Source organism: Pseudobdellovibrionaceae bacterium (assembly GCA_023954155.1).
Classification (GTDB): domain Bacteria; phylum Bdellovibrionota; class Bdellovibrionia; order Bdellovibrionales; family UBA1609; genus JAMLIO01.
In genome coordinates this window covers 115,344-173,014 of sequence record JAMLIO010000004.1, presented here as the reverse complement: position 1 = coordinate 173,014, position 57,671 = coordinate 115,344, and the positions used below count along the sequence as shown (strand labels likewise).

Sequence of the window (57,671 nt, the reverse complement as noted above, 5' to 3'; positions counted from 1 at the left end):
CAAAACGATATGGTGCCATAGACTAAGAACCATAATTTTACAGCAGGAAAAGGGGCAAAAAGAACTTGAACGGTAACTTTGATCTCAAACGCTTTTTTGGCTTTATGCTTATCGTAGTTGTACCTCTGGTGAGTTACAATGTTGAAGGAGGGCGCTGGCGCTCTTTGCATTTGCCCTTTGTCTACACCGCTCACGCTGTGCAAACAGGTTTTAACTGGGTCAGTGACCGCATTATCAGCAATACTGACGAATATCTGAATCTTCTTTACATCAAAAAACAGCAGGAGGAGCAAAAACGTCGTTTAGCCTTTATGAATGCCCGTGTGGCTCGCTACGAGGAAATACGCCTAGAAAATCAGCAACTCCGCAAACTGTTAGATTTAAAAAGCTCTTCGAGTCACAAATTGATTGCTGCTGAAATCATCAGTTTTGATGCTCTCCCTGACATGGAAAGCATTACGCTCAATAAAGGAGCCAATCAGGGGCTTGAACGGTATATGGGGCTCTTAAGTGAATCAGGGAATATCATTGGCTACGTCACCGAAGTTCTGCCTGAAACCAGCAACGCCCTTTTGATCACCGACCGTTATGCTGTGGTGGACGCCATGGTTCAACGCTCTCGTGTGCGTGGCTTACTGGAAGGCCGTAGTCCTACCTCTCTTCAGCTCAAAAACATCCGTCGTCCTGATGATGTCCTCAAAGGTGACCTCATTGTGACTAGTCCCTACAGCCAAATGCTGCCTAAAGGATTTCCGCTAGGAATCGTTGAAAGTTCTAAAAACGACGCCTTTAACATCAGCAAACGTGTCATCATACGCCCTCTAGAGGACCTCAATAAACTCGAGCGCGTTTTAGTCATTAAAAAGATTTCGGAGAAAGAATAATGCCTAAAAAGAATCTCAGATTGGTCCTTAACTTTTTCATGTTTGCCTTCTTCACTGCCATTTGCATTGGGGCTCAAACCATCTTGTGGCCTGCCATGAATTTACCTCAACCGCAATTGTGGGCTTTGCCCTTTGTCTTTGTGATCCTTTACCATTCCTTCTGGTACAGCTTGATCTTCACCTATGTGACCACCTTCATTTTAGCGGGTTTCACTTCCATTCCTATCGGACTGCTACTAGCCGCTTTAATCATGCTTTTTGTTTTTGTACAGTTCATCAAACAGCGTTTCTTCTGGCCTGAGTTTTCTTTCTTCTTTCTGGTCAGTCTCAGTGCTGCTCTACTTTTCCCAGCACTGCACTTTGTTCTGTCTTTTTCAAGCGAGGGACCACCGATCATCGTCCCTGAAATCGGCAAATGGTTGATTCAGCCTTTAATGTTAGCCGTAATGAGTTACCCACTTTACTTCCTCTCGCAAAAATTAGACCGCTGGAGTCGAACATCAGAGTTTCAAGGTTTAGGAGATTAAGCGCATGAGCGGTGAAGTCATATATGACTCAGAGAAACAGATTCACACCCTCTCTTCTCGTTTTGTGATCCTATACTTTTTCTTAGGACTTCTATTTTTTATTCTTCTAGCCCGTTTATGGCATTTGCAGATCATTCAAGGTGAACAACTTAGAAACGTTTCCGTGAAAAACCGTGTGAAACAAAAAAAAGTACTTGCCCCTCGTGGGTATATTTTGGACCGCGAAGGACGTGTACTTGTCGATAACACCATGGTGCTGCAACTGACTTTAAACCTGCAAAACCTTAAAGAAGAAGAACGTAATCTTATAGCAGAGAAGGTAGGCCCTATTCTAGGCATGACCTCAGCTCAAGTTCGAGAACAGATCCGCCGTAGCATTATTAAAAACGGAACGTTCTTCCCAGCGGTGATTGCTGATAATTTAAATTTTGATCAAACTTTAGCTCTTAAACTTTTACGTCTTGATCATCCCAGTTTAAACGTCGAAGAGTTCATCTTTCGCTCTTATCCTTTTGGTAACAGTGCCGCGCAAATGTTTGGATACATCTCACAAGTTTCTCGGGCTCAGCTTAATAATTCTGATGTGGCAGGCCGAGGTCTTAGCCCAGGGGACATGATAGGGAAAAAGGGACTGGAAAAAATTTGGGACCACGAAATTCGTGGGGAAGATGGTCTTACATACGTGCAAGTCGATGCTCACGGTCGCGTGACAGACATCGAAGAGACTGTGCTTGAAGGTTCTAACCTCGCTCCCATTCCACCTCAGTCAGGACACCATCTGCAATTGACTATTGACCAAGACATTCAAGAGATCGCCAACAAAGCCTTTCAACGTGAAGACCATATTGGACAAAGAATTGGGGCCCTAGTCGCTCTTAATAAACAGGGGGAAATTCTAGCTTGGGTCAGTGAACCTTCCTATGACTCGAACCAATTTTTATATGGAATATCCAGCAAAGATTGGAACGAGTTGATCATGCACCCTTTTAAGCCTCTTAGAAACAAAGTCATTCAGGATCACTTCTCTCCTGGTTCCACCTTCAAAGTCTTTGTGGCCTTAGCCGCTTTAGAAGAAGACATCATTAAACCTGACACTCTGATGGACTCTCCTGGCTTTTTTGTTTTGGGTCGTCGACGTTATCACAATCACACAAGACATGGTCATGGTCTGGTGAATGTCTCTACAGCTCTTGAAACCTCAAGTAACGTGTTCTTCTATAAACTGGCTGTGGGTTTAAACATCGACATCATGGCAAAGTTTGCTAGAGCTTTTGGTTTGGGGGTAAAAACCAATGTGGGGATAGACCACGAGACCCCAGGTCTTGTCCCCTCACGCGATTGGAAACTTAAAAACCGAGGCGAAGAATGGCAAAAAGGGGAAGATCTATCTCATGCCATTGGGCAAGGCTCTTTGGATGTGACTCCTTTACAAATGGCTTTAGCTTATTTGGCTATTGGTAATGAAGGGAAACTTTATAAACCTCTTTTAGTCAAAAAAGTTTTAGCCAGCAAAAACGTCAACCAAAGCTTACAAGAGTTCCACCCACTTATGCGTTACGATATGACTGAAGAAAATAATCCTTCAGGTTTAACTATCAAAAAAGAAAGTTTTCAAGCTGTCAAAAAAGGCCTATGGCGTGTGAACAATGGCGAACGTGGAACGGCTCGTTGGTGGAAGATTCCCCATGTAGATATGGCAGGTAAAACTGGAACCTCACAGGTCAGAAGCTTTAAGGCCGATGATATTTATTCAAAGTGTGAAGATCGAAAGATCGAAGATCGACATCATGGTTGGTACGTAGGATATGCTCCCGCAGATAATCCTGAAATTGCAGTGGCTGTCATCACTATGCACTCTTGTCATGGAAGTACGGGCTCGGCCCCTCTTGCAAGAGATGTGATGGAGGGCTACATGCGCAAATATCATCCTGATCTTTTTGTAACTGATAAAAAGAAAATAGGGATGCGCAATGATTAGCATTGGTGATAACCAAAGAATTCGTAAGTTTGATGTCAACTTTGCCATTGTCATCTTGGCCTTAAACATTATTGGGTTGATCAACCTTTACAGTGCCTCCCATGGGCTGGCTACTTCCAATATGAATCGTTTGTTTTGGCAACAGATTGTCTGGCTGCTAGCAGGGTGGGTGATCTTTTTTATTGTGACCTTTATCAACTATCAATTTATCAAACGTTGGGTGATGGTCATTTATGTGCTCAATATTGGGGCGCTTGTCGTAGTGGATTTATTTGGACGAACTGCCCTAGGGGCTCAGCGCTGGATAGACTTGGGCTTTTTTAAATATCAGCCTTCAGAAACCATGAAGCTCGCTCTAGTTTTACTTCTAGCCAAAATCTTCACCGCTCGTGTCAAAGAGGATGGCATGAGCTTAAAAGATCTTTTAATCCCCATGGTCTTTTTACTTATTCCTTTTGCTCTCACGGTCGCTCAGCCTGACCTTGGAACCTCACTGCTTTATGTGGCCATTGTGGGCACCATGCTTATTTTTGTAAAAGTCAAAAGGTCCATCATCATCACAGCCATCATTGGGACCATCATTGCGATCCCTGTAGCTTGGAAATATGGACTTAAAGAATATCAAAAAGGAAGAGTTCTAACCTTTCTATCACCAGGTCGTGACCCTCGTGGAGCAGGTTACAATTCGATTCAATCTAAAATCGCGGTGGGCAGTGGTAAAATTTTAGGAAAAGGATTTCGCAAGGGGACTCAGTCCCAACTGGAATTCCTGCCCGAACGACATACTGATTTTATCTTTAGTGTGTTAAGTGAAGAGCATGGGTTTGTGGGAAGTCTCACTACTATTGCCCTCTTTGCCATTCTTATTCTTTTGGGCTTACGGGTGGCCCAGACCACCTCGGACCCCTATGGGAGCATTGTCATCGTAGGCATACTTGCGATTTTATTTTGGCACTTTTTTATCAATATAGGGATGATCATGGGGTTATTGCCCATTGTGGGGGTGCCCTTGCCACTGCTTTCCTATGGGGGTTCATCTATGCTGACCACCATGGCCTCACTAGGAATCATCTCAAGCATCGCCTATAACCGAAGCTTCTTTTAATCCAAGGGTTTAGAAATTTAAGGCCTTTTTTAAAGCTGACCGATAAGTCATTAAGATAGCAAATCCTTTGGGCTATAGCTCTTATTAAATTTTACGGTCCCCTCGCTTAACATGACTGACCTTGCCTTTTAAGCAAACAGTCACAATATTAAGAGAACATACCTGCAACAAGTTAGACCTCTTGCTGCCGACTATAACGATTGAAAACAAGGAGATAAATATGTCAACCAAAGCCGTTACCGACGCTACATTTGAAACAGAAGTTTTAAAATCTAATGTTCCTGTCCTCGTAGATTTTTGGGCAGAGTGGTGTGGCCCTTGTCGTGCCTTGGCTCCTAAATTAGAAGAGCTTGCTTCCGAATGGAATGGTAAAGCTCAAGTGGTTAAAGTGAATATTGATGAGAACCGCGAAAGTGCTGTGAAGTTTGGCGTGCGCTCTATTCCCACAATGATTCTTTTCAAAAACGGCGAAGAGGTCGAGCAGATCATTGGCAATGTGGCCAAAGAAGATATTGCAAATAAAGTGGGCCCACACATTTAATCTGTATCGTGAATCGGACATGGGGTTTTAACATCTAAAACCCTTGTTTTTAAAAGGGCCTGCGCCTTGCTTGTAGGTTCTTATGAAATGGTCACACTTACATCTCTGCGCAGGGGTTGCTCTAGGTTTGCTCCCCAAATTATCCTTAGAAGAACTGCATGAAGTTCTTCAGACTTTAGAACACTCCCATCTATCTCCATCTTTAGCCTTAAGAATCGAAGACAAACTTACCAATGCCAGCACTTATCACACCATTGACGAGACACTACAGTCTTGGCAAGAAAGCTTCTTTGTACTGACTCCCTTCTCAGAACTTTATCCTCCCTCTTTTTTACATCTGACAACTCCCCCACCCTTACTGTTTGTTCAGGGACATCCCACTTGGGACACGCATTTTAATTTAGCTGTTGTAGGAAAACGTGATGCTCAAATCCACACTTTAAAATGGATGAACGAAGAGTTTCAAAAGTTTCTCACCTATGATGTAGGGCCTTTAAATATTGTCAGCGGAGGAGCTAGAGGAATAGACCAAAGGGCCCACAGCAGTGCCTTACTTTATAAAAAAGCCACCACTGTATTTTTACCTTCGGGGCATGATTGCATTTATCCCCAATCTCTATTGCCCCTTAAGGAATCTATTCTGGAAAACCAAGGTGCTCTAGTCAGTCACTACTTGCCTCAAACCCCCATGCGTAAACATAATTTTCATAGCCGCAACGAACTCATTGCGGCTATGGCTGACTTATGTGTGATTGTGGAAGCAGAAAAAAGAAGTGGCACCTATAAGACCGCACTCTATTGCCAAAACCTAAATACTCCCCTTGCTGTAGTCCCTTCGTTTCCTCTCGACACCAATTATTCGGGATCATTACAATTGATTTACGATGGCGCTATGATCGTTCGAGACCACAAGGACCTAAGTTTGCTTAAAAGTCTTCAACCGAAATCCACCATTGCGGTAGATCAAATATACAAAGGAAATGCCTAAAAATATCAGATTAGGAACAGCCATCATTAAAGCATTTTGCAGTTTATAACCTAAGGATTCAAAAATAAAATACACGATCCAATACATGATACCTAAGCCTAAACAGATTCCCAAACTTTCAGAACGTGACACTCTATTAAAAGTATGAAAACCAAAACTGAGTCCCATAACAATAAACACTAGGCAGGCTAAAGCGATTTGCACTCTCTTCGACCCTTCAAGAGCGAATTCATTCAGAAGCTCCTTATTATTTTTTAAACTCTTCTTGAGAGGCCCCACTTCAGGACTGTCTGCAGAAGTGTTTGCTAAATCTTCTGAAGTCTTTGCAACAAGAGCCGCGATCTCTTGGACGCGTGCTGGTAGCTCAGTACTGGTATAGGCTTTAGGAGAATCCGAACGCAATGAGGCCTCTTTGTTGGCAAAAGACAAATCATACTCTTTGTAATTCACAACGGCATGAGACTCTTGACGTGGACGAAAATGAATATTGCCATTAAGAAGTTTTAAAAACGAAGCCTGAGCCGCTTGCGTGTCTTCACTGTCCATCAGTTGACCGCTTTCAGAAAGGATCACAGCTCTCTTAGTATTGCGTTGATCTAAGATAAAAATCTTTTTAAAGGTCTCTTTACTTTTATGATCCATCTCTTGCAGATAAAACGTCACCCCACTGACATTAACAAAAACGCCTGGTTTTAAAGTGGTTTTTAAAGTTTCGGTCTGAACCTGTCTTGCTAGATCACGAGAAAGCTGAGTCCCTCTTGGGCCCACATCAGTGATGCTTAAAAGACTAAGATAAAAAACACCGCCACCTAAAATAAAGGCGGGAATCACAAGCTGTTTGTAACTGTAACCTAGTGCCGAAAAGGCCACCAGTTCTGAGTCTTGGCTTAAGCGACCATAGCCTAATAAAATAGCCGCTAGCAATGAAAGCGGAAAAATAATGGGAAAGGCTGAAACAATGAGATTCTTAAGAAGATTTAAAATGACACTGAGTTCCCCACCGCTCATCAATAAGATGTCAGTAAACCTAAAAGCCTGCACCATAAGTATGGTAAATAAAAACACAAAAAGACTTAGGATAAAGGGCGATAGAAGCTCTTTGAGTATATATATTTGAATTTTTAAATTCAGTTTCATCTATGAGTTTTATCACCTGGAATCATAAAATCTGCAAGAGACACCACGACACCCGTAGAAAAACTGGGTGTAGATTTAACCACTTTAACAATCCCCACAGGATTTTTAACATCCACATCAAAGAATAAGTTATTTCTTAAATGTCTCTCTTCATTGATGCGCACCACATCTCCCGTTTCCACTCCATCATTATAACCCTTAGACAAATACACCACTTGTCCAATATTATAGATATGGTGACCAAAGAGTGAGTTGCCTCTTAATATTGTGGCTGCGACCTCTTTAATATTAGCAATATTGAAATCCAAATCGTATCTAGAAATTTTTCCTGGCAATAATACAGCTCCACGTCCAACTAAGCCTGTGCTTGAAGTGACTTCAATTTCAAACACTCTGTCGTTAATCTTTCTGCGCACTACTGCTTCACCTAGGTTTTCATAGAGATAAGCCCCTGGGTATTTAATTCCTAAAGAGGTTTCAATGGTCCCTCGTCGCTCAGCTACAGTATAAACCTGACCCATCTCTAGGCCTTCACCGCGAGCTTCCACATATAGACGTCCATAGGTAGAACCCGTGTTGGACATGACATTGCGAAAGTTGCGCACAACACCTCTGACATCTAATGATCTATCAGACACAAAGGACTCTAAAAGAAAGTCCATCTCTGCGCGTCTTAAAGCGCTGTCGTCTCTTTCTATCGCCATAATTCCACCGTCTTTAGCCGCAGCCTTTGGCAACCAAGATGGGAATGACCCAGGAAGTTGCGAGATCACTGGCGGAAAACGCATAGGCTCAGGAATCTTAATCGTGTCTTCATCCACAGAGAAGGCAATCAGCTCCTTACGTGAACTTGCAGCATGATCCACTTCGTAACCCACGATAGGTGCGGCATTTCTTTTCGCAGCCCCAGAAATAAAATGTATTTGGTCTGTTTCATAAATCAAATGTGGGTTTTTAATATAAGGGTTTGTAGCCCACATTTTGGTCCAATAGCTTTCATTACCAAAAAGCACCGTGCTCAGCTCTGAAAGCGTATCCCCTTTTACAATTGAATAGGTACTTATGTTCTGTTGGCGGATGATGTTGGACCAATTCTCTACAGGCGTTGACCAGTAGTTGTTATAAGCTCTGGAAATTTCTTTTTCTTTTAGACCAAATTGTTTATGACGCTTCTGTGCATAAGCTGTTGATCCTACTAAGATTAAACTCACCAAAATGCCTGTATGTAACTTCATGTTGCAGCCTCTTAAAATAGTTTAAATGCTCACAGTTGCAAAATCAAAATAAGGGTCTAGTTTTACATTCACAAAGTTATCCACATTTTTTGGGGAAATACCCCATGCAAACTCCTTGTGCTGGACCTTGGTAGCGAAGTTCAGCGATTTGCATGATTTTTAACCATCAAGTAAATATATGAAAATATTAAAGTTTATTGTATTTTTAAGCTAAATTTTTATGCCCATTTAAGAATCTGTGATCGGCCTTCGGCCAATTTACACAAGGCTCAGCTCTAACTCCTTTAATATTAAGTACTTATTTTGAATATCAAGGCTTAAATGCCTAAAAAATCATCAACACCTTTCTGCCTAGCAATGCTTATTTTTTTAGCTTTGATTTTTCTAAATCTAGGTCAAAAAATCAGAGACTGGACAAGCCCTGCACAAAAAATTTGCATCAACTATTTTAAATCTCCTGCCCAGATCAATCAGGTGGCTCAAGCCCTTTTCTGTGGAGCCGCTTTTAAGGAATCTCACGCCCCAAATCTCCAATCCCAACTCACCCAAATGGGGGTGGTTCATATTCTTGTCGCCTCGGGTTCTAACGTCTACTTGGCACTTAAATATGTCAAAAGATGTTCGCCTTTAAAATTCAAAACAGGAACACAGTCCCTTGTTCTACTTTTTATGCTTTTGATGTCAGGCTTTGAAGCTCCTATTGTGAGGGCCACCCTACAGATTCTACTCCTTCCATGTTCTCAAAAATACTCTTTAGGGTGGACCCACTTCAGGAGAGTCAGTGCGGCTAATCTCATCTATCTTTTTATTTTCCCTTCAGATCTTTTTTCTCTGTCCTTTCAGCTGAGCGTTTTAGCCAGTTACAGCCTAGCCTACATTTCAGGTCTATCTTGGTGGACTCATGTTGTTATTTTTGGCGTCATGTCTCCACTCTTGTTACAGATGCAAGCTCAACAGACACAATTTATTCTGAATAATATGTTTTTAGCCCCTATTTTAAGTCCCTTACTCATGGGCTTAGCTCTTGTTGCCCTAGTCTTGCAACCCATAGCTCTGGCTTTTGATTTTGTGCTGACCTATTTGCAATCGAGTCTTCATTGGATTTTATTAGTGAGTCACCCCAACACTTTACCGCAATTAGATTTTTTAATGTACCAACCCTCACGTTGGCATATCCTTTCTTATTTTGTCTCTGCTGTACTGTGTTTTGAAGCTTGCGAATTTTTGCGCATGTATCATCGCAAAAAATATATTTATGGTCTTTAAAAATAAAGGGTTAAGAATAATATTTTTAACTTTGATCCCTATTCTGCGCCTGCAACGTAGCGGCGCACATCACTTCTTAAAAAATTTCTTTCTCATTTTGATTTATGTCTTGTGTTTTCAACCCCTACGCATAGGGCATGATGCCTTTGAGTATTACATCGTTTGGAATACAGGTTATGGTCAGTGGCACACCTTAATTCAGAATCACACGTGTTTGCATATAGACCTGGGTGGTGAGCGTTTACGGTTTGATCCAAAGCTCATGTCTCTGTGTCAGAGGTTTCCAAATCAAGTTTTTCTGACTCATCTAGATCGCCATCATTTAAATCTATCCTGGTTTTATAAAAAGTGGCTCAACCCTTCTTGTTCGTCGTTTTGGACAGAGTTTAAAAATAATAAAAATTTGGCTCATCTTCTGAAAAATCCGAGTTGTCCATTACATATTCAATCTTCGGTTTCTCTATATCAAAAGAAATTCTGGGTGGGAGGACATACTCTAGTCCCCCTAACACCTCATCACATTTTAACCTTAAGTCAGCACGGAGCCTTATCCTCTCAGACCTCTAAGCAAGCTTGGAAAAGACACACCACCACCGCTCACATGTTGATTGCGAGCAAACAGTTGCGACGTCATACATATAATACAAAAACTGATCTTTGGTTTAAAAAGCATGGGCGAAAGCTGGTGTACAGCCACAAGTGGGGACACCTCATCTTCCACCTTAACTGATTATGACTTTAAATAAGTTCTTTGTAAGGACGATACTCAAGTTCTAAATCTCTAGCAACAGGTTCATAAGTCACATGACCGTTGTAAACATTTAATCCTTTTAAAAGTAACGGATCTGAAGCCACAGCCTTTTCTACGCCCATCTCTGCGATTTTAGAACCGTATCTAAATGTGGCGTTAGTTAAAGCGTAAGTGGAAGTTCTTGCAACTACACCTGGCATATTAGGCACACAGTAATGAATTACGCCGCCCACTTGGAATGTAGGTTCTGTGTGTGAAGTGGGTTTGCAAGTTTCAATACATCCCCCTTGGTCCACAGCCACGTCCACCACAACGCTGCCTTCACTCATAGCCATGATCATGTCTTTGTTCACAAGTTTTGGAGCTTTACGACCAGGGATCAATACTCCACCGATCACAAGATCAGACTGCACCACCGCCTCTTCAATATTTTGCACGTTAGAATAAAGTGTTCTTAAACGTCCTTGGAAGACGTCATCTAAATACTCTAACCTTTTGTGGTTTACATCCAGAACCGTCACATCCGCACCAAGACCCACTGCCATTTTTGCAGCGTTAGTCCCAACAACACCTGCGCCTAAGATGGTGACCTTTCCTCTTTGCACTCCAGAAACTCCACCTAATAGAATTCCTTTGCCGCCTTTGTCTTTTTGTAAATAGAAGGCTCCAATTTGTGTCGCCATTCTTCCTGCCACGGCACTCATGGGTGTCAGTAAAGGCAGTGATCCATCCGCAGCTTCAATGGTTTCATACGCTACGGCTTTGACTTTTCTTTGACATAAAACTTTGGTCAATTGTGGTTCTGCAGCTAAATGCAAATAGGTATAAAGAATTTGATTCTCTTGCATCAAATCATATTCATCTGGAAGAGGTTCTTTCACTTTGATGATCATTTCAGCGCGCTTGTAGACTTCTGCTTTAGTTTCTACAATTTCAGCACCTGCTTTTTCGTACTCTTCATTTTTAATGAAACTTCCTAATCCTGCGTCTTTTTCTACAAGAACTGTGTGTCCTTCTAAAACTAGTTGTTTTACACCCGCTTCAGTTAGCCCTACGCGATTCTCGGAAATTTTAATCTCTTTTGGAACACCGATAATCATGCTTCCTCCTTGCCAAACATGGCTTGCCCTGAGTTATAGTCGTTTTCTGTCAATTGGCAAACCCTATAACTGTCTTCTTGTTGCAAAACAGCCTTCATCAGTTGATTCATCAGGTCATGCCCACAACGGTAAAGCACCATGTGCCCTAGCAGTGGATGCCCCAAGGTCATCATGTCCCCGATGGTGTCTAAAATCTTGTGTCTGACAAACTCATCAGGAAAACGTAAGCCTTCAGGGTTTAAAACCTTTTCCTCATCTAAAACCACCGCATTTTCTAGGCTGCCCCCCATGGCTAACCCTCGTGATCTTAAGGCTTCCACATCTTTCATAAAGCCAAAAGTTCGGGCATACATGATGTCCTCTTCAAAGGCCCTTGGACTCAATTCAAATTCAAAAAACTGTTTACCAATACTGGGGTGAGCAAAATCAATGGTGTTGGTCACCTTAAGCCCACTGTAGGGCAAAAGGTAAGCATGCTTTTCATCGTTGCCCACTTTCACTGGCTTTTCGATTTTAAAATAAAACTTAGGCTCTACATACTCATGTAAACCTGCTGCTTGCAGTTGTTTAAAAAAGGGAGCCGCACTGCCATCCATAATAGGCATCTCAGGTCCAAAGACCTCAATGTTTAAATTGTCTAAACCTAAAGCGGCAACGGCAGCCAGAGCATGCTCCACTGTAGACACTGAGGTCTTTTGCGTGAGTCCCAAGGTAGTGGCCATATCTGTGGCCATCACTTGTGCTGGAGTTAATTTAAATGTGGGATCACCCTCTAAATCTTTACGAATCAGATGGATGCCCGAGTTGGCAGGTGCAGGTGTAAAGAGAGCCGTAGCCTCTTTGCCTGAGTGCAAACCAATACCTTTAATTTCAACTGCTTTTCTAAGTGTTCTTTGAAATGACATAATGCTTAAAAAACCAGAAAATGCGACAAAAAGCAATGTTGTGTTAAAAAGCTGCGGCCTTTAAGCCACCTCTGCGTCAACACGCCCTGTTCACAGGTCCTTTTCATCTTCTGATCGATCTTCTATGTACTTGCGTCCCAAGTCGGTCAGCTCACGACCACGTGAACTTTTTTTAATAAAGCCCTCTTTGATCAAATAAGGTTCATAGACCTCTTCTAAGGTGTCGCGCTCTTCACTCAAAGCCGCAGCAAGTGTATCCACCCCGACAGGTCCACCTGCAAATTTGTGGGCTATGATCTCTAGATAACGACGATCCATTTTTTCTAAGCCCATCTCATCCACTTCCAAATGTTTTAAAGCAAAGTCAGCCAAGATCTCATCAATCACATCTTGCTTTTGCACTTCTGCGTAGTCTCGAATGCGTCTTAAAAAACGGTTAGCCACCCTAGGAGTCCCACGACTTCTTCTAGCCACCTCAAGGCTTCCCGCCTCGTTGATGGGGATATTGAGAAGATCCGATGAACGCTTTATGATCTGTTGTAAAGACATCAGATCATAAAATTGCAGTCTTTCATGAATGCCAAAGCGATCACGAAACGGCGCCTTTAAAAGCCCTGCGCGCGTTGTCGCCCCAATCAAAGTGAAAGGCACAAGTTGGAAGCGCATGCTTTGGGCCCCTAAACCTTCACCTGTCACCAGGTCAATAAAGTAATCTTCCATAGCGCTGTATAAATACTCTTCGACGTCTTTATTGAGACGATGAATCTCATCAATAAACAAAACTGAATTGGGAGCAAGGCTTGTCAAGATCGCAGCCAAATCCCCTTTGCGCGATAAAGCGGGAGCCGATGTGGATTTAAAAGCCACCCCCATTTCATTGGCAATGATCTGGGCCAAAGTGGTTTTACCCAGTCCTGGAGGGCCACTGAGCAGAATATGATCAATGGCTTCCTCTCGTTGTTTGGCGGCTTGAACAAAGATCTTAAGCTTTTCTTTTACAGTGTACTGCCCAGGGAAGTCCTCAAACTTTTGAGGCCTAAGAGCCTTATCCACACCCTGATCTGTGCTGGTTTTAAAGTGCCCCGATGTCCATTTCACTTCGTCTTGCATTTGAATACACCCTCTATGTTAAATCTTGGCATTCCACTTCTGGGACGCGTTTTACATCTGACTGAGTTGAGCCAAACTGTTTTTAAAGTTATCTTCAAAAGGTTGTTTTAAATCCAGTCCCATCACCACGTCATGCACATCCGATGCAGAAAAACCTAAATTCACCAGTGCAAGTTTTAATTTTTTGGCTACGGGATTTTCTAAAATGGCAGGCTCTTCTTTTTGGCGGCGCTGCTCCCAATCTAGCTCTCCTAGTTTTAATAGGATTTGTTCTGCCGTCTTTTTTCCTACTTTAGGTAAACGACTTAAAGCTTTGACGTCTTTACTTTCAATCATCGACTTGAACTGGTCAGAGTCGGCGGAGGATAAAATTCCCAAAGCCACTTTCGGACCAATGCCATTTACTTTTAATAAACTGCGAAACATATTCTCTTGGACTTTGGATTCAAAACCAAAAAGCTGAATCAGATCTTCTCTGACATGTGTAAAAATGCGAAGCTTGATCTTTTGCCCCACAGTGTACTGAGCCAATAAAGACAGAGGCACAAACACCTGATAGCCAATATCGTGGGTTTCAATGTGTAAGCTGTCTTCGTCGCGGTCAAAAACCAAACCCGAGAGCATAGAAATCAAGGCCTGCCTCCTTTTTATCAGGTGACATTATTGACTTGTTTTTACTTGATGACAAATTGATTTCCCATTTGCGCGCCAATAACCTGTCGAGCCAAAACATAGCCTAAACCAATAGCATCCGCAGCATCATAACGAATGTCTGCGCGGATTCCCAGCAGACGTTGCACGGCGATCAGTACACTCTCTTTGCTGGCCACACCCGAACCTGTGACATACTTTTTCATCGCTTTAGGCGAAAACTCATGCACACTGACTTGATGAGCGGCAAGCGCGGCAAGAGCAGCGCCCCTTGCTAAACCTAAACGAAAAACACTTTGAGGATTCTTACCCAAAAACACCTTTTCGATGGCCGCACTTTGGGGTTGATATTTAAGCAGCAAGTCATTGATTTCTTTGTGGATCAGTCCCAAACGCTCTAGGGAGCTTAACTTCGGGTTTTCGATGACACCAAAATCTAAAAGGCCAATTTCATGACGGTCATTCACTGCTAATACCGAGTATCCCAAATGAACCGAACCTGGGTCTATCCCTAGTATAACGTGCATGTGTGTCTCCCCAAGATGTTAAAGGCCTATGATGGTTGCACCCTGACTTTGCATATCTGGCCCACGTAGACTATCATGGACTGGAGCGGCCTAAGGATCAAGAGCTTCTTGATTTGCCCGTTGCCACTGAATTTTTAGGATGTAAGAATGGAAACGATGACTCAGTCAAACAGAAACTCAATCGAAAAGTATCTGGATCTCTATCGTCGTGATCCTGGCTCTAAGGTCTTTGCACCCTTGGCTGAAGCTTATCGTAAAAATGGTCAGATTGAACATGCCTTAGACATTGCTCTTAAAGGAGTCAGCGCTCATCCTGAATTTGCCAGTGGGCGCATGACCTTGGGGCGCATCTATATGGCGCAAAACTTATGGCCCAAAGCCATTTCTGAACTGAAACACGCCTCAGAACTTAACCCTGAACTTCTGCTAGCCCATAAACTTTTAGGGGAATGCTACCTGGAAACAGGAAAGATCGACCTGTCTTTACAAGCTTTTAAAATGGCTTTGTACCTTGATCCGCTTGACGAAAAAGCCAAAGCCATGACTAAAAAACTTGAGGCCCTAAAAGCCTCATCAGATTACGAAGACCAAGGGGACCACAACACTGTTTCTTCCCCATCGCAAGTGGCGCCAAAGACGGAAGCCGTATCTCCCGTTCCCTTGGCCAAAAAGACGCGCAGTTATGAAGTCGATCGGTATGCCACCTTGATTGACGCTCACATTGCTCGTCGCGACTTCACTCAAGCTCTGGAAAGTATTGAAGAGGCTATAAACAAATTAGGACAAGAGCCCGAGTTCTTAAGACGCAGACAGTACGTGGAAAAGCGCTTTCAAGGTGATGGCACTAACTATAATGAATTGAAAAACGACGTTGTGCTGTCTAAAAAAATAGCTAAATTACGTGCTCTTCATGATCGAATTGAGGCACGACGAATTTTATCTTAGCTAACGCGCCGTAATGAAATGCTTCACTCTACATTCCCAACACAAGGCTTCAGTGTTACTTTAGCCGCATGTATCAAACAGCAGATTTTAAAAAGAACTTAAAGATTTTAATTGATGGTGAACCCTACGCCATTGTGGACTTTCAACACGTTAAACCTGGTAAAGGGAACCAGTTTACTCGCACAAAACTGAAAAACATTCTGACTGGCTCTAACCTTGAAAGAACGTTTAAATCTGGCGAAAAATTTGAAGTGCCCGATATCGAGTATCGTGATGTGTCTTACTTGTACGCCGATGACAGTTACAACTTTATGGATCAAAAGAACTTTGAACAGTTTGCCCTATCTTCCGAAGTCTTGGGGGACTCTAAACTTTACCTCAAAGAAAATCTTGAAGTGCAGATGATCCTGTTTAATGGGCGTGCCATTTCTATCGAACTGCCCAATCATGTGGTTCTAAGAATTGCTCAAACTGACCCTGGACTAAAGGGCAATACGGTGTCTAATACGACTAAACCTGCCACCTTAGAATCAGGGGCCGTGGTGCAAGTTCCTTTGCATATCAACGAAGGAGACTTGATCAAAGTCGATACCAACGAAGGGCTTTACATCGAACGCGTTTCTAAGGAGTAACCCCTAAGCTCTGACTCTAAAAACTCCTAGACTCAGAGCTATGTGTCCCTGCAACTTTTAACACCCTCTTACAGGTTTTTAAAATGGACTTTTTAGGTTCAGAAAAAACACCTAAGTATTTATAATCTTTGTTAATTTTTACTTCTGAAATGCCGATAGTTGAGGCATGAAAGACTTCTTTTATCAAATCAAAAAAACCGATCTCAGTGAAAATGCTGTCTTTGATGTTTTGCAAACCATGATCACTGAAGATTCCATCATCGAACAGATTCCTAAAAAAGAATTAGCACAGATTTCTACTTTTTTATGGCAGGTCAAACATTATCGAGCTTTAAAGTTTTTTTTAGTCAGTTGTTTTAACAAACCTGGAAATATTCCTGGCAATGCTCTTTTTCATTTTGTACATTTTTTTAGACATTCTAACCCTGAAGTGAACGCACAGGTGTTTGTCGATCTCAATGACTATCTTAACATTGTTAAAACTCATAACACCCCTTTTACAATTCACGATAAAGTGTTTGAAGAAGCGAAAACTCAGCAGCTAGAAATTTTTGAAAGACGATACAACGAAATCAAGACCGATCTTGTGGATAAGCTGGAGTTTGCCAGAACTCAGCGTCTTGATAAAGAAGCCAAAAAGACTCTAGATAAACTGCTTGAAGCTTTTCCTAATGATCCACGTTTTGTGAATGAAAAACAAAAGCTCTTCGAGAAAGAAGCCGCACGAATCATTGAAACCCACTCTAAACGTAAAAAAAGTCGTAGTGCCACTCCATCCATTTTAGAATTTAAAAAAGAATCCACCTCCCCTATCTATCATCTTTTTAAAGACAGCTTTAACGATGAGAATATGATCCATCTGATCGAAGCCTTCATTTTGGCTCACGAAAATGAAACTGTGGTTGAGATCTTTGAACAGCATCCTGAACTTAAAACTCAGCACTTCTGGCTGTATATTGAACATTTGATCAAAATTGAGCGTTATTTAGAAGCACTTGCCGAACTCAGAAAACATCAAGAAACTCAGGGCACAATGTCTGATAGCATTTTTACATTCTATTACTATCATGCTATTTGTTTATGGTACTTGAATGACAAAAAACACGCTATTGAGATTATGAAAGCAATTCAAAAGACCAAACCTGATTTTAGACAAACTTCATTCTACCTGAATCTGTGGCAACATCATGACCAAGTGGGGTAACAAGCAAATCATCAGCCTAGCCCTATTTTTTTTAGCGGTGCTGATCGCATTTATTGCTGTTAAACCTCAATTTGAATCCAAGATCAAAGCTCTCATCTTAAAAGAGGCCGCCACCATTCCCGAACTGGAAAGCCTTGATATCCGAAGCGTTAAAATCAAATTGCTTCCACCACATGTAAGGCTTAACGATGTGCACGCCTCACTTAAAGACGTGCAAGAGGTGAAATCGGTCACCATACAAAGAATTGCCGTGTATCCCACCATCGTGAATCTGCTCAGTGCACAATTAAAAGTGAATCACATTCAAATCAGCGGAGCCGATCTGGAAGTGCTCACCCAAAAAACCAAATCTGATAAACCTTTACCTGAGTTCACTTATGAAAACTTACGTGCCCTGCCGTTTTTCTCAATTGGGATTGACGATACAAAAGTAAAATTTTTGGATTATGAATTTGCCGTCGAAGATGTCTCTTTAAAGAAAAAATGGAGTAGCATTGAGGTCACATTAAAAAACACTTTTGTCACTGACACCGCCAAGGCGTTCCCAAAAACAAAATTACAAAGTTTAAAAGCGAATTTTTATTCTGATAAAATCACCTTAGGCAACTTCACCCTTGGAACTGCGAAGTCTTATTTACAAATGGGCGCGAGCCTGTCCGAACCTTTTAACACTCAGCTTTTGGAAGCCCCTGAAAAACTCTTAAACGCCGACCTGAATGTCACAGGTCGTATCCAGCTTGAAGACTTAAATCCTTTGATGCAAAAATTTATAAAAGGGGATGAAGTTCCCTTGCAAGGCGTTTTGCAACTCTCTGTATATAACAAAATGGAAACCGATGGTTTTCCCAAAATGAGCTTTAGCAGCAAATGGAATCAGCTTAAGGTAGACACCATTGCTGTTGAGCAAGCAGAAGTACATGGAACCTTCAAAAAAGATCTGATTCAAATTTTAAAGCTTGAACTGAACGATCAAAAACTAAGTGCTTTAGCAGAAAAGATTCTAATCCATGCGGACTTCAAGCAAAAAAAAGCCTCTGTGGAAGGACATATTAAAGTTCAAGAACTTGAACTGGGATATTTTTTAACACATAATCTGGGTCTAAAAGACATCCCACTTTTAGCTCCCCTTAAGGGCACAGCTAAATGCAAAGGACCTCTTTATCCTTCCCCCGAAGTGGGATGCCAAGTGAGTGGGAATATCGACACTCTCAAAGTGTGGTCCAGCAACGCCAGAGACTCTTCACATGTCATCGTGGATCTGACTCCACATAAATTCACTACAAGTGGAACTTTAAGTTTAAAGAACGTGACCTTTGAAAGTTCACATCAGTTTAATGAGTCGGTGGCGGAAACCCATGGTTTTGTCGATTACTCCAAGGGCTTTGACATCAGATACAGTTCTGACCTCGTGAGTTTTAAAGATATCAATAATCTTGCCAACATTCCTCTAGAAGGAGTAGGCAAGATTTCGGGCTCCACTCAAGGCGCTTCACGATGGGGTGTGTTTGAAATCAACGCTGATTTTTCTGACTTTAGTTTTTTTGACTACAATCTAGGTTCGGTGATCAGCAAGGTCTCTTACGAAAAAGGACAGCTGTATTTTAAAAACTCCCAGTCAAAGATCAATTCCTCTTTGATCTATGCTGACATCCATTTGGACCTTTTAACAGATCTTATTGCTGTGAAGGCCAATGCCAACCGAGTTTTTGTGCAAGATATCTTTACTGCGATCAAAGATATCGCCGAAGTCCCCATTTACATTTCAGGTGAAGGAGATGTGAGCATTGATCTGCACGGTCCACTCAACCTAGGGGCCATGAGTTATGATCTACAAGCTAAGTTTAACAACGGTATTCTGCACAAGGACCGATACCAAAATCTTAACATTGATATTAAGGCGGACAAAGGACAGGTTAATGTCAACAGTTCCGTCTTTTATTTATCTGATCAGTTCAACATCCAAGGCAAGGTGGACCCTAAGGGCATGATTGATATCATTGCTTTTGCTGATTCCATCAGTCTTGCCAACATCAATTTCTTTAAAGAACTAGGGGTCAACTTAGAGGGTATGGCCTCAGTGAAGGTCGACCTTAAGGACCATATCCTTCTGCCTCAAGTTAGTGGTCATGCTTTAACTAAATCCATGCAGACCGCCACACAGATGGGGTCCTCCGACTTTGATTTTATTATTCACAAGGACTATTCAGAATACGAAGGGACTTTTTTTGATGGACGAGCAAAGGGACGATTCTTAATTCCTCACCACGAGGATGCCACTCTTGGAGCCATTGCTGAGTACTCTAATTTTAATCCCATGGCCCTTTTAACCATGTTCAACAGCAAAGTGACAGAAACAGAGGCCCAGATCAATATCACAGGCACCTCTCATTTGATCAGCCATGGGAATGTAAAACAAAATCTTACTGGATCGTTAGCTTTAGAAAGTATCACTGTGGGTAAAGAAAGCAGCTACAGTCTACAGTCCGTGGTCCCCACAGAAATCAAATTTAATAAAAGTAAAATTGATGGGCAGATTCATCTTAAAGATGCGCTGGAAAACGTCTTTCATATTAAGTTTAACGGGAACGATCTTCATACTGCCAAAGGAAATTTAAACTTAAGTTTTTTACGGGCTTTTATCCCCGATCTGAGTGACTCGCGCGGAATGGTTGAAATTCAAAGTCAGTTTAGAGTCTTTCCAGAGTTTCAAATGTCTGGACGAGGAAAAATCCGAAACCTGTTTGTCAAACTTGAAAACCTCAAACATCCTTTTCAAAATATTCATTCAGATTTAGAATTGCAAAATACAAAAATTTTATTCCAAGGCACACACGGTGAATTTGCAGGTGGTACTGTGGATGGAGCAGGATATATCGATTTAAAATATGGCTTAAAGGTCAACTTTGCTGGTAAAACAGATCGTATCTCTTTAGACATTCCAGAAAATGTTAAAACTACCTCTAGCGGTAATTTTTATTTTACTGGCGATGACTTCCCTTACACTCTAGGTGGTAACTTTAAAATTTTTGATGGCTTTTTTGAAATGGAGTTCACAGAAGGCGATGGGTCCAAGTATTCCATTCCTATCAGCCAACATATTCCCGAATCTAACAGAGCACGTACTCCCTTGCTCTTAGATGTAAAAATAGAAACCCAACAGCCTTTAAAAGTAAAAAACTCTATGGTCGACGGTACAGCCAGTGCAAATCTGCGCATTGAAGGCAGCCCCACGGCTCCCATCCTCACAGGAAGTGTGGAGCTGACTCCTAACTCGCAACTGATCTTTCAGGACAAGCGCTTTAAAGCCAACTCGGGCCAAGTCACTTTTAATCGCACTTCCGCAGAACATGCTATGCTCAATATCAGTGCCGAAACTCGTATCACTGACAATAATGAACTTTTAGGTAAAGACTATGACATTCAAGTCATCATTCAGGGTACAGCCAAATCCCCTGCTCTGTTCTTTTCCAGCCAACCCAGTTTATCTGAAAATCAAATCCTGTCTTTGATCGCCCTAGGCGTGAAAGATTCTTATCGCCCAGGACAGGAAGTCAGTGCTGACAGTCAACAGACTCAAACAGGATACCAATTGGGCGGAATCTTTTTACAAAATGAATTTGCAAGGGATTTACAGGATCGTTTAGGGGTGCAGGTCAACTTCACTTCTTCTTTTGAGGATCAGGACGTCAGTCCTAAGGTGATGATTCAAAAGAAATTCACTCCTAAATTTTCAGCCACTGGAAGTCGTACCTTGGGAACAAATAAAAGGACCTCAACACAAATTGAGTACAAGTTTACCAAAAATTTCTCTATCATTGGAGGATGGGAGAACTACGAACTTGAAGACGCAACATTATTAAGAACAAGACGTTTTTTAGAAGAAAATGTTATGGGTGTAGATGTACAGTACAGCTTTGAATTTGAATAGAGGCCTTAAAGCTCTATTCTTCCTCTTTGTGACTTTTCTTTTTTTGAGTGGTGCTCAGGCCAAAAGCTGGTCTGTGAAAACTCAAAACCCTGACGTGTATAAGATTGTCCAAGATAGTCTCAAAAAACTAAATACCAATGACAGCAACGAGATCAAACAAAGAGTCATGGTGGCCTTAAGAAAAGAACGTTATCTTACCTCCAGAATTGATATTCATCTGACAGATAAAACGGTTTATGTCACTGACGAGCAAAAATATTTGGTTCTCTTTAACGGCAACACAAGTATCAGTGACACCAAGATTAAAGAGGCCTTTAATCTCAGTGAGCTCAATAGCACGTCCTATTCCATTCAAGAAGATCTTAGAGGTTTAATCTTACGCCTTTATGCAGAGATGGGATTTAACAAAACCGAAGTCACTTATGAAAAAAAATACTTTCAACAAGATCGACTCATTCGACTCACCTACAACATTCAAGAAGGAACGTATTCGAAGCTGGGAAAAATCACAATTTTAGGTTCATACAGTCGACCACAAAAATATTATGTTCAGTTTATCAAAAATCGAAGTTCTGCCTTAATTAAAAAGGGGGGCTTTTCTTCTAAAGATTTCGAGAATGGAATCAATAACCTTGTTACTGATCTTAAGAACCAAGGTTACCTTGAGGCCTCTGTCTCTGGAGTGAAAGTCAGTGAAGACCCTATTAAACCCAATGTGCTCAACTTAAGTTTTGAGCTTCATGAAGGTGTTCCCATTCGGATTTACTCTATCAATTTTATAGGTAACAAAGACATTGATTCTGAATGGCTGGAAGTGCTTTTGGGTTTAAAGCAGAATGATGTGATCAACTTTTATAAGTTTGAAGAGGGTTTACAAACCATTATTGATTACTACATCTCAACAGGTTATCTCAAAGCGGAACTTAATCCTGGAAAAAAAAATCTAGTCCAAATTGATTACGAACAGCGTCTAGCTAGCATTGATATTGAAATCCAAGAAGGACCAAAAATCATCGTGGGTGACATTCAAATCAAAGGGAACGAAAAGACCTCTGATTTTTTAATTCAAAAAAGTTTAGGATTTGAAGTGGGAGACGTATTGACAGCAAGTAAGCTCCAAACTGCCCGTCAACGCCTAGGTCTTCTGTCTTTATTTTCCAGAGCTGACATCCAGTTCATCAAACAAGTTGACCGCCCTGGGCATCTGGTGAGCATTGATGTGGAAGAAAGAAAACCTGGATTAGTGCAAGTGGGTTTTGGTGTAAATAACCAAAGGGAGCTCACGATCAAAGCTTACACTGGAGTGCTGTACCGCAACCTCTGGGGAACAGGGCGTGCGATCAACTCACGTCTTGAACTCCAATCTAGTTTTCTGGAGTCAGACTTTATTGAATACAGAAGTTTTGTCTCTTTCTTTGAACCTTTTTTATTTGGCAGTAATTTCAGTGGTCGTATGACAGTGGACAGTTCCAAAAACATCTTTAACATCGAAGACACACCTACACGTAAGCAGACCACCATTTTTAGCTCTAGCGGTTTTGATTTTGTAGTTGAAAATCAGGTCAACTCCCACATCAAAGCGACTTGGACCATCTTAGGTTTTGATTACATTAAATTTTATCATATTAAACATGCAGGTTCTGGTTTTTCTGATGATGTGCGTGAACAGATTGGTTCCTTTGGTCCAGCCGTAGACATTGATTATCGCAATAACCCTGTCTTGCCCACAAAGGGGTTTTTCTCACGCCTCGAAGGCGAATTTGCACCATCACTTTTAGGAACACGTGTAGAGAGTAATGCGGCCTCTAGTAAAAACTCTTTTGTGCGTATGCAAGCCAGCTACACAAGGTACGATGATTTGAATGAACATTTAGTTTGGGTGAACACTGTGCGCGGTGGTTATTTAAGAAACTTAAGTCGTGACACGGACTTCTTTCCTCAAAGTAGAGCGTTCTTCTTAGGTGGTGCCAACACCATTCGTGGATTTGACCCTAGTAAACAGTACGAACGCATACCCTCTAATTATGATTTACAAGGGCAAATCATCGGGGGTTATCAAGGTGGAGGACTTCTGACTATTCCCACCGACTCCTATTACTATTTGTTTAAAACAGAAATGCGCGTGCCACTTTACAAACAGCTCTGGGGCTCTGTCTTTTATGATGGTGGGGCTGTGCTGATTGATGGTGTGAATTTCAATGATGCTTACCGTGATGCTGCAGGCGTCGGAGTCAGATTCAACACACCAGTAGGTGCATTAAGTGTAGATTTAGGATTCAAATTAGATCGTAAAAAATATCTTGGAGAGTCTCCTGCACGTCTTCATATTTCTATAGGAACTTTTTAAGAGTTCATTTCTTTAAGGCAATGTAAGAAACCTAGACCTTTTACAACCAAAGCTTTTATCATTAACATAAGCGTTTTCTATCACCAACTAGACCTTAGTATTGTTTTTAGTCTTAAACAGGACCTTTGGATTGATTTAAGATTTTTTAAAATCGCTCTAAAAGTCTAGTCAGCGTATCCTTTTGTCTGGGGAAATCTAAATTTTAGTCCAGTATTTTTGCACGGATTAAAAGCAACCACGGAGGGGTCAATGATTTTTAAACCAGCAACGCTTATGCTCGCACTTTCGGCTTTACTTCTTGCGGGCTGTGGCCAAGACGCAGAATCACACAAAACAACAACGGAACCACAATTTGAAACACAAGTGATCTATGGTTCTGATGATCGCAGAGACTGGTATGAGGCCGATGCTGCATTTCAAAGACTTGCTCAATCTACTGTAGGTCTATTTTATAGTTCTGATCTCGTAACATCAGGCAACAGTGTAGCTGTAAGAACCTCTCGTCCTAATTGGTGTTCTGATGAGCCTTTCCAAAATCAAGGTACAGGAGCTTTTTGTTCTGGCTTCTTAGTTGGACCCGATCTTATTGTGACTGCTGGACACTGTATCCGTTCACAATCTTCGTGTAACACTACAAAGTTTGCTTTTGGTTTTGCGCTTAAAACTCGTAACCATGATTATAAAACTTTATCCAAAGATGATGTTTATGGCTGTCGCGAACTTCTCACCACTCAAGTTGAAGGTGCAGGAGCCGACTATGCCGTTGTTCGTTTGGATAGACCAGTGGTAGGTTATCAGCCTTTGTCCATCCGTCGCTCAGGAACCATCGCACGCAATACTGAACTCGTTGTGATTGGTCACCCCGCAGGACTACCTTCTAAAATTGCTGACAATGCTCGTGTAAGATCCGTAGCTAATTCTTACTTTGTGGCCAACCTAGATACTTATGGTGGGAACTCAGGCTCTGCTGTGTTTAACACTCAAACTCATGAAGTAGAAGGCATTTTAGTTCGTGGTGATAACGACTTCGTATTTAGCAATGGTTGCCGCAGATCCAATGTGTGTGCAGATGGTGGTTGCCGTGGGGAAGACGTCACTAAAATTGAAAACGTCTTATCTTTCGTTCCTGCCTTAAATGGTGGTGGTAACGGCGGTGGTACTGACGTAGGCGGAGAAGACGATGAAGACGAAGACACTGGTAGTGCTACACCTGCCATGTTCCAATCCAACTCTGTGCAAAATATTCCTGACAACTCTCGCGATGGCTTACTGAGCAACATTGACTCTACACAAGCCGTACAGGGCAGAAACATCAAAGTTCATGTCAATATCACTCACCCGTATGTAGGTGACCTTGCTATTGGTTTAGTAAGTCCCACAGGCAAAGTGGTCAACTTACGTAACCGCCAAGGGGGCTCTATGAGAAACTTAGTGGGAGTTTTTGGCGATACTCTAATCTCAACAGGAGATATGAATGTTTTAAAGAATGAACCTGCTGGACGCTGGCAGCTTTATATTCTTGATCTGGCTTATTTAGATGCTGGTCGCTTAAACAACTGGGCCTTGGAGTTTAAATAACTCCAAGAGAGCCCAAGTCTCTCACGGCTAGGATACTTTCTCTTTTATTCGCAAAACCTTTTTTAGATTCTAACTTGAAGCCCTTATTCTTAAGGGCTTTTTTTAATGCCGAAGTGCTGGCGTATGTGGCAAACACACAAAACTCTTCTGCCGCCTGTAAAGACAAAAACACTTCTAACTGCTTTTGCTCCCACAGTTCATTTTGTGACTTTGAACTATAAGCATCATACAAAATAAGATGACAGGCAGGGCTGTTTAAAGATGTGCTGCCAACATCCGCCGACGGAAAGGCGGGATAAAAACAAAGAGGCTTTGTATGATCCTCATGATCTGGTGAAAAACTAAACTTCAAAACATTCAGAGCGTGCGAAATCTCTTCTGGGGTGTAATCCAAAAGCAGATGTTTGGTTAAATAAGAAAAGGCCAAACTGTCATGACACGCATTCTGAATAAATAGATCCTTCAAACTGTCTTCAGACTCATAAGTGTGAATCTGAAACTGCACTTGCGCCCTTAAGCATTCCAAAAGCGCAATCCACTCGACATAACCTAAACCCAGTCCCAAAGAAAAGATATGCAGTGGTTGAGGCAAAGCCACCGCTTCAGTTCTTGTAAGAGCTTTACGTATGGCCTCACCATAAATGTACTGGGATTCACTGTAGGCCCCGTGTAAAGAGTGCATCCACTCAGATCCCTCTTGTAAGGGTTTAAGAGTAAAAGACCCATCTTTAGTGGTGATCCACTCAAAAGGGAATTCATCTTGACTAGGTATATCCTTATCGACCATAAACCTTATATGAACCTGAATGCATGGAAGGGCAACCCCTATTACCCCATTAGCGTCTATTATGAACGCCTTTTCGGGGAAAAAGTTTATAAAATTCCTGTCACCACAGTCGATGACTGTCCTAATCGCCGTGGTTTAAAGGGCATGGAGACCTGCATTTTTTGTGATGTTTGGGGGTCTGCTGCGCGTTCAGAATCCCTCACCATGAACCTCCGAGCACAGATTGAAAAGTACAAAACCCAAATCGGCAAAAAATTTAACGCTAAAAAATTTCTGGTGTACTTTCAGGCCTACACCAATAGCTTTGAGAAGATCAGCACCTTAAGAGAGCAGTTCGAGCTTTGCCTAGAATACGAAGACATCGTAGGTTTTGTCGTGGGCACTCGTCCTGATTGCATCTCCCCTGCTTTATTTAAACTTTGGCAGGAGTTTCATGAAAAGCGTTTTATGTTTATTGAACTGGGTGCACAAAGCTTTTCCAATGCGCAGTTAGAATTCATGAAACGAGGTCATACAGCAGAACAGTCCTTTAAAGCCATCGAGCGCATTCGTGAAAACACGGATGTAAAGATCGGCCTGCATCTTATGTTTGGCTGGCCCAACGAAACTCTACAAGATGTTCGTGAGGCGGCAAGCATCTGTAATTCTCTCAATATTGACAGTGTGAAGCTGCATAATCTTCATGTCTTAGATCAAACACCTCTGGCAGATTTATATTTTGCCGAGCAGTTCACTCCCATTGAACGTGAGCCTTACGCAGAAATGGTCACTCACTTTATCGAACGACTCTCTCCAGACATTCCCGTTCACCGACTCGCTGCCTACGCCTCCAGAAAAGAAGAGCTGATTGCCCCAAGCTGGACTTCACGTAAGAAGGAAACCCACCAGTATCTTGTGGATGAGTTTCTGAAACGTCAGACTTTTCAAGGACGGCTTTTTGATACAGAGGCGCACAGAGTCTCGTCATCGCTAGACTGAATTTAGAGAAAATGATACGAAATCCTAAACGGCAATGCCTTCAAAGGATTAACAATGAGCGCACATACACAATTAGTTTTAATTCGCCATGGTCAAAGTGAATGGAATCTTAAAAATCAATTCACAGGGTGGTACGACGCAGATTTGACTGAAAAAGGATATGCAGAAGCACTGTCAGCAGCAGAAAATTTAAAACGTCATGGCATTACTCACTTTGATCAGGTTTACACCTCAGTTTTGAAACGTTCTATTTTTACCATGTGGACTATTGTAAAGAATATGGATTTAGTATGGCTTCCCGTACAAAAAGCTTGGCAACTCAACGAACGTCATTACGGCGCTCTGCAAGGATTAAATAAAGCCGAAACCATTGCCAAATATGGTGAAGATCAAGTTAAAGAATGGCGTCGCAGCTACTCGACCCCACCGCCAAGTATGAGTGCCCACGAAATTCCCCAGTCTGAACAAGACAAGTACGCCCAACTGGGACTCACCGACATTCCGCTTGGAGAGTCTTTAGAGATGACCCAACAGCGTGTGCTCCCATTCTGGCAATCCACACTAGCTCCCCAACTGCAAGCAGGAAAAAAACTTTTGGTTGTGGCCCACGGCAATAGCCTGCGTGCTCTGATCATGCAACTCGAAGGCATTTCTAGCCAAGATATCACACAACTTGAAATTGAAACTGGTGTGCCCTTGGTCTACGACCTTGATGCGCATTTAAAAATTGTGTCCAAAAAAGTTTTAGCTCACGAATAAAATTTAGGACGCACAGACTGTCGCCAGAAATTAAGGTTCAACAGAATTACGATTCTTAAGTGCAGCTTCTTGTCTTTTAGTTCTGCGAGCTAAAAGAGCGCGGCGGATGGTCATAAAGATCTTAAAAATGATGTATAAGACCACTACCGCCACAATGCCAGCGATATAGAGCTTATACTTTTTCATAAAGGCCAAAATGTCTTCACCAAAAAAGGCAATCAAAAAGACCTGAGTGGGAATCACAAGGATGACCACAATAGTGTCTACAAGTAAAAACTTCCACGGGGAGATCCCTAATGCTCCACACGCCAAGTGTCCTGGGAAACGAATACCTGGAATAAAGCGAAAGACCCCTACCATCAATGCCCCATATTTAGTGGTCCAAAATCTTGCGCGTCTAAATAGGCGGGGATTCACCATACTTTGAAACATACTAGTGTGCCCAAAAGTACGCCCTAGCTGAAACACCACAAAATCGCTGAATAAAACTGCAAAAAAACAAACCGCAGCCAACATATAGACATCCACACCCCGCAGACCAGGCTCTGGCGGAGGGTATAAGTGGGGGTGTAAAGCCATAAAAGCTAAAAGACTCGAAGAGATGATCACCACCTCTTCAGGCAAGGGCAGCCCAAAACCAGATAAGAGCATAAGGCCGATCACAGACAGGTAAACAATTTCTGGCTGATAAGCATAGATTGTAAACCATTCCATGACCCACTGGCTTAAACTTTCGATATGCCCTCCCACACCATAAAAAACTATGTCATGATTATCTTTAGGCTTTATAGCATTTTATGAACCGCAGTCAGCCTTTTTTTCAAATGGCTGAGCAAACTGCTAAAAATACAAGCAGTAATTGAAGTATGGGGGATACGCATGGAAAAAGTTTGGATCAAGTCATATCCACAAGGTGTAAATACGGAGATCAATGAGAGCGAAATCAAACCTTTAACTCAAGTCATTGCAGAAGCAGTCAGCAATTACAAAGATGAAATTGCATTTCAAAACTTTGGCAGTACGCTTACATTTAATGAACTTGATGAAATGAGTGATCACTTAGCCTCCTTTTTTGTTCACCATATCGGCTTAAAAAAAGGCGATCGTATTGCCATCCAACTCCCCAATCTCCTGCAATATCCCATAGCTCTCATCGCAGCACTTAAAGCGGGGCTGATCATCGTCAACACCAATCCTCTGTACACAGAACGCGAAATGCTTCATCAGTTCACAGACGCAGATGTCAAAGCCCTACTTATCTTTTCGCCCTTTGGTCACCGCTATAATAAAATTGCATCTCAATGCTCGATCAAAACTGTGATCACCACAGAGGTGGGAGATCTTTTAGGTTGGCCTAAGAGCATGATCTATAACTTTGTTCTGAATTTAAAAAACAAAAAAGAATTCAAACAGCAGGGAAAAACACCTCCTGTGAACGCCATTAAAGGCAGTGTTGGGTTTCATGAAGCGCTGAACATTGGTGCCAAAGCTCCAAAAGTCAAAGTGGAGTCTTCTGTCAATGATACGGCCTTCTTGCAATACACTGGTGGAACGACAGGTGTAGCTAAAGGTGCAGAACTCACACACAAAAATATTGCATCCAACATGTTACAGATTTTAGAGTGGAAGAGGCCCTTTATCATTAAAGGCGAAGAGGTGATTTTAACTCCCTTGCCGCTTTACCATATCTTTTCTTTAACAGTGAATTGTTTTGCATTCATGCACTATGGTTGTAAAAATATTCTCATCACCAACCCTAGAGACATCCCTGCCTTTATCAAGTTGATGCAAAAAGAAAAGTACTCGGTGATGACAGGTGTAAACACTCTGTTCAACGCTCTGATGAATCATCCTGACTTTACCAAGATCAATTTCAAACAACTTAAAGTGGCAGTGGCTGGAGGTATGGCCCTACAGAACGCGGTTTGTGAACGTTGGACAAAACTCACAGGCAAACCTATCCTTGAAGGCTTTGGTTTGACAGAAACTTCTCCTGTAGCCAGTTGTAATCCTTTGGACGGCACTCATAAAATTGGCACCATTGGTTTACCTCTTCCTAGCACTGTTATGAAAATTGTAGATGATAACGATGTGGAAGTGGCTCAAGGCGAACGTGGCGAGCTGTGCATTGGTGGTCCACAAGTCATGCGTGGCTACTGGAACAAACCCGAAGAGAACGCCAAGGCCTTTACCAAAGAGGGGCTATTTAAAACTGGTGACATCGCCACCATGGATGAACAAGGATTTTTCAAAATTGTAGATCGTAAAAAGGATATGATTTTAGTTTCAGGTTTTAACGTGTATCCCAATGAAGTGGAAGATGCCCTTGCTGCTCACCCTAAAGTTTTAGAGGTGGCTGCCATTGGAATTCCTAGCGAGAAATCAACCGAAACTGTGAAAGTGTTTATTGTGAAGTCTGACCCCAGTCTCACAGAAGAAGAAATTAAAAGTTTTGCCAAAGAGACACTGACTGGTTACAAACGACCTGAGTTTGTAGAGTTCCGTGATGAACTTCCTAAAACCAACGTAGGTAAAATCTTAAGACGCACTCTTAAAGAAGAGGAAATGAAAAAGAACGCTCAGTAAATCTAAAAACGATTAAGGCTCACATGGAAACAGCAAAAGACTTTATCATCCCGACGATCAAAAAAGCCCATGAGATCAACATGGAAGAAAGCATTTACGGCACCTTCGCAGAGATCGGAGCTGGGCAAGAAGTCGCACGCCACTTCTTTCAAGCAGGACACGCGTCCAACACCGTAGCTAAAGCCATTTCTGCTTATGATATGGTTTTTAGTGATGAGATCTATGGAAAAGAAGAGTCAGGACGTTATGTCTGCCAATCCAGAGTCTTAAAAATGATCACTCATGAGTTTCATCTGCTAAAAACTCGCTTGAAAGACAAACAACATAAGCGTTTTTTTACTTTTGCCAACACTGTGGCCACCAACCGTCGTCATGGCTGGCTGGCTGTGCGCTTTCAAACAGAAGCTGGTGATAAGTTTAACGATGTGGTCTTGCACGTGAACATGAAGGACAACACACGTTTACAACAAGCTGAAGCCCTAGGGCATTTAGGTGTGAATCTTCTGTATGCGTGTTACTATAAGCTTCACTCACCCAAGGACTTTATTGCTTCTTTAACGGATAACATCAGCCACGGCCGTGTGGATATAGATATGATCAGTTTTAACGGTCCTGATTTAGAGCACATTGATAATAGATTGATGTGCCTAGAGCTCTTAGAACAAAAAATGACTTCCGCAGTTGTTTTTGATGAAAACGGAGCAGTGGCCCATGCTGGTGATATCTTTTTTGATCAGGCTGTTTTTGTGCAACGAGGTGCCTTTCGCCCTATTACAAATGTGAATTTACAAATTTCAGAATCAGGCATTGGACAGTTCAAGCAAGATTTTAATCTGCCCACCTCACCTGTTCCTTTTTTTGAAATCACCATGTCTCAACTTTTAGAAGAGAATCAAGCCATTGACCGTAAGGACTTTTTAGATCGTGTGGACTGTCTGGCGCAAATCGGGTGTAAGGTGATCATTTCTGACTTTGTTGAATTTTATCGCCTGAAGCAATACTTAAGACAATGGACAGGACAACCTGTTGCTATGGTCATCGGCGGAAATCAACTGGATTACTTCTTTGATGAAAACCAATGCCTAGATTTAGACGGTGGTATTTTTGAAGGGGCCGCCCAACTTTTTGATCGTAATAGCTGTGTTTATGTTTACCCTTATAAAACCGATGAAATCTGTGCCACCACGCAAAGCTTTTTTCCTAACGCAAAGCTTGTGGGTTTATACGATTATCTGATTCAAAACAAAAAGCTTATTGATTTAGCGGGTTGCGATGAAGTCAGTGCGTCCACCTTATCCTCAGAAGTTCGACGTATGATGACGGAAGGTGATCCCGCATGGGAAAGGTTAGTTCCAGAACAGGTCGTGCATTATATTAAAAAATACAAGCTTTTTAATACTCGCGCTTCTTAAGTGCCGATTTGATTTTGGCACAAGACACATAGGCTTCAAATTTTTTGCGCAGTTGATTTTTGTGCATCACAAATGTGGTGGGTGTCACTTCTAAATTGAACTTCACATCCACAGCTTCCTCGCTAGTCACCACAGGACCTTTAAAACCATGTTGGCGTGCATCCTTAAGAAGCTCTGAAGGCGTGTCATAAAGCCCCAGAGCAATAACCGCCACTTTATTTTTTCTGGCGTAACAAGAGCTTTCCTTAAGAACCTTATGACAAGTGCTACATCCTTTTTGAAAGACCACCCACACTGAGTCCATGTCTTTGTACTGTTCAGGATTAAAAACAGCATCTTCTTGTGTGGCATCTTTTAATCGTACAAAGGCAAACTCTTCTGCCCTCTCAGGTGAGAACGTCGTCTGCGCAGCTTCGGTACCCAAACTGGCCTTAGGCTGTTTTGCCCAAGCTTTAGAAGTCAAAACGACAGCAGATATTTCAAATACGATACCCCAAAGACCTATCAGTAAGATAATTCCTAAGATTTTTTGAAAAACTGACCTTAACATCAGTTGATCTTATCATAAATTCTTATAAGCCCACAAAAAACTAGGCTCAGAAACTAAAAAATGCTTCATTTTGATTTTAAAAATTACAGCTTAAAGAAATAAGAACCCGTTGATTCTTAAGATTGCAGCCAATCGAGCAGCACCAAAACTCCCTGTCCTGATCCCCCTTTTTGTTTAAAAGGACCACGAGCCGAATCAATCCAAGCGTAAATGTCTAAATGTGCCCATTTGGATTTTTTAGGAACAAATTGTTTTAAAAACTGAGCGGCAGTGATGGCACCCCCGTAACCGTCAGTGGCATTCACAAGGTCTGCGACTTCTGATTTTTTAATCTCAGCTTCAGTCCAATAAGGCATAGGCATAGGCCACAGATGATCACCAGTGCGTGCAGAGGCGTCTTGCAGCTCTTGAGACAGTGCGCGGTCATTAGAAAACAGTCCACCCACATAAGACCCCAAACCTGCTTTGATCGCTCCTGTTAAAGTCGCAACATCAATCACCACTTCAGGTGGAGTTTTATCTTTGGCAAGCCAAGCTAGGGCATCTGCAAGAACTAGGCGTCCTTCGGCATCGGTGTTATGAATTTCAACGCTTAGACCATTGCCGCCACGGTACACATCACCTGGTCTGAAGGCATTAGCGTCCACTGAGTTTTCGGCGATGGCAAAAAAGTAATCCACATCATGATCAGGACGATTTTGTAAATGATAAAAAAGCAATCCTGCTACAGCCGCAGAGCCTCCCATGTCTTTTTTCATCAATCGCATAAAGTTAGAAGGTTTAAGATCTAAACCTCCCGTATCAAAGGTGATGCCTTTGCCGACAAAGGCCACTCGACCAGCCTTCTTAGATTTGGTCTTTTGTGATGCAGGTGCGGTGTAAGACACTCGCACTAACGCGGGGGGATTTTCAGCCCCTTTACCCACAGCATCTACCAGTTCGTAGCCTTCACTTTTTAAGTCTTTGCTTTTTACAGTGATCTTAAAATCTTTTTTGCCCTTCACCAAGGTTTGCAAAAGCTGCACATAACTTTGAGGGTTCAATTCGTTAGCGGGCATGTCCACCAAAAAGCGCGCAAAGTTGGTGGCCTCAGCCTTTTGCCATGCCTGATGTGCTGTCTCCACCAAAGCTTTTTTCATATAGATGCTAAAAGTCGGTTTCTTAGTGTTTTTAAAACTGTAAGCTCCAAAAGTGATAGCTTCAGTAACACCTGTGACAATGTCATGAGCATGTTTTGAATTTTCATCAACAACTAAGTAAGCTTTATCACACTTGCCATGCAGAGCTTGTCCCACTTGGTTGCGAACATAGACCCTTAAGCTATCACAAAGCTGCCCATATAGACTTTCTTCTTTATCAAAGTTTAAAATGACGACCAACACTTGCGTGTCCCTGTTTTTAAAACATCTGCAACTTTCTTTTTCATCTTTAAAGATTTCAAGCTGCCACTTTTCCAGTAAATTTTTAGATATAACTGAGAGTTGTTTATAATCCTCTGCAACAATCAAAAAGCATGAGGGCTTTTCCCTTAGGGATTTGCACTCTAACGCCTTTACAACGACTCGGGCTTCGTTCTCCCATTTGTCTAGTAAATACATAACTCTCCTTGATTTTGGTCCTAAGACTTCCGATGTGATTTAAAACTAGGTCACATTAAGGTTTACAAAAAAAAACCTTAAAAGTGAAATGATATTAACTGCTTACTAAATAAGCGTTCTTTCATAAAAAATATTTATACAAATGAAAAGCTTAATCTGCTGGTCACCTAGACCTAACGCGTTGCTCAATCAAGGAATGGGGCAATTATAAGGAAGGGAGCCAAAAATATGCTTAAGGCATTCATTATCTTATCAATAGGGTTATTCACCACTTCATTTCATCATGCACACACATCAGATTGCTTTCCGAAAAACGACCTGTCGTTTCCTGCAGACCAAAAATCTTCAGGTGGAATCACCAAGGCAGAGTTTGATCAAGTGCTAGATGAATTTGAAGCTGTTATGAACTTAGAAGTCAGCCGTGTGGACGCGGCTCGCTTAGTGGTTGAACGTAAATGGGAAACCGCTGACGTCAATGCGATGGCGTATCAGTCTGGCATTTATCGTTACATTGTCATGTACGGTGGTCTTGCGCGTCACCCTGATGTGACTGTCGATGCGTTTCGTCTCGTCGCCTGTCATGAGTTAGGACATCACCTTGGTGGTGCACCTAAAAAAGCAGGCGGATTTTGGGGTGGAGCCGCTTGGGCTAGCAACGAAGGACAAGCCGATTACTACGCCAGCCTGAAGTGCTTCCGAAGACTTTTGATCGAAGGACAAAAGCTTAATCTTGCTGTAGCTGGTCCTAATCTTTCTAATTATCCTGCTAGTGAACTGAATATGGCCAAAGCCGAATGCGCCAAAAGCTTCACAAATAGCGATGATCAAGAGATCTGCTTAAGAGCCACTATGGGTGGATACGCCATTGGACGCATGTTTAACTCTTTTGGGTCAGCATCTAAGCCCATCAGTTTATCCACACCTAATCCTAATGTGGTTTCAAGAACTAACGACAATCACCCAGAGTCTCAGTGCAGAACAGACACGTACTTCCAAGGTGCTATCTGTGATGTCTCTTATAGAAATGACGTCAGCAATAATGATGAACGCTATGGAACTTGCAACAAAAAAGACAATCACCCTCGTGGATTACGACCTCTTTGCTGGTTTAGACCCTCAGCTTAATATTTTCGATCAATTTAGATTTACCCTTTAGGGCCTCTTATACAAAGAGGCCCTTTTTTTATGCGCTCAGCTTTGCCCTAATTTTAGGCACGATCTAGGTTTAGGCTTGGCTTTTCTGAGTTTCGTTCTTATATTCCCCACTTCTGGTTAAAAACTCTTGATTTCATTACGAAATCAGTAGATTTTGAAACCTGTCTTTTGTGGCGGCCGTAGCTCAGTTGGTAGAGCCCCGGATTGTGATTCCGGTTGTCGCGGGTTCAAGCCCCGTCGGTCGCCCCAGTTTATGTCTCAACTTTACTCAAAATTCCATCTAAGTAACAAATGTAAAATGAATAACTAGCCCGTGTTTATGATTTTCAGCTAGCTAGTTTGATCGAGGCATATGCGCATCCAATATTTCAAGTCAGATTACGATCACGGCAGGCAAAATAAAGATATACTGCAGCTTGGAAAGCTGCGCTTTAAAGTGATCTTTTTCAAATTCAAATAACGCGGGGTTCATATAGAAAATCAGATAGCCTAAAAGAAAAAACACGACAGAAGCTACAATAAAATTCTTATATTTGTTCATAAGTTAATATAAATGATGAAATCAGAAGTGAAATCAGTATGGTGATGTTAGATCAGATGCGACAGGCACCGAATCGATTCGGAGGTAAGGAACGCTTCGCTCAGCACCTTCGCCAGCAAAAGGAATACATCAGACGCTATGACAACCTTAACTCCCTTTGTAAATCACACCCTGAAAACAAAATAGAAGTCATAGATCGTTGTCAAAAACTGATGGCGAGCTTTTAAGTTTTACCTTTTGTCACACACTCAATCTTGCTTTGATCTTCTCTCCTGCTAAATCTATAAAAGCCTTAAGCTTTGGCGATACAAATCTGTGAGCAGGATAAATAAAGCTCACTTCACGGGCTTCAGACTTCCAGTCAGGTAAAACTCTTTGTAGGATTTTTTTATCTGTCTCTTTATCACAAATAAAAGTCGGCAAAAGGGCCACCCCTTTCCCACTCATTGCCAATTCCTTAATGGCACCCAACTCATTGATGATAAATTTTTTGTTCATCTTTACACTGACACGACTTTTACTGGAACTGACAAAATCCCAACTGTCTTTGCCCACACTTGTGAATTGCAAACAGGTATGTTGCAACAGATCCTTCGGGTGTACGATCTTAGGGTGCGCTTTTAAATACTTGGGGCTTGCAAACGGCGCAAAGTAACTGACACCCAATTTTTTAAACTTAAACGTAGAGTCAACAAGCTTGCCAGTCCGAATGGCTAAATCAATGTTTTCTGAAATCAAATCCACTGGGTCATCTGTGGCCAAAAGCTCAAAATTCACTTTGGGATAAGTCTCTACATACTCAGCAATCACTTCTGGCAAAATATGACTGGCCACCAGTGGTGGAGCTGTCACCTTTAAAGTTCCTGTGGGCTCACCTTGCGTAAGACTGGCTTGATCCTGAGCCTCCAAAAGTCCTTCGATATGTTTTAATGAATTCACATAAAACTCTTCACCCACCTGCGTAAGATTTAATTTTCGCGTGGTCCTGTGAATCAATGTCACACCTAATCTTTTTTCTAAACTAGAGACCTTTGAACTGACCGTGGAATTGGGCATCTCTAACATTTGTGCAGCTTTATTAAAACTGCCCGCTTGAATGACTTTCACAAACACAAGTATTTCATTTAAATCCATGATGTCCATTATACATCACATTGAATAAAGAAAACACATAATGCAGACTAATAATTTAATTTTTTAAATACTAAATTTAAGTTTTAAATTTTATACTTTTACAAAAGCGAGGTGTTTTTATGAGTCAAGAAAATATCATTATCAGTGGTCGCAAGCGTGATCTTGGTGGATTTATGGTAGCTAGAACTATTCCTAGCGCTGAACGTCGCCATGTAGGACCTTTTGTTTTTTTGGATCACATGGGGCCACTTAAAATCACTGAAACCGCCATGCTTGATGTTCGCCCTCATCCCCACATTGGTCTTTCAACTGTGACCTACCTATTTTCTGGTCGAGGCCATCATCGTGACAGTCTAGGTTATTCACAAGTCATCTCTCCTGGCGACATCAATTGGATGACTGCAGGACGTGGCATTGTTCATTCAGAAAGAACCCCTGACGAGGACAAATTCCCTAATCCTAGCGCACCCATTCACGGCATTCAGGTCTGGGTGGCTTTGCCTGTAGAACACGAAGACACCGACCCTAATTTTACACATTATCCAAAGTCGCAAATTCCCGACATCGAATTCACCGAAGGTCTGAATGGAAAACTAATGATTGGAACTTATCAAGAAGAGGGGTACACGCTGACTTCTCCTGTAAAAACTTACTCTCCTACATTTTTTGCGGAAATGAAATCCACTCAAGACTTAAATCACAAATTGAGCCTTGCCGAAGAAGAGATTGGAATTTTTCTAGTAGAGGGACAAGCTACGATCAATGACCATAAGCTTGAAATGGATGATTTGATCATTGTCAGTGATCCTAAAAACATTTCATTAGAATTGGGTAAAGGGACCACTTTGATCCTCATTGGGGGGACCGCTTTTAAAGAGCCGCGCTACATTTGGTGGAACTTAGTTTCTTCTAGCAAAGAAAAAATTCAGCAAGCAGCAAAACGTTGGGAAAAACAAGAAATGGGTAAAGTCGAGGGCGAAATAGATTATATTCCGCTCCCCGACATTCCGTTTCCTGCTTAGTGAAGTCTTTAGGCTTTCACCAGCTGACCCATCTTCCCGTCTTGGTAGTCCATGAACGCTTGATAAATTTCTTTTTGAGTGCTCATGACAAATGGACCATAACCGATGACGGGTTCATTTAAAGGCTCTCCTCCTAAAAATAAAATTTTAGAATCTTGAAGTGCCTCAAAACTAAAGCGATCACCTTCGGTTTCCAAAAGTGCCAAAGTCGCATCTTCAACTTCTTTGTCACCAATACGGATTTTTCCACTCAATACAAAGATTGAGGCCGTATGACCTTGAGGTACAGTAAAAGTATTTTTGCTACCCTCACTGACTTTGATGTCCCACAGATTTATGGGAGAAAAAGTTTGAGCTGGACCTTGTTGCTCCCGAAAATTCCCAGCAATGACTCTTAAGCTTCCACCATCAATATCCACCGCAGGTATTTGCTTTGCAGTGATGCCTTGGTATCGAGGGGTTGTCATTTTGTCTTTGCGTGGAAGATTCACCCAAAGCTGGATCATTTCAAACAGTCCTCCAGTTTTAGAAAAATTCTCACCGTGCATCTCTTCATGCACAACGCCTGACGCCGCAGTCATCCACTGCACATCACCTCTGCTGATCACACCGCCGCCTCCTGCGGAATCACGATGCTCCACTTCACCAGAGTAAACAATAGTGACTGTTTCAAAACCACGATGAGGGTGCTCTCCGACACCTTTTCTATGAGCTGATGGAGGAAACTCAGCTGGACCTGCATAGTCCATCAACAAAAATGGTGACATCTCTTTTGCCAAATCATTGTAAGTGAATATTGATCTGACAGGAAACCCATCCCCCACCCAGTGAGGAGTTTCGCTTCTTTGTGTGACTAGAACCTTTTTCATAATCACGACCTCCTGTAGATTGGCTTAAGACCATTCCTAAGCACAAGATCATATTAACAGAGTCTTCGGTCTTTTATAATACTGTATAATCTGAACTTACTATTCAATACATTGAATAATCATATCTAGATCTAACCTGCTCTTGATAGTCTTTGCTTAACGAACCATAGCTTTCTTTAAGAAATGCAAAGAGGGACCTCCGAGTCGCTCCATGAAGTAAAAATAAAGGAAGACAAAACACAAGTTTATAGAATCCTGAAAGAATTAAAAAAAGAACCACAAAAGGTAGAGTGACTAAATCCTTAATTACGGGACTTTTCTCTGTATCATTCTCATCTGTTACCATTCGATATACTCCGTTAGATTTCAAGAGTTCCTAGTGAAGGAACAAATTTGATCTCTTCAGAATCTTCGTCATGAGCTTCTGGTGGACAAAGTTGGTGTTGGAGAATGTCTAGCTCTTTAGCATTAAGCTCCCCAGTGTGATTGACTGTAGATGTTCTGTGTAAAATTGCTGGCATCGCATTAGAACTCATCTTTTTAAAATTTCCTGCTTGATATGCATTCAAAGTCGAACTTGATTTCTTTTCCACAAAACTTAAAAGATCTTGATAAGTACCACAAACCACTTCTGGTAAATTACAAACAGTTTGTGCAAATCTTTGCATAGCATTCCAATAGATACCACCGTTCCATAAAGAGAAGTGATGGCCAATATCGATAGGAGCACGGTTACCAAGATAGTTATTTTTAAAATAATTCATGTATGTTTCAAAAACTTCATCTTCCCAGGCTTGGAAGTTTTTGGAATTACCTTTCACACCACCTGATTGAGCCACATATAAATTATAATCCATTGAAGCCGTACTTTTTCCTGAGCGGCTCAACTTAATACCAGCCAACGCAAACTCCCATAGTCCTTCAGAGTTTTTCACTGGCCACTGATCCATACGTTTAATTTTACTTGTGTCGTATTTATAACCCGAACTTTTAAGAGCTTTAAACATATTGGCATTATGACCTAATTGAGGTGCCCTAAAACCAAAGTTAGGATTTGAGTAGGCATAATCCCAAAGCTTAAGGTTTTTAACCCCACCATAGTTAGGGGCTTCAAACATAAAGAGCTGGAACTGAGCTAATTCATTAAGCCAATCTGTTAAAGACCATTTACCCCCATCAAAATGCCCATTAGCGTGGCCTGCCATCTCATGACCTTGGGCAATGGCCTTTTCCATCCAAGAGTTTCTAGCTTTAATATCTGCTGCTGTTCCACCAAAACCAATAGCCGATTTTCCTGCACCCAATTTAGGGGCGACATAGGTCCGCTTATTCCCATTGTCAATAAAGTAGACAGAGCTGACAAAATACGTAAATTTCACGTCATTTCTGGCGGCAAAATCTAAGGTGCTCTTCCACATTTCAGTAGACTTAGAACCATCAAAGGCTAAGCTCACATACTGGGGGTGGACGTTCAACTTGGGCTGTAGCATAGGCAGGTAATAATAATAGAAAAAGTATTAAATGTTTCATGGGTAGACCTCTACTTCTTAATTTTTAGTCATTAAGTGCAGTTTATATGCCAATCCATATAATATCGCTAAGTCCAGGTTTTGCGAAAAACGGAGGTCTTTTCTTGCTGTAAAGCCATGTACCAAATGAATTACTGATACATTCTGTCTTCAAATGCCGCTAATGCCGCCTTAGCTCCCTCTCCCATTGAAATGATGATCTGTTTATATGGAGTGGTTGTCACATCACCTGCGGCATATATCCCCTTTTCTGAAGTGCGGCCTTTTTCGTCTGTGGGGATCTCGCCAAAAGTTGTCAGTTCTAAGGTGCCTTTTAAAAATTGGCTATTAGGAACAAGACCAATCTGCACGAAAACTCCATCTAACTCCTGAGTGATCACCTCTTTAGAATCCGTCTTTTCATATTTTAATGCCGTCACTTTTTGACCATCCCCTAAAACAGCTAAGGTCTTGGCCTGAGTAACCACTTTTACATTAGGTAAAGCCTTCAGTTTATCTACCAAAATTTGATCTGCCTTAAGATTTTCATTATATTCAAAAACAGTAACATCTTTGACAATTCCAGCTAGATCAATAGCGGCTTCCACTCCTGAATTTCCACCACCAATCACTGCCACAGATTTACCTTTATAATAGGGCCCATCACAGTGAGGACAAAACGCGACCCCGCGGCCAATGTATTCCTTTTCACCTTCCACACCTAGTTCGCGCCACTTAGCACCTGTTGCAATGATCACCGAATCTGCACTGAGAGTTTCACCACTTTCTAGTTCAATATGTTTGGGCTTTGAGCCTTTAGTGATGGACTTCACCCGTCGATGTTCTAAGACCTGAACAGGATAACTGGTCACATGCTCATGTAACTTTGCCGCTAACTGTGGGCCTTCGGTGTACACTACAGAAATTAAATTTTCTATACCTTTGGTCTCTTGAACCTGTCCACCCATCTTTTCAGTGATAAGGGCCGTGGATAAACCTTTTCTCACACTATAGATCGCCGCAGACACCCCAGCAGGTCCTCCACCGACAACCACCACATCAAAGTGTCCTAGATGTTCATCTACTGGTTTCACTTCAATGCTTTCATCAATCCCAAAAGTCTCTTCTAACTTTTGAACCAGATCTAAGAGTTGGATTCGACCAGAATGAATGAGTTTTTGATTTGCCACAAGACTGGGAACACCTTGGATTCCTAATGTTTGGATATCTTGCTGGACATAACCACCGTCAATAATTTCGTGAGTGAAACTTCCATGAATTAACACAATCTGATTTAAACTCTGAACCACATCAGGACAATTTTCGCAGGTTAAAGAGATATAGGTTTGCAGATGTATATTTTTTTTGAGGCGTCGGATTCTTTGCGCCAAGACGTCATCAGGCATTTTACCTTTACCATCGGCATTTAAAATTCCCACAATCAAAGTAGTGAACTCATGACCACTGGGAAGAGCTTTAAAAATAATCCCCGTTGCAACAGACTTTCTATAGATTTCAAACTTTGGGAATGAAGAAACCTGTCCAGAAGGTCTTGCCACAATCAAAGGAGAGGTCGATGCCACGTCACCAAGTATTTCTAACAAATCCTTCTGATCCTCATGAGCAGACTCGTCATAGACCAGATCCACTTGATCTTCTAACTTTTCAAAAACAGTCTTTAGTTGTTCTAAAATAGAGGTATCTAACATTTTAAAGCTCCTTTATCTTTACATAGACGTCACCAACAAACCATTTAGAATCATGGCTTTCAGAAGGCAGTCTTGTTTTAAGGGGATTGCATCTCGGCTTTGTTCTTCACTTTGTAAAGCAACACATTTCACTAAGAAATCTTAAGGAAAACCTGCGCTTTAAAAGTAAGCGCAGGTACTGTAACGTAGAATTAAATTTTTCCTACTAAGTCTAAACCTGGTTTTAATGTTTTAGCTCCTGGTTGCCATTTTGCAGGGCAAACTTCGCCAGGATTAGTCGCGATAAATTGTGCGGCTTGTACTTTACGCAAAAGTTCATCAGCATTTCTACCAATCCCATTATCGTGCATTTCTGCAACTTTAATCTTACCTTCTGGGTTCACAACAAATGTTCCACGGTAAGCCAAACCTTCTTCTTCGATGTACACACCAAAAGCTCTTGAAAGAGCACCCGTAGGATCAGCTAGCATGGGATACTTGATCTTTTTGATCGTTTCAGAAGCATCATGCCACGCTTTGTGTGTAAAGTGAGTGTCTGTACTTACACCATAAACTTCAACACCAATTTCTTTAAAGGCCGCGTACTTATCAGCCATGTCACCTAACTCTGTAGGGCAAACAAATGTAAAGTCAGCAGGATAAAAGAAAAATATAGACCATTTTCCTTTTAGGTCTTTATCCGTCACTGTTACAAAGTCATTGTTATGATAGGCTTGTACTTTGAACTCTGGAATTTGTGAGTTGATCATTGTCATTTTACGCTCCTTATTATTGTCGTTTATAATACTTACTCATTGAGTATTTTATTTTTCTTAATTTAAAAACTAATTAAAATATGCTTCTTATTCTTATAGCTTTTTTATAACCTAACTTCCAAGCTTTGTCTTACATTTCTGTCCCCCTACGCAGCTATGACAATCAGGGTCAGCAAGCTTAAGCACAATTTCAAGAAAGCTCGTTACACTTTTAAGCTATCACACCACTTCATATTGGTAAAATATATATAATATAATACTTTATATATTTTTTCTATGTGACTGGAAGGGATATATTTGTAATACCAATAACTTACGTATCTGTGGTCACCATTTCCGCCTTCTACTAGGTCGTACACATGGAGCCCAAGCTATGTTCTATCTTTTAGAACTTCAATTTTAAAATGAACCTAGGAGTTTAGATATGGAAACCCCCTCACACTCACTATGGCCCCAATGGTTGAGTTCAAACTCGTCCCAAATCTTGATAGGTCTAGTCTGTCTTCTTTTGGCCATCTTTATCTTCGATCGTGTGATTAAAATCGTTTTAAGAAAAATACTGCAAAAAGTCAGTCATCGCGATGAAACCTTAGTCCATATCTTTCTGCGTGACGATAAGCTTGTCTTTTGGATATTGTCATTACCCTACCTGACCATCTTAAATCTTGGAGCCAAGTGGATTCCTGACCTTCCAGACTCCATCGTGCTTCTTATTGATCGATCTGTGTTAGCCTTATATGTAATTTTTGGTTTTTTTATCATTTCGAGCTGCTTGCGTATCATCAATACCATTTATAATAAGTCTCCACTTTCACGCACTCGTCCCATCAAGGGGTACTTACAAGGCATTCAAATTCTAGCCTTCTTTGCAAGCTTTATTCTTGTGCTTTCCATACTGCTAGATAGATCACCTATTATTTTTATCAGTGGTTTAGGAGCCATGACTGCCATTTTAATGCTGGTCTTTAAAGACACCATCCTCTCTTTTGTGGCAGGAGTGCAACTGACCACTAATGGACATCTTCGTGTCGGAGACTGGATTGAAATGCCACAGTTTGGAGCCGATGGAGATGTGATCGAGATCGCTCTGAATTCTGTGACCATTCAAAACTGGGACAAAACCTTCACCATCATTCCTGCCCATAAATTTCTGGAAAACTCTTTTAAAAATTGGCGAGGAATGCAAGAGTCTGGTGGACGCAGAATTAAACGCAGTCTGAGTGTAGACCTTAACACTGTAAAGTTTTTAAGTTCTGATGACCTTCAAAGATTGGGTCAAATTCAAGTTCTCAAACAGTATATGAACGAAAAGGCTCTGGAGCTAGAGCAGTTTAATAAAAATTTAGGACAGACTGATCTTAGTGAAGGTCTTAATAACGTAAACCTTCGTAAACTTACTAACCTAGGTACTTTTCGAGCCTACATCATCGCCTATCTTAAAAACCATCCTCTCATTCACAAGAATCTCACTTTCCTTGTCAGACAGCTTGCTCCAGGACCAGAGGGACTCCCTCTTGAAATCTATGTCTTTACTACTGATACGGCCTGGAGTGCTTATGAAAGCATCCAAGCCGATATTTTTGATCATCTCTATGCGGTGATTGGTGAGTTTGGACTTCGACCCTTTCAAAATCCTTCAGGCCGAGATATCCACATGGTGGTCTCTAAGTCTTTGCCCTAAGGACTATTTGAGTTCACAGGTCTTTTAAGGATCAATTCCCACAATCAGGAAATTTTTTAGCCATGGCCGTAATAGCACGGTCTGCACCTTTAGAGCCAGGTCTTAACTTTTGCCAGTAATCTGAAGAGTTTTTCCCTGGTTTAGTCCCTGTCCCACAATGAGATTTGGAAAAGATAGAAACCGCACACTGCATTTGAAAAGTAATCCCTTGGGTGTCCACGCTCTCATTGGTAGCACAATACTTTGGATCTCTCCCTGCGGCTCTTCTTTGAGACTGACTATACTCAAGCATAAACAGACCATCAGCCTTACCATTAACACCTGGCGCGCTGCTACCCTTCCGACAGGCACTTTCATAGGTAGCCATAGAGGCAAACAGAAAGGCTAGAAACTGGCTCTTTTTTTCCTCTCTAAACCTAGAGTAACTAGGGCATAAATAAGAAAAATCAATCTTTTCGTAAAAACAAGCTTTAAAGTCCTCGTTACGAGTAGTACGTATAAGTTCTTCACCATAGGTTCCAAAGCTTCCATTATTATCAATAAATAAATCACAATCCGCACTTGCTTGTCTTTTTTTAGGGTCTGGATTCAAAATCGCATCATAGTGTCTCACACTATAATTTTGACCGTCAGTCTTTTGAGCTACCCTTGCTGTTGTTCCTTGATCTGCACCGCTCCCACTACTGACTTCAGCATTTGCACTGAATATAGGAATAATCAGAATCAAACTCATTATAACTCTAATCATTGGGACTCCAATCTACATTTTATTTTTTGTTGCGATTTACGTCCCTCAATAACAGATATGGTATATTCTAATATGGATTTATCTTTTGCTTTTGAAAAGCTAAGAAGCTTTTTAGTACTAAAAGGCTTTTGTTTTTTACATTTATAATTTTCTTGGAAACTGATTTGCGAGCCTTTAAAATGGGTCTTAATAATGATCTGACAATCACGTTCAGAATTGTCAAATTCCGCTTCGCCTTCAACAACATCAAAAACCAAAACCCGTTCGCCGACCATAATGCTGATAGAGCCATCTTCTAAGCCACGGACTCTTAGCTTGCCTTCTAAACAATCTTCGTGAGCCCCAGGAGCAAGAGCATAATCTGAACTGTTTTTGACTCCCAGTCGTTCCACCACTTCCGTGACCACAAGTTTTTGAGTCGTAGCAATCTTGCGTTTACCATTCACCTGCTTAGACTCTTTGGCATTTACAGTCATTTTAGCAAAGGCACTGTCGCTCATTCCCGTTGTCACAAAAGAAACCATACAAAGCAGTGTAAACCAGCCTATGTTTTTCAAATCATCCTCCTAAGGGGTGTGTCTTAAGCTGTCCTTATTATTGTAAAAATAATCTCGTTGTTAATATAGTCTTATCGGCTACGCCAACATACTCTTAAAGATTTTTTCGATGAAAAACAGCTCTGATCATTATATGGCATATACTCATCTTGAGACAAGATGGAGCGCAGTAGCAATGGCATATCTCTGCCCAATAGAACCTGCATTGATACCTAAACACTGACAAAAAATGCTATCTATGCAACGATGCACATAATAGTACAATCGGATGTCATTTTACCTAATACATCTTAATCTTTAAGACCATTCTATGTCTATTACTCTAGAAACTTATCATATTTGTCATAAGCAATGACCTGATTTTGAGAGTTTGAGAAGTAGTATACGCTATGGCCCGCAAAACTATCATCAAAAAACTCAACCATTAAAACATCACGTTTATATTTTAAAATCTGATTTCCTGACAGATACGTGTTGTTTTCTGAAACTACATTTTTATTTAAATCCTCACTCATCACTTCAAAGGCCTTATACTTCCCCTCTGATTTAGATGAGACCAGTAAATACACCATCGCTTTTCTTTTAGAGCGATCCACACCATAAAGAGCGATATCCTTTATTCCATCAGAGTTATAATCGGCAATCACAGCCATGGGTTGATTATCTGATAACTTAAGACTGCTTTTAGAAAAGTTCTTGGGTTTTAATATTTTAAACTTGGAATTTTCCTCTCTCATAGCTTTTTTGATGTCTTCGCCTACAACTAACTTTTGATTTTCAAACTTTGGCTCCACAAGACGGCTTTGGGAAAAGGCCTTGGCACTGGTAAACAGAAAAGTAGAAAAAACTAAAATTTGGAATAGTGATCTTGAGTTCATAATCATCCTTTTTATTCAATCGAAGAGGCCTGTTCACCTTCTTGAATTCTTGCCATCACATAATTATTTTGAATGCTTTTGCCTGAGTTTAAAAATCTATGGTTTTCTATTTGTGCAAAACCATGACTTGCTTCCATCTCAGGGGCCCATGTTGGAGGACGCCTCATCTTATTGGGGCCCTTAGAAGCATAAAAATGATCCCACTGCCAAATGCCTAATGTGAATGATTTTTTCATATTTAGTGCACACTTACGAATCGCTGCAGGATCTCTGAATGTTCGGTCACGATGCGTAAGAGTCCAAGAGAAAGCTCGATACTGCCACACCACTCCACAGATGGTATTAGGATAACCTTCTCTAGCATATCTAGTAAGAGTCACTCGACCTACTCCCACTTGTCCTTCATCCTTTTCGCCTCTGGCTTCACCCAAACAGTTGCACACCATACATTGAGCGACATTGTTCGTACGATTGCATCGTAAAGAACTCATATTAGCGATTTGATTTAAATCTTGTCCTATTTTTCCTGTGGTCGCAAGACTCATGTTAGGAACCTTAAAGGCAGGCTCGGGAGCAATCTTTTCTGTGTAATCACTGCTGATTCTATTCTTATCCAATTCTGCATTACGAATTTTTAACTCTTCAGCAGAAAGCTTTCGAGATGGCCCATACCCCGCACGCACATCAGGGGCAGCAGCATCAAAAAATACAGTTCGTCCCCCACGACTTGGAGTTTCTGTTTCTGGCTTACTGGCAGAGCCAGCTTCGTCCACGCCTGAAGCAGCAGTCAGTGCCGCGGCTTCTCGCTTAGCTCTTTGTTGTTGCTCCCAACGACGGCCAAACGTCGCCATCTCATTCACAGATTCCGCTTTTAAAATTTCAAGACGTCCTTGGTTTTGAGTGTAAAAAACAGTTGTAGGCTGGGGATTGTTCACCAATTCTTGTACTGGGTAATAATAAGTTCTGTTGTTCGCCACATAAGGATAATAAGTGACACCACCTGAAGTGATCGGAGAATTTAGAGCGGCCACCCCAGGAGAGGCCTGCCACTTAGCAAATGACTTCTGCACATCAATCTTGCCTGCACTGTCTCTGACAATATATGAACTGGGAATAGAGAACTTAATATCTTTTCGAGGAGCTTCTGTGGATCGGATAAGTCTTCGAGACGTACGATTCCATTCAAAGGCACTATGAGGGACAGGAATATCAGATAAATATACATCCACAACAGAAGATCGGGTTTTGATAGACACAGACGAGGTCCTTGCTCCAGCCCCATGGCCAAGCATCATAAAGCTTATAGCTATAATGATAGGTCCCCCAAACCTCATATCTTCCCCCCTAATAGGGTATAGAAAGCAAAATACACGCCATGTGGGTGACCATTTAGGTCTATTTGATCAAGGTTTAATGACCAGTTCATTGACAGCAGGCTATAAGTTCGTGGACCGCAAAGCTAAAGCCTCAATGTACTTCCCAAGCGATTCTGTCATAGTGTAATTCCCAAAGGACTTTGACCGCATACCCGTGTCCTCATATAACTTTTTAGGGAAACTGACAGTTAAGCGTCTCAAAATGAAACATTTATAAGCAAGGTAGCGCCCAAAGAGACCTAGCACCATGTCTTGAACTGCAATTATTTTTAAAAAACTACACATTTGGCTGCCAAATCCAGTAAGAATTTTACCGATAGGAATTGCAACTTGAAATTAAGCTTAAATCAGCATAATTTTAGCCCGTTTTACGACACAAACTTTGTGCCTAAATTTATACACTAGGTACGTTTGAAGGATGATCAAAATACGACTTGCGGAGTGGCTTTTGTTTGAACATAAATTTTTATCCCTTCTAGTACTGAGCAGTCTACTGTTTTTCAATACAGCCTGCCAAACTCTAAGAAATCCCAATCCTGATCCTGTCATGTTAGATGCAGACCAGGTTAAAGAGCAAATTGCTGAAGACAATCAAAAGTTTCGCGATGATCTTCATAAAGAACTAGTTAAAACCATTAGGAATGAAATCTTACCCGAGCTTCGAGAGGTCTCCACCTACTCTAGCAACATACTTACTCGTCAGCAAAAAGAGCTTAAGGATAAAGTCTTTAAAAAGACTGTGATTGGTCGTGTGGAATGGATTTCCGTCATCAACCCTGAAGCCAGATTTATGGCACGCGTAGATACAGGGGCACAAACTTGTTCTATTCATGCTGAGAATATTGTTGAAAAGGAGATCGAAGGTAAAAAGTATGTGGAGTTTTCTACGGAAGACGATACAGGTGTCAGGCATACTTTTTTAAAAGAGATCGTCAAACGCACCATTGTTAAAAGCACTTCTGGAAGTTCTGAAAGAAGATACGTGATTCGCCTCGATTTTGACTTTGGTGGAGAAAAGATTTCTGCTAATGTGAACCTCAACAACAGAAGAACCCTTAGACACAACTTCCTTATTGGTAGAAACTTGTTGCTAGGGCATTACATCGTAGACGTCTCGCAATCGCGTCTGTTAGGTGAGTGATCAACATGAATCGTATCAAATACACTCTAGCGTTTTTATGCTTGCTAATTCCTTTGTTTACACTGTTTTACAAAAGTCAGTATTTAAATATGAGCCTCATTCCCCAAGAAGCCAAAAACCTTTGGGATATTGAGATCTCCTTAAACTGGAAGATCGCTTCCCAAGACTCTAGACTCAATGCTGATAACTTAATATTGCCTCTTTTGCAGTCCACACCCTCACAGATCATCAAATCGGTCATCACAAGTCCTACGGGAAATAAAGTCTCTGTAATTGAAAATGCGGGTGGCCCTTTATTAAAACTCGCTCCCAAGGAAGTTGAAAAAAAACGCACCTTTGCCGTGTCGGCACAGTTGCAACTCTTTGGACACTCTGATCTCACACAGACTGAGCTTAATGGAAAATTAGATCCACTTGAAGAGACCAAATACAAAGATCTCAGTGCCTTAAGTGATGCTGCCTTAGAAGATTTAAAAAGCCTCTCTTCTTCTCTTATCTTCACCACTGACACTTCCCTGCAAAAACTTCGCAAGATCTTTTTCTACATGTCTGATGAAATGATCTTACAGCCCAATGTGGATGACATCCGAGAAGTGATTGGACTTAATAGCGGAAGCCAAATTGGCCAAGCGAAATTATTAACTGCCCTAGCTCGCCTTAATGACATCCCCGCACGCATGGCCTTTGGTGTACAGATTTTAGATCAAGGCAATAAAAAGAATTATAAATATCAAAGAGTCTTTTACACTGAAGTTTTCATCAACGGAAGATGGGCCCCCATTAACCCCAACCATAAAGAGTTTGGGTCATTGCCTGACGATTTTGTAGTGGTTCATCGTGACTGTGAGGACCTCATACTGATTCTTAATCATCGAGACCTACTTTCAATTTACGCAGAACCGATCAAGTTCACTAACTTTGGTACCTCCGAAGAGTACGTAGGTAAACTTTCCAATGACCATAAATTTTGGTCTTTACTGTCTTTACATAGATTTCCACTGTCCATTCAAGCTATTTTTTTTGGTTTACTGCTGATCCCCTTTGGGACAGTGATTCTTTCCTTTTGCAGAGTTATGATTGGCGTAAATACTTTTGGAATATTCACCCCTATTTTATTAACTTTATTCTTCCTTGAAACTTCATTTATCTTTGGATTTAGCTTTTTTGTTCTTGTTGTTGTCTTGGGTTTTTTACAAAGATATATCTTAGACAAGTTTTATCTTCTTGCCGTCCCGCGCCTATCTATTCTTTTGACCATCGTAATTATGCTTTATGTAGGATTTGCTCTGATCATTGAGTATTTTGGATTCTTAAATGTGGGGGATAGAAATTTGAATTACTTCCCTATTGTCATCATCACTGTCTTTATTGAACGGCTCAGTATCTATTTTATTGAAGAAGGCCCTCGCAATACCCTAAAAACAGCAGGAGGCACTTTACTGGTAGCCACTTTATGTTATGTGCTGCTGTCCTTTACTTGGCTTAAGGTCTTCTTATTTAACAACCCTGAATTGTTGTTGCTTTCTATTGGGCTTAATATTTTTATTGGAAGCTACAAGGGCTACCGTCTTATGGAGTACATTAGATTTTCTGGGCTTAAGGGATCTGCATCATGAGCTCCTATCTCAAACAACTTGGTGTTCTGGGAAATAATGCGCGGATCAGCGAATTTATTTTGCCCAATAACAAAAGGTCCCACTACCCTCTTGTGGATGACAAGATCAAAACAGACTCTTTAGCCCGCAAAGCTGGCATTCCCGTTCCTGATCTTTACTTTACCATAGAGCATATGGGCGACACTTACTCTTTACATGAGAATGTAAAAAACCTCAGTGACTTCGTGGTGAAGCCTGCCAGAGGCTCTAAAGGCAATGGGATCATGATCATCGAAGGACTAAATTGGGATAAGGATAAAAATAAAACTCGCTTTATTACTACACGACAAAGTGAAATTGATTATTCCGCCTTTATTTACTACATCTCCACAATTTTAAGTGGTTTATACTCTTTAAATGGTCAGCCCGATAAAGTGCTCATTCAACAACGCCTCACAGTTCATCCCGTACTACGGGAAATCAGCTACCAAGGCATTCCCGATGTCAGAGTGATTGTATCTAATGGCTTTCCTGTAATGTCTATGGTCCGTCTGCCCACTAGTATTTCAGGAGGACGGGGCAATCTTCACCAAGGGGCTGTGGGGTGTGGGATTGACTTAAAGTCAGGTCGTTTAGTGGCGGCAGTTATGAACAACACTCTTATTGATCAACATCCTGATTTTAATGTTGAGCTTAAAGGACAAGAGATCCCTTACTGGAAAGAAACCCTGATTTTAGCCACTCAATGTTCTAAATTGGTGTCGATTGGCTATCTAGGGGTCGATATCGTCATTCACCCTATCCTAGGTCCTCAACTTCTTGAGATGAATGCTAGACCTGGTCTTTCTATTCAGATCGCCAATATGGCAGGCCTGATCCCTCGTCTCAACCAAGTTAAACACCTGAATTCTGAGGATATGAGTGTGGAGGAACGCGTGGCTTTGTCCCAAGAGCTATTCGGCGCGTAATTGTTTCCTTTTTTTAAATACCCACAGTTTTACCATTGACAGGCCTTGAGCTTTCTTTTATTTCTTATTGCAAGAATCTTGCAATAATTAAGATGGGCAATTTGTAGAGACAAGGTTTTTGCTAATAAGGATCTCGGGGCACACGCTCTTGGGGTTGAAAACAAAAAGGGAGTTTCAAATGAATATTTTAGGTTTTATATCCTTATGGTCTTTTTTCGGGGTGTTCTTTTCCATAAATGCGGCCTTTGCTGCGGGACCCACTGAGGTCACCTATTATTGGGGTAGCGCCAAAGCGGGACTGTCTACGGCTCAAGCTTGTGCTGTGAAGATCAACGAAGCCGATGCCGCCGATGTTCACTTAGAAGCTTTAGTGTATATGGCTCATGAAGGGAAATACATCTATACTGAGGAGCTAGAACTCATTTTTGATACCACAAGACAAGCTTATGTTTTCAATTCTAGTGAAGTTATGCCCACTATCAAACAAGCCGCTCTCTTCTTAGATGCTCAGACCTCTGAACCCTTACGTTTTGCCGTATCTGTTCTGCACCACAACCACTACGACCCCGCTTTTTGCGAAAATCTAGTGGAAGCCCAAGGCGATGAGATCATTCTAGCTGAAGAGTTTTTTAATAATTTTGGCGCCACTTCAGATCCCAACTCAGACGATGATGTAGACACTGACGCCGATCACGATCACGATCACAACTAAATCATGCTGATGACCATGAGCGATAATTTTTAAACTATGGGTTTATGAATCTTTTTTCCAAAATGAAATTAAACTTTTTATTACCGTATTTGATAGCGGTAGGGTTTGCTAGCCCTACCGCTTTGGCGCATAAAGACCCTTCTGATACCACGTCGCCAGAACGTTTAGATAAAATTTTAATTCAATCAGATCAAACTTTAAATTTTCACAAAGATCATGCGGTCACACCTATACAAGGCATCTCTGAAAAAGAAATCCGTAAAAAAAATCATGGTAACTTGAATGAGCTTGTGAAAAACCAAGCAGGTATTGATGTTCAAGACTATTGCGTCAACTGTGGCGCAAAAAGGCTGACCATCAATGGCCTAAAAGGAGAACACACCACCATTCTTACCGACGGCATTCCTCTCTTCTCATCCGTGTCCTCGGTATATGGGACCGACACCATGTCCACTCTTTTAATTCAAGAGGTTGAAGTGCGTAGAGGCTCTGGAAGTGCATTGATTTATCCAGACAGTATCGGTGGAACTCTGAATTTGATCACGAAAACCCCTTTGCAAACAGGGGGCTTTGTCAGTTACCAGCACTCCACCCATAATAACTTTCGTGGTGAAGCGCTCTATAGTCATGTCACCTCAAAATTTAAAACCAGTTACGGTGGTGATTTAGACTGGCAAAGATATTGGGATACCGACAACAATTATGTCAGCGAATCTCCTACCCGACATAGACTGTCCACCTTCGTCAAAACCCAATATCAAGTCAGTCCAGACCTACAACTGAGTCTTCGGGCCAGCTACTCCCACGTGGATGTCTTTGGAGGGAGCACCGAGGAGGTTCGCCTAAAACGCCCCATCACATTGCAAGCTGATGAAACAGACTTTATCGGTGGTGACGTCAGAAGACGCTATACTGGTGACCCTGCAAAGATCACTGACTATTTACAAATAAACCGCGCAGACTTACACGCTCAGGCCAAATACACGGTATCAGAAACTTCAGAACTGGAAGCGAATCTAGGTGGTGCTGTTTACATGCAAGAGGCCATTTACTCTCATGCGTTTGATTATAACAACACCAACCCCATTCTCTATGGAGACGTGAAGTGGTATAAAGTTTTTAATGAAGACATCTTCACCTCTGTAGGCACTTCACTTCGACAGGAGTCTTTACGTTCAGAGTCTATCATCATGTACGACACCAACGGGTTGCCCAAAGATGACTTCGACTACACCACGGCTTCTGCTTTTGCCCAAATGGATTGGCACATTTCAGACCACTTTGAAGTCTCTTCGGCTTTACGTTTGGACAATCATTATATTCACAGACATGAGGAAACAAAACTTAACGAAGTGAGCCTTTCCCCACGCCTCAATACCAAGTACTCCCCTACAGAAAATATCTCCCATTATTTAAGTTATGGGATGGGACATCGTATGCCTTTAAGTTTTACAGAAGCAGCCCATGGAACCTATGACGGGTTTATCATCAATACAGATAAACTGGAAAGAGCCCACTCTTTCATTTACATGCTGAGCTTTAACTACGAGGACTACTATTTCACGCCAAGTGCTCATTACACCCTTTTGCAAAATATGGCTTACGATGAAGAACCTGAAATTGCTCACACCACTCCCATCACTTTTCTAAACAACGACCAAGACAATCATATCTTTGTCTTAGAAATGCTGGCAGGTTATAAGCCACATCATGATTGGTTGTTGGAGTTAAGTTTTGAAAGTTTTAATTATGATAAGGACTATAAAAGTAAACTTCCTGCAGCCGCTATTGAACATCGTATTGGCTTTAAGTCTTCCTACGAATGCGGCAACTTCAGATGGTACGTCAATGCCAATTACGTTTTACCCCGCAGCTTAAAGCCTTATGCCCAGTATGATGAGTTTTATAATGTGTATGAAGGGATCTTTGGGGCATCTGCACCTAAAAACCTTAAAGCACCTGGGTTTCTATCTATTCAAACTTCCATGGGTTACACATACAATCAGTGGGACTTCACCTTAGGGGTAGACAACCTTTTAGATGAAACTCAGCTTCGTCACAACGACGGGCCTGCAGTATGGCACTTCCATGATGGTCATGCCCACTTTGATAACAGACATGCGTGGGGCCTAAATAGAGGCCGTGAAGGTTACTTTAAAGTCGCCTACACATTTTAATTCTCAAGGACAATTAACATTAGAAGCTTTGTACGCCAAACAGATAGAGCCACCACATCCTATTGCAAAAAATAAGTCCTCACCAAGTGTGATCTAGGATTTAGCCATGCAAATGACGTACTATTTAGTCAGTATCACTGGTAGCGTCGTATTCGACCAGTACTGGCAAGTGATCACTTAAACTTAAGAGAGCTTCGATATCTGGCAAACCTTTTTTATTCATAAAAAAGCTGTCCAACATGGGATCAACTTGTTTGGAAAGCAATGACTCCTTCACAGTGGGCGTCCCTACAACATCGTCGTAGATCACCGCACTTCGTTGCGATAACTCTTCAAAATTATAAATATCTTTAAGTTTAGTAAAAGACTTCGACTCCCAGACTGTGCCCTCAGGGAATTTAGGTAAAATTTTATCTAAAACAAATTCGTCGTCCCCAATAGTCATTTGCCAACGTCCATAGGCTCTTGCCGTTCTGCGATCCAAATTGAAATCTCCTGCAAAAATAAAGTCCCTATTAGATGCAGATAACTCTTTGGGAAGATCAATGTTGGCTTGAAGTACGGATTGGATGACAGTTTGTAAACCCGCTAAGTCTACCTTGGCATAACGATAGTTAAGGTGAAGGCAAGTAAAAACAAAATCAAACTTTTTGTCTACCGTTTGGCAATAGGCCCAGTGCCCTCTTCTTAACTCATCTATGTCTCCCCCTTTTTTATTTTTTAAATTGGTAGGAACCATAGAGTCTTTAGAAGTATAGCAGTTCACCCTTTTTGAATTGTAAATAATAGGGCAGTACTCACGCCATACTTTGTCTTTACCTTTAGCAATCGGGGCGCGGATGGACTCCCCTTTAATGATCTTGTAATGCTTCGGCAAAACCTTACGCACAAGAGACATGGGGTGTGAACGCTTATCGGTGCTTAGCACATGTTCTTCATACACCTCTTGCATAGCCAAAACGTCCACGTCACGATTTTGAATCCAACTTGAGATGAAATCTTTGACAGGCATTTGGGTCTTTTCAGAAACCACATCTATAGTGCGATCTGCTTTGATGGACGACAACTGTCTGACATTCCATGTTCCCACGACTACAGTGTCGGCAGCAAAACTCCATACAGGAAAGAATAATCCTAGAAAAATAACCGCTTTGCTTATGGTTTGTACAGATTCACGAATTTGACTTTGAAATAGATAATGTATCAACAGCATTATTGAACCACCTGATCCATGAATCTTGCCATATCTATGTCCTTTTGCGTGACGCCTAAAGCATCATGAGTGCTCAGGACCACTTCCACACGGTTATAAACATTGAACCATTCTGGGTGGTGTCCTTTGGACTCGGCATACATGGCAATACGACTCATAAAACCAAATGCTTCATTAAAGTCTTCGAATGTATACTTTTTGTTAATAGATTTGCTGGCACCATCATAGCTCCAGCCTTGTAGGTTTTCTAAAGCCTTATTGACTTCGTGAGTTTCATAGGGGATCACGATTCATTCTCCTTGGCTAAAAGTGGCAACGTCTTTGTCATCACTTTGCTTATTCGCGTTATTGTGTATAAATCTATATACCTAACAACGTCTTCTTAAATTATAATTATAAAAGAATTGAAAAATCTAGGACCATGACGCACAACTCGGAGGAATAATGATAAAGTTTTTGTTAGGTTTAGTTTTGCTACTGCCCGTCAAATCGTTTGCCTTACTTACTGTTCTTGACACTGGAGAGATCATTGAGTCTGGAAAATACAAGTTAGGAATCCAGCTTCAAGGTATCACTGACGAACCAGGGGGAATCAATTTCGCGGGGCACGTGTATTTACCTATTAACTCTGCTTGGAACTTACGCCTACACGCAGGTACAGGGCAAACAGAATTTAATGCAGGTGGTGGTGTAAAGTGGATCCCCATCCCAGACATCAATCACCAACCCGCTATTGGGGCCATCATGGAAGTCGAGTGGGCCAGCGACAACAATTTTGACGTACTTTATACCCGCTTTGCTCCTTTGATCAGCAAATCTTTTAGATGGGAATACGGGGCTATGAGCCCTTATGCGGCCATCCCCATTGGAATTTACTATATGTTAGATGCCGACCATGACAAAACCGACATCTTCCTACAACTCGCATTGGGAGTGGAACTTGATCTTGAAGCCTTTGATAACTTCACCATTGTGGGTGAAGGCGGTTTTGATCTTAAGGACTCATTTTCCTATGTCAGTATCATGGGAAGATTCACCTTCTAAATCTTTGACGGTTTATTGCCCTTATAAACGATAGAAGGCGGAATATTTTGAAAAACCATTTCCGTCTTTTGAAAATTGACCAGCTTATTATGAAAGAACTTTTTTAGCACATAAGGATTTGGGGTTAAAAAAGTGTTCGTACAAATAAAAGTAGTAAAAGTTCCCCCTGGTTTTAAAACCCGAAGCACTTCATTTAAAATCTGCTCTCTTATATCTCTAGAGAACAAAGTCCATGGTAGACTAGAAATCACACTATCAACACTGTTGTCTTCTAAAATAGACTGTAACTCACCCGCACTTCCACAATGAAAGCTCAAATCAGGAAAAGTCTCTTTCAAAAACATAACTAAGCTTTGGCTGATCTCTACCCCTAAGTAGTCATAAGACTTTTGAGGGTTTTGCTTTTGTATAGCTACAATATTTTTTTGAATCACCTTTGTAATAGCACCTGTACCACAACCAATTTCTAAAATACGTTGGCTGTTTTCTAGATCTACAGCATTCACTAAAGCTTGAGCCAAATACTTTGAAGATTTAAAAACCGTAGACACTTGTCTTGGATTTTTTAACGCCGCCCGCACAAAAGCTTTTGTTTCTTTAAATGACATGGGGGCATCCTAATTGAAACTGAGCGTAAGCACAATATCCCCACGCTCATAGCCTGTTCCAGGACCAATATGTTTAACTTGAAACCCGTTTTTCTTATACAAATGGATTGCCGCGTCCAAACTCGTGTTTGAGATGATTAAAATATCTTTAAACCCATGGTTTTTAGCATATTCTAAACTGACATCCATAAGCCTTTGACCCACACCTAAGCCTCTTAAATTTTCTTCTACAGCCATTTTTGTAAATTCAGCCTGGCTCTCGCTCATCTTT

At 41.4% G+C, this 57,671-nt stretch carries 51 protein-coding genes and 1 tRNA gene (1 of these 52 only partly in view); 28 read left to right on the top strand and 24 right to left on the bottom strand.

The window, feature by feature from the left end:
- Positions 1-65 precede the first annotated feature (65 nt).
- The 6 genes from mreC (at position 66) to M9899_06535 (ending at position 6,023) form a co-directional block, all read left to right on the top strand.
- Positions 66-884, top strand: a complete 819-nt coding sequence (gene mreC / locus M9899_06560; protein ID MCO5113819.1) for a rod shape-determining protein MreC — start codon at positions 66-68, stop codon at positions 882-884.
- Positions 884-1,411, top strand: a complete 528-nt coding sequence (locus M9899_06555) for a hypothetical protein (GenBank protein MCO5113818.1) — start codon at positions 884-886, stop codon at positions 1,409-1,411. Before mreC ends, M9899_06555 begins: the two co-directional genes overlap by 1 nt.
- A gap of 4 nt (positions 1,412-1,415) precedes the next feature.
- Positions 1,416-3,389: a penicillin-binding protein 2 gene (gene mrdA / locus M9899_06550; GenBank protein MCO5113817.1), complete on the top strand. Its 1,974-nt coding sequence runs from the start codon at positions 1,416-1,418 to the stop codon at positions 3,387-3,389.
- A complete protein-coding gene (gene rodA / locus M9899_06545) occupies positions 3,382-4,494 on the top strand; it encodes a rod shape-determining protein RodA (GenBank protein MCO5113816.1) in 1,113 nt (370 codons plus the stop codon). The genes mrdA and rodA overlap by 8 nt, the downstream gene beginning before the upstream one ends.
- 220 nt (positions 4,495-4,714) lie before the next feature.
- Complete coding sequence (gene trxA, locus M9899_06540) at positions 4,715-5,035, top strand: thioredoxin (protein MCO5113815.1); 321 nt, start codon at positions 4,715-4,717, stop codon at positions 5,033-5,035.
- A gap of 82 nt (positions 5,036-5,117) precedes the next feature.
- A complete protein-coding gene (locus tag M9899_06535) occupies positions 5,118-6,023 on the top strand; it encodes a DNA-protecting protein DprA (protein ID MCO5113814.1) in 906 nt (301 codons plus the stop codon).
- Here the strand turns inward: M9899_06535 and M9899_06530 are convergent.
- Together M9899_06530 and M9899_06525 are read right to left on the bottom strand one after the other, a co-directional pair.
- The gene (locus tag M9899_06530; protein MCO5113813.1) at positions 5,952-7,160 is read right to left on the bottom strand and encodes an LptF/LptG family permease; all 1,209 of its coding nucleotides are present in this window, start codon (positions 7,158-7,160) and stop codon (positions 5,952-5,954) included. The two genes, M9899_06535 and M9899_06530, sit on opposite strands and share 72 nt — an antisense overlap.
- Entirely contained in the window at positions 7,157-8,395 is a 1,239-nt protein-coding gene (locus M9899_06525) for a hypothetical protein (protein ID MCO5113812.1), read from the bottom strand. Before M9899_06525 ends, M9899_06530 begins: the two co-directional genes overlap by 4 nt.
- Positions 8,396-8,716: 321 nt before the next feature.
- Here M9899_06525 and M9899_06520 point away from each other — a divergent pair, with 321 nt between their 5' ends.
- Positions 8,717-9,661 (top strand): ComEC/Rec2 family competence protein, encoded by a 945-nt coding sequence (locus M9899_06520; GenBank protein ID MCO5113811.1) that lies wholly within the window; start codon positions 8,717-8,719, stop codon positions 9,659-9,661.
- Positions 9,651-10,391 (top strand): hypothetical protein, encoded by a 741-nt coding sequence (locus M9899_06515; protein MCO5113810.1) that lies wholly within the window; start codon positions 9,651-9,653, stop codon positions 10,389-10,391. The genes M9899_06520 and M9899_06515 overlap by 11 nt, the downstream gene beginning before the upstream one ends.
- A gap of 8 nt (positions 10,392-10,399) precedes the next feature.
- Here the strand turns inward: M9899_06515 and ald are convergent, their stop codons facing one another.
- From ald to ruvC, 5 genes are all read right to left on the bottom strand, one after another.
- Positions 10,400-11,512 carry an alanine dehydrogenase gene (ald, locus tag M9899_06510; GenBank protein MCO5113809.1) on the bottom strand — a complete coding sequence of 371 codons (1,113 nt, stop codon included), beginning with the start codon at positions 11,510-11,512 and terminating at the stop codon, positions 10,400-10,402.
- Positions 11,509-12,417 carry a UDP-3-O-acyl-N-acetylglucosamine deacetylase gene (lpxC, locus tag M9899_06505; GenBank protein MCO5113808.1) on the bottom strand — a complete coding sequence of 303 codons (909 nt, stop codon included), beginning with the start codon at positions 12,415-12,417 and terminating at the stop codon, positions 11,509-11,511. The genes ald and lpxC overlap by 4 nt, the downstream gene beginning before the upstream one ends.
- A 90-nt stretch (positions 12,418-12,507) precedes the next feature.
- Entirely contained in the window at positions 12,508-13,527 is a 1,020-nt protein-coding gene (ruvB, locus tag M9899_06500; GenBank protein MCO5113807.1) for a Holliday junction branch migration DNA helicase RuvB, read from the bottom strand.
- A 51-nt stretch (positions 13,528-13,578) separates the two neighbouring features.
- The gene (gene ruvA, locus M9899_06495) at positions 13,579-14,151 is read right to left on the bottom strand and encodes a Holliday junction branch migration protein RuvA (GenBank protein MCO5113806.1); all 573 of its coding nucleotides are present in this window, start codon (positions 14,149-14,151) and stop codon (positions 13,579-13,581) included.
- A 50-nt stretch (positions 14,152-14,201) separates the two neighbouring features.
- On the bottom strand, positions 14,202-14,705 hold the full coding sequence (gene ruvC / locus M9899_06490; GenBank protein ID MCO5113805.1) for a crossover junction endodeoxyribonuclease RuvC: 504 nt from the start codon (positions 14,703-14,705) through the stop codon (positions 14,202-14,204).
- Between the two features lie 147 nt (positions 14,706-14,852).
- Here ruvC and M9899_06485 point away from each other — a divergent pair, with 147 nt between their 5' ends.
- The 6 genes from M9899_06485 (at position 14,853) to M9899_06460 (ending at position 25,339) form a co-directional block, all read left to right on the top strand.
- Complete coding sequence (locus tag M9899_06485; GenBank protein MCO5113804.1) at positions 14,853-15,650, top strand: tetratricopeptide repeat protein; 798 nt, start codon at positions 14,853-14,855, stop codon at positions 15,648-15,650.
- 68 nt (positions 15,651-15,718) lie between these two features.
- The gene (gene efp, locus M9899_06480) at positions 15,719-16,282 is read left to right on the top strand and encodes an elongation factor P (protein MCO5113803.1); all 564 of its coding nucleotides are present in this window, start codon (positions 15,719-15,721) and stop codon (positions 16,280-16,282) included.
- Positions 16,283-16,448: 166 nt separating this feature from the next.
- Positions 16,449-17,486 (top strand): hypothetical protein, encoded by a 1,038-nt coding sequence (locus M9899_06475; protein MCO5113802.1) that lies wholly within the window; start codon positions 16,449-16,451, stop codon positions 17,484-17,486.
- Positions 17,470-21,414, top strand: coding sequence for a translocation/assembly module TamB domain-containing protein (locus tag M9899_06470; protein MCO5113801.1), 3,945 nt, complete (start codon positions 17,470-17,472; stop codon positions 21,412-21,414). The genes M9899_06475 and M9899_06470 overlap by 17 nt, the downstream gene beginning before the upstream one ends.
- Positions 21,415-21,487: 73 nt before the next feature.
- Positions 21,488-23,761: a BamA/TamA family outer membrane protein gene (locus tag M9899_06465; protein MCO5113800.1), complete on the top strand. Its 2,274-nt coding sequence runs from the start codon at positions 21,488-21,490 to the stop codon at positions 23,759-23,761.
- Positions 23,762-24,010: 249 nt separating this feature from the next.
- On the top strand, positions 24,011-25,339 hold the full coding sequence (locus tag M9899_06460; GenBank protein ID MCO5113799.1) for a trypsin-like peptidase domain-containing protein: 1,329 nt from the start codon (positions 24,011-24,013) through the stop codon (positions 25,337-25,339).
- On the opposite strand, the gene M9899_06455 is transcribed toward M9899_06460, so the two are convergent.
- Positions 25,332-26,126: an MnmC family methyltransferase gene (locus M9899_06455; protein MCO5113798.1), complete on the bottom strand. Its 795-nt coding sequence runs from the start codon at positions 26,124-26,126 to the stop codon at positions 25,332-25,334. The genes M9899_06460 and M9899_06455 overlap by 8 nt on opposite strands.
- Between M9899_06455 and M9899_06450 the strand changes: the two genes are divergently transcribed.
- Entirely contained in the window at positions 26,100-27,104 is a 1,005-nt protein-coding gene (locus tag M9899_06450) for a TIGR01212 family radical SAM protein (GenBank protein MCO5113797.1), read from the top strand. The genes M9899_06455 and M9899_06450 overlap by 27 nt on opposite strands.
- 54 nt (positions 27,105-27,158) lie before the next feature.
- Complete coding sequence (gpmA, locus tag M9899_06445; protein MCO5113796.1) at positions 27,159-27,863, top strand: 2,3-diphosphoglycerate-dependent phosphoglycerate mutase; 705 nt, start codon at positions 27,159-27,161, stop codon at positions 27,861-27,863.
- A 30-nt stretch (positions 27,864-27,893) separates the two neighbouring features.
- Here the strand turns inward: gpmA and M9899_06440 are convergent, their stop codons facing one another.
- Positions 27,894-28,577 carry a VTT domain-containing protein gene (locus tag M9899_06440; protein ID MCO5113795.1) on the bottom strand — a complete coding sequence of 228 codons (684 nt, stop codon included), beginning with the start codon at positions 28,575-28,577 and terminating at the stop codon, positions 27,894-27,896.
- A gap of 165 nt (positions 28,578-28,742) precedes the next feature.
- Between M9899_06440 and M9899_06435 the strand changes: the two genes are divergently transcribed.
- Together M9899_06435 and M9899_06430 are read left to right on the top strand one after the other, a co-directional pair.
- On the top strand, positions 28,743-30,449 hold the full coding sequence (locus M9899_06435) for an AMP-binding protein (GenBank protein ID MCO5113794.1): 1,707 nt from the start codon (positions 28,743-28,745) through the stop codon (positions 30,447-30,449).
- A 23-nt stretch (positions 30,450-30,472) separates the two neighbouring features.
- Entirely contained in the window at positions 30,473-31,861 is a 1,389-nt protein-coding gene (locus M9899_06430) for a hypothetical protein (protein ID MCO5113793.1), read from the top strand.
- Here the strand turns inward: M9899_06430 and M9899_06425 are convergent.
- Both M9899_06425 and M9899_06420 read right to left on the bottom strand, forming a co-directional pair.
- Positions 31,842-32,411 carry a hypothetical protein gene (locus M9899_06425; GenBank protein ID MCO5113792.1) on the bottom strand — a complete coding sequence of 190 codons (570 nt, stop codon included), beginning with the start codon at positions 32,409-32,411 and terminating at the stop codon, positions 31,842-31,844. The genes M9899_06430 and M9899_06425 overlap by 20 nt on opposite strands.
- 116 nt (positions 32,412-32,527) lie before the next feature.
- Positions 32,528-34,009: a leucyl aminopeptidase family protein gene (locus tag M9899_06420; protein MCO5113791.1), complete on the bottom strand. Its 1,482-nt coding sequence runs from the start codon at positions 34,007-34,009 to the stop codon at positions 32,528-32,530.
- Between the two features lie 228 nt (positions 34,010-34,237).
- On the opposite strand from M9899_06420, the gene M9899_06415 reads away from it, so the two are divergent.
- Both M9899_06415 and M9899_06410 read left to right on the top strand, forming a co-directional pair.
- A complete protein-coding gene (locus M9899_06415) occupies positions 34,238-35,134 on the top strand; it encodes a hypothetical protein (protein MCO5113790.1) in 897 nt (298 codons plus the stop codon).
- A gap of 203 nt (positions 35,135-35,337) precedes the next feature.
- Positions 35,338-35,413: transfer RNA gene (locus tag M9899_06410), tRNA-His, on the top strand.
- A gap of 532 nt (positions 35,414-35,945) precedes the next feature.
- On the opposite strand, the gene M9899_06405 is transcribed toward M9899_06410, so the two are convergent.
- Entirely contained in the window at positions 35,946-36,848 is a 903-nt protein-coding gene (locus M9899_06405) for a LysR family transcriptional regulator (protein MCO5113789.1), read from the bottom strand.
- A gap of 110 nt (positions 36,849-36,958) precedes the next feature.
- Here M9899_06405 and M9899_06400 point away from each other — a divergent pair, with 110 nt between their 5' ends.
- Positions 36,959-37,861, top strand: a complete 903-nt coding sequence (locus tag M9899_06400; protein ID MCO5113788.1) for a pirin family protein — start codon at positions 36,959-36,961, stop codon at positions 37,859-37,861.
- A gap of 8 nt (positions 37,862-37,869) precedes the next feature.
- Here the strand turns inward: M9899_06400 and M9899_06395 are convergent, their stop codons facing one another.
- The 4 genes from M9899_06395 to ahpC all read right to left on the bottom strand — a co-directional run bounded on the left by M9899_06395 (position 37,870) and on the right by ahpC (position 42,702).
- Positions 37,870-38,730 carry a pirin family protein gene (locus M9899_06395; protein ID MCO5113787.1) on the bottom strand — a complete coding sequence of 287 codons (861 nt, stop codon included), beginning with the start codon at positions 38,728-38,730 and terminating at the stop codon, positions 37,870-37,872.
- 359 nt (positions 38,731-39,089) lie between these two features.
- Positions 39,090-40,220 (bottom strand): polysaccharide deacetylase family protein, encoded by a 1,131-nt coding sequence (locus tag M9899_06390; GenBank protein MCO5113786.1) that lies wholly within the window; start codon positions 40,218-40,220, stop codon positions 39,090-39,092.
- A gap of 170 nt (positions 40,221-40,390) precedes the next feature.
- Positions 40,391-41,947, bottom strand: a complete 1,557-nt coding sequence (ahpF, locus tag M9899_06385; protein MCO5113785.1) for an alkyl hydroperoxide reductase subunit F — start codon at positions 41,945-41,947, stop codon at positions 40,391-40,393.
- Between the two features lie 191 nt (positions 41,948-42,138).
- Positions 42,139-42,702 (bottom strand): alkyl hydroperoxide reductase subunit C, encoded by a 564-nt coding sequence (ahpC, locus tag M9899_06380; protein MCO5113784.1) that lies wholly within the window; start codon positions 42,700-42,702, stop codon positions 42,139-42,141.
- A 424-nt stretch (positions 42,703-43,126) separates the two neighbouring features.
- Here ahpC and M9899_06375 point away from each other — a divergent pair, with 424 nt between their 5' ends.
- Positions 43,127-44,383 (top strand): mechanosensitive ion channel family protein, encoded by a 1,257-nt coding sequence (locus tag M9899_06375; protein ID MCO5113783.1) that lies wholly within the window; start codon positions 43,127-43,129, stop codon positions 44,381-44,383.
- A 31-nt stretch (positions 44,384-44,414) separates the two neighbouring features.
- On the opposite strand, the gene M9899_06370 is transcribed toward M9899_06375, so the two are convergent.
- The 4 genes from M9899_06370 to M9899_06355 form a co-directional block, all read right to left on the bottom strand.
- Positions 44,415-45,131 (bottom strand): hypothetical protein, encoded by a 717-nt coding sequence (locus tag M9899_06370; protein ID MCO5113782.1) that lies wholly within the window; start codon positions 45,129-45,131, stop codon positions 44,415-44,417.
- A complete protein-coding gene (locus tag M9899_06365; protein MCO5113781.1) occupies positions 45,128-45,688 on the bottom strand; it encodes a hypothetical protein in 561 nt (186 codons plus the stop codon). The genes M9899_06370 and M9899_06365 overlap by 4 nt, the downstream gene beginning before the upstream one ends.
- Positions 45,689-46,005: 317 nt before the next feature.
- Positions 46,006-46,566, bottom strand: coding sequence for a hypothetical protein (locus M9899_06360; protein ID MCO5113780.1), 561 nt, complete (start codon positions 46,564-46,566; stop codon positions 46,006-46,008).
- Between the two features lie 11 nt (positions 46,567-46,577).
- Positions 46,578-47,900, bottom strand: coding sequence for a cell wall hydrolase (locus M9899_06355; protein ID MCO5113779.1), 1,323 nt, complete (start codon positions 47,898-47,900; stop codon positions 46,578-46,580).
- A gap of 460 nt (positions 47,901-48,360) precedes the next feature.
- Here M9899_06355 and M9899_06350 point away from each other — a divergent pair, with 460 nt between their 5' ends.
- The 5 genes from M9899_06350 to M9899_06330 all read left to right on the top strand — a co-directional run bounded on the left by M9899_06350 (position 48,361) and on the right by M9899_06330 (position 54,535).
- Positions 48,361-49,083, top strand: a complete 723-nt coding sequence (locus M9899_06350) for a RimK/LysX family protein (protein ID MCO5113778.1) — start codon at positions 48,361-48,363, stop codon at positions 49,081-49,083.
- Positions 49,084-49,088: 5 nt separating this feature from the next.
- Positions 49,089-50,699: a hypothetical protein gene (locus M9899_06345; GenBank protein MCO5113777.1), complete on the top strand. Its 1,611-nt coding sequence runs from the start codon at positions 49,089-49,091 to the stop codon at positions 50,697-50,699.
- Complete coding sequence (locus M9899_06340) at positions 50,696-51,646, top strand: alpha-L-glutamate ligase-like protein (protein ID MCO5113776.1); 951 nt, start codon at positions 50,696-50,698, stop codon at positions 51,644-51,646. Before M9899_06345 ends, M9899_06340 begins: the two co-directional genes overlap by 4 nt.
- A gap of 178 nt (positions 51,647-51,824) precedes the next feature.
- Positions 51,825-52,358 (top strand): hypothetical protein, encoded by a 534-nt coding sequence (locus tag M9899_06335; GenBank protein ID MCO5113775.1) that lies wholly within the window; start codon positions 51,825-51,827, stop codon positions 52,356-52,358.
- Between the two features lie 44 nt (positions 52,359-52,402).
- Positions 52,403-54,535: a TonB-dependent receptor gene (locus tag M9899_06330; GenBank protein ID MCO5113774.1), complete on the top strand. Its 2,133-nt coding sequence runs from the start codon at positions 52,403-52,405 to the stop codon at positions 54,533-54,535.
- Positions 54,536-54,659: 124 nt separating this feature from the next.
- Here M9899_06330 and M9899_06325 read toward each other — a convergent pair whose 3' ends face one another.
- Both M9899_06325 and M9899_06320 read right to left on the bottom strand, forming a co-directional pair.
- Entirely contained in the window at positions 54,660-55,748 is a 1,089-nt protein-coding gene (locus M9899_06325) for an endonuclease/exonuclease/phosphatase family protein (GenBank protein ID MCO5113773.1), read from the bottom strand.
- Positions 55,748-56,035: a 4a-hydroxytetrahydrobiopterin dehydratase gene (locus M9899_06320; protein ID MCO5113772.1), complete on the bottom strand. Its 288-nt coding sequence runs from the start codon at positions 56,033-56,035 to the stop codon at positions 55,748-55,750. The genes M9899_06325 and M9899_06320 overlap by 1 nt, the downstream gene beginning before the upstream one ends.
- 157 nt (positions 56,036-56,192) lie before the next feature.
- Here M9899_06320 and M9899_06315 point away from each other — a divergent pair, with 157 nt between their 5' ends.
- Positions 56,193-56,792 carry a hypothetical protein gene (locus tag M9899_06315; protein MCO5113771.1) on the top strand — a complete coding sequence of 200 codons (600 nt, stop codon included), beginning with the start codon at positions 56,193-56,195 and terminating at the stop codon, positions 56,790-56,792.
- Here the strand turns inward: M9899_06315 and M9899_06310 are convergent.
- Positions 56,789-57,400, bottom strand: a complete 612-nt coding sequence (locus M9899_06310) for a methyltransferase domain-containing protein (protein ID MCO5113770.1) — start codon at positions 57,398-57,400, stop codon at positions 56,789-56,791. The two genes, M9899_06315 and M9899_06310, sit on opposite strands and share 4 nt — an antisense overlap.
- Positions 57,401-57,409: 9 nt before the next feature.
- On the bottom strand, positions 57,410-57,671 hold the 3' portion of the coding sequence (locus M9899_06305; protein MCO5113769.1) for a GNAT family N-acetyltransferase. It continues 227 nt past the right edge of the window; only the last 262 of its 489 coding nucleotides appear in the window; the start codon falls outside the window, past its right edge; the stop codon is at positions 57,410-57,412.

Coding starts and splice junctions, on each gene's coding strand:
- M9899_06390 (MCO5113786.1), bottom strand. CDS start 40,220: ATGCTACAGCCCAAGTTGAACGTCCACCCCCAGTATGTGAGCTTAGCC.
- M9899_06470 (MCO5113801.1), top strand. CDS start 17,470: ATGACCAAGTGGGGTAACAAGCAAATCATCAGCCTAGCCCTATTTTTT.
- M9899_06325 (MCO5113773.1), bottom strand. CDS start 55,748: ATGCTGTTGATACATTATCTATTTCAAAGTCAAATTCGTGAATCTGTA.
- M9899_06535 (MCO5113814.1), top strand. CDS start 5,118: ATGAAATGGTCACACTTACATCTCTGCGCAGGGGTTGCTCTAGGTTTG.
- M9899_06370 (MCO5113782.1), bottom strand. CDS start 45,131: ATGATTAGAGTTATAATGAGTTTGATTCTGATTATTCCTATATTCAGT.
- M9899_06340 (MCO5113776.1), top strand. CDS start 50,696: ATGAGCTCCTATCTCAAACAACTTGGTGTTCTGGGAAATAATGCGCGG.
- M9899_06315 (MCO5113771.1), top strand. CDS start 56,193: ATGATAAAGTTTTTGTTAGGTTTAGTTTTGCTACTGCCCGTCAAATCG.
- M9899_06555 (MCO5113818.1), top strand. CDS start 884: ATGCCTAAAAAGAATCTCAGATTGGTCCTTAACTTTTTCATGTTTGCC.
- M9899_06335 (MCO5113775.1), top strand. CDS start 51,825: ATGAATATTTTAGGTTTTATATCCTTATGGTCTTTTTTCGGGGTGTTC.
- rodA (MCO5113816.1), top strand. CDS start 3,382: ATGATTAGCATTGGTGATAACCAAAGAATTCGTAAGTTTGATGTCAAC.
- M9899_06460 (MCO5113799.1), top strand. CDS start 24,011: ATGATTTTTAAACCAGCAACGCTTATGCTCGCACTTTCGGCTTTACTT.
- ruvA (MCO5113806.1), bottom strand. CDS start 14,151: ATGCTCTCGGGTTTGGTTTTTGACCGCGACGAAGACAGCTTACACATT.
- M9899_06345 (MCO5113777.1), top strand. CDS start 49,089: ATGAATCGTATCAAATACACTCTAGCGTTTTTATGCTTGCTAATTCCT.
- M9899_06375 (MCO5113783.1), top strand. CDS start 43,127: ATGGAAACCCCCTCACACTCACTATGGCCCCAATGGTTGAGTTCAAAC.
- mrdA (MCO5113817.1), top strand. CDS start 1,416: ATGAGCGGTGAAGTCATATATGACTCAGAGAAACAGATTCACACCCTC.
- M9899_06520 (MCO5113811.1), top strand. CDS start 8,717: ATGCCTAAAAAATCATCAACACCTTTCTGCCTAGCAATGCTTATTTTT.
- M9899_06420 (MCO5113791.1), bottom strand. CDS start 34,009: ATGTATTTACTAGACAAATGGGAGAACGAAGCCCGAGTCGTTGTAAAG.
- M9899_06350 (MCO5113778.1), top strand. CDS start 48,361: ATGATCAAAATACGACTTGCGGAGTGGCTTTTGTTTGAACATAAATTT.
- M9899_06355 (MCO5113779.1), bottom strand. CDS start 47,900: ATGAGGTTTGGGGGACCTATCATTATAGCTATAAGCTTTATGATGCTT.
- ahpC (MCO5113784.1), bottom strand. CDS start 42,702: ATGACAATGATCAACTCACAAATTCCAGAGTTCAAAGTACAAGCCTAT.
- M9899_06430 (MCO5113793.1), top strand. CDS start 30,473: ATGGAAACAGCAAAAGACTTTATCATCCCGACGATCAAAAAAGCCCAT.
- ruvB (MCO5113807.1), bottom strand. CDS start 13,527: ATGCAAGACGAAGTGAAATGGACATCGGGGCACTTTAAAACCAGCACA.
- efp (MCO5113803.1), top strand. CDS start 15,719: ATGTATCAAACAGCAGATTTTAAAAAGAACTTAAAGATTTTAATTGAT.
- M9899_06435 (MCO5113794.1), top strand. CDS start 28,743: ATGGAAAAAGTTTGGATCAAGTCATATCCACAAGGTGTAAATACGGAG.
- M9899_06440 (MCO5113795.1), bottom strand. CDS start 28,577: ATGGAATGGTTTACAATCTATGCTTATCAGCCAGAAATTGTTTACCTG.
- M9899_06515 (MCO5113810.1), top strand. CDS start 9,651: ATGGTCTTTAAAAATAAAGGGTTAAGAATAATATTTTTAACTTTGATC.
- M9899_06530 (MCO5113813.1), bottom strand. CDS start 7,160: ATGAAACTGAATTTAAAAATTCAAATATATATACTCAAAGAGCTTCTA.
- ruvC (MCO5113805.1), bottom strand. CDS start 14,705: ATGCACGTTATACTAGGGATAGACCCAGGTTCGGTTCATTTGGGATAC.
- M9899_06455 (MCO5113798.1), bottom strand. CDS start 26,126: ATGGTCGATAAGGATATACCTAGTCAAGATGAATTCCCTTTTGAGTGG.
- M9899_06415 (MCO5113790.1), top strand. CDS start 34,238: ATGCTTAAGGCATTCATTATCTTATCAATAGGGTTATTCACCACTTCA.
- M9899_06475 (MCO5113802.1), top strand. CDS start 16,449: ATGAAAGACTTCTTTTATCAAATCAAAAAAACCGATCTCAGTGAAAAT.
- trxA (MCO5113815.1), top strand. CDS start 4,715: ATGTCAACCAAAGCCGTTACCGACGCTACATTTGAAACAGAAGTTTTA.
- M9899_06400 (MCO5113788.1), top strand. CDS start 36,959: ATGAGTCAAGAAAATATCATTATCAGTGGTCGCAAGCGTGATCTTGGT.
- ald (MCO5113809.1), bottom strand. CDS start 11,512: ATGATTATCGGTGTTCCAAAAGAGATTAAAATTTCCGAGAATCGCGTA.
- M9899_06330 (MCO5113774.1), top strand. CDS start 52,403: ATGAATCTTTTTTCCAAAATGAAATTAAACTTTTTATTACCGTATTTG.
- M9899_06360 (MCO5113780.1), bottom strand. CDS start 46,566: ATGAACTCAAGATCACTATTCCAAATTTTAGTTTTTTCTACTTTTCTG.
- M9899_06395 (MCO5113787.1), bottom strand. CDS start 38,730: ATGAAAAAGGTTCTAGTCACACAAAGAAGCGAAACTCCTCACTGGGTG.
- lpxC (MCO5113808.1), bottom strand. CDS start 12,417: ATGTCATTTCAAAGAACACTTAGAAAAGCAGTTGAAATTAAAGGTATT.
- gpmA (MCO5113796.1), top strand. CDS start 27,159: ATGAGCGCACATACACAATTAGTTTTAATTCGCCATGGTCAAAGTGAA.
- M9899_06485 (MCO5113804.1), top strand. CDS start 14,853: ATGGAAACGATGACTCAGTCAAACAGAAACTCAATCGAAAAGTATCTG.
- M9899_06405 (MCO5113789.1), bottom strand. CDS start 36,848: ATGGACATCATGGATTTAAATGAAATACTTGTGTTTGTGAAAGTCATT.
- M9899_06310 (MCO5113770.1), bottom strand. CDS start 57,400: ATGTCATTTAAAGAAACAAAAGCTTTTGTGCGGGCGGCGTTAAAAAAT.
- M9899_06525 (MCO5113812.1), bottom strand. CDS start 8,395: ATGAAGTTACATACAGGCATTTTGGTGAGTTTAATCTTAGTAGGATCA.
- ahpF (MCO5113785.1), bottom strand. CDS start 41,947: ATGTTAGATACCTCTATTTTAGAACAACTAAAGACTGTTTTTGAAAAG.
- M9899_06425 (MCO5113792.1), bottom strand. CDS start 32,411: ATGTTAAGGTCAGTTTTTCAAAAAATCTTAGGAATTATCTTACTGATA.